Raw genomic sequence first — 57,496 nt, 5'->3', positions numbered from 1 at the left:
ACACCACAGGCCCCGGCGCATGCTGGGGCCTGTGACGTTTGATCCGGATCGATATGGCCCAGGGTCGAAGCTAGATCTGCTCGACCGCGAAATAGTTGCCTTCGGGGTCAGCGAAGTTAAAGGTCGTGCGGCCGCCCATCGTGATGAGCTCGCCGACGGTGACACCCGCGGCATTGAGTCTTGCGCGCATGCCAGAGGCGTCCTTGCTGCCGAAGAGGATTGACGGGGTCGCGAGGTCGAGTTCGGGAGACATGCTGGCCACCGTCGAACGGTCAAACAGTACGAGGGCGGCGCGATCGTCAGGAAAAGCGGCGAGCTCGACCGACAGCACGTGGCCGTCCATGCGCTGGGTGTCGCGCCGGGAGAACCCGATCTCGCGTTCCCAGAACGCGGCCACGCGCTCGGGGTCGTTGACGTACACCATGACTTTGCCGAACCGGTCGATCATTGGGGTCTCCTTGGAAGCATCGGTTGAACGGGCGTGCCGCCAGTATTGCAGTGGCGGCACGCCCGGGCAACCGCTTCTGCACGGCCCGTTTTGAGTTGGAGTGGGGGTTCGTGTAAAGTTAAATCTTGTTGCGCCGCTCCGGTAGCGCGGCAAGAAGTTCCTCTTGGGATATGGTGTAATTGGCAACACAACGGTTTCTGGTACCGTCATTCTAGGTTCGAGTCCTGGTATCCCAGCCAAGCATAAGCATTATTGACCAAAATAACCCCTGAACAGGGGTTATTTTGTTTTCCATCGGTACATTCGGCACATCACCCCATTTTCTTGATTCTTGCTCTGACCGGGGTTAATGCGGTTCGCATCCCGTAACGTATTTGGGCTTCGGTACATCGTTCTGTCGAAGAACTCACCCCAGTTGGATGTACCGATGGTGTTGTTTTGATGACAGCGAAGTTGACTTGACGGCAAGAGCCGTGCCGGTCATAGTAAGCCGCAGTAGCAACTGGCAATATTGTTAAGAAGGAGGTGCCGTGCCTGTAAATCTATTCATCTCATACGCCTGGACATCAGGCGAGCATCGAGAGTGGGTGCGTCTCCTTGCCAGCCAACTCCATCTACTCGGATATAACATACTTATTGACTCAAGCGTCGACTACGGCGATGGACTGAACGGCTTCATGCGGAAGGTCGTTGACGCTGAACATGTCCTCCTTGTGGTCGACGAGAACTACATTGAGCGAGCGAACACGATGCCGGAATCGGGCGTTGGTATCGAGACGAAGTGGATAAGTGAAGTTCATCCGGATCGTCCCGCGGGGTGGCTTTCGGTTCTCTTCGTGAGTAACCCCGGCCGGAGGATGCCGGATTGGCTGACAGAGCATAACCCCAAAGGTTTCGACTTCAATGCCAGCTCGGAGACGGGCAACTTCCCCGGATCATCTCAAATTGATGAGCTTTGGCGTTGGATCGAGGGCCTCCCAGCCGACCAAGCCAATGCAGTGCCAATTGCTGAGGTAAGGCGCCGAGCTGCGCGTTTGGAGCGAATAGAGAATCTTCGGGATCCGGGTAATTGGTCGAACCCGAGTCTTGGGGGTGTTGTCGAGTTTGCGTACAAGGATCATCCAGGTGGATCTTATGGAGTCGGAGCTGGTGAATACCAGTTCTCCGTTTCAGTTTCTGGATGTGGGGCAGACAGCATCTATGTCTATTCAGATCCGCTAAGGGCTGTAGGGCTAATTACTGATGAGCAGTTCCAGAAGTCGGAGGTCGAGGCCTACCTGCGTCCGGGGAGAACGGTGACGCCTCGGGTTGGGCAGAGTGTTGTCCTTATGAACCGTCACGGAAACCTGTGTGTTGTAAGGATCGATGCGGTTCAGGCAGAGATCAACGATTCAGCTTATGTAGCTCCGTCAGTCTCCTTCTCATACGAGATTCTCGCCCTTTAGTCCTTTGAGTATGGTGCTCATGCTTGCATTCCCGGGGGAGTAGCTTATAGTGAAAAACACTTCACTATGCCGAGACTCACCTCACGCGATTACTTTGCCAGACGTCAGTTCCTTCAAGAACTCTGGTTTGACCATGCCGGTGGGTCTATCGGCATGATCCCTACGGATATGCAACGTGACCTTCACGACTTCTTCGCCCTGACCGAACCACTCACCGAGGCGGAAGTTTTACAGCACCGCAAAGAAATGAGTAAAGCCTTCCCTGCTCTACCGCAGCAAGCTGGCCGTGCATACGAAGCAGTTCTCGCTCATCACGAGGGCCGCCCGAACAAGACCGTTGACGAGTGCCTCGCCTTCCCACCCGACAGCACGGTGCAGGTTGCTGGTGGACGGAATAAAGATCGCCGTGTTCGAGCACTTCCACTTGCTCGCCCGAAGATTGACCACCGCAGACTCGCACATGGGCTCCTCGAGTTTGCGAAGACGCCCGACGGGCAAAAGCTTTATGAAGAGATTAAGAAGCGAGAGGTGCGGAAGAAGTCCCGCCTCTGATGGGTATGGCGAGCTCTTGACGTGTCGGTGGGCGGTGTCATAATCAGGGAAACAGGCTAAGGAAGCGGAAGGTCGTCTATGTGTAGTGCTTCTGCGTCAAGGAGGACTTATCAATGGCGATGAGAGCGAGCAAAAATAATGCCAAGGGGACTTCTGGACAGAGTTATGTGAAGGCTCGACTAGAAGAGTTGCAGTGGGGTGCGGTGCTAAATCCAGAGCACGACCTCGGCACCGATATATGGGCGGCTGCGAGAGACTCAAGAGGTTTTGATCTCGGCGCTCTCATTGGTCTCCAGGTTAAGAATTGGGATTTCCCGTTCGGCAAGCCCAAAACCCACAATGGGGTTAAGGGGTGGTGGTTTACCGACACGGCAGACCACTTCGACTATTGGCTTAATCATCGTCTTCCGCACCTTGTCGCCCTCTACGACAAGGATGCTCGGAGAACTCATTGGGTGCATATAACAAAAGAGACCGTCGTTTCTACTGGTAAGGGTAGAAAGATCTTCGTCCCGAAGGGGCAACTTCTTGACGAGGCGCATCTCGATGCCTTAATTGAGATAGCTACAAGTAACCCGCCTGGAACAGCTTGGGACGGAAGCGCCTGGGTGCCGGGCCAGGTGATTTCGGAGGAGGCGCAATGGCGTTATGCCATGATCGCACCAAGACTGATGGCTCCTCACCCCAATGCGTCGACTGAGGAGTCTTCGGCCACTCAGGCTATGGCCATGCTTACGGCACTTCGTCTTGATGATATACACGGTCGATATAAGGAGAAACAGCCACTTCTTGACCGAAAAGCGTGTCTAGAAAGCGATGATCTCGGATGGAGGCTTTTCGGTTCCGCTCTCGCTTGGGTTGAAGATGGCGATCTATCGGAGCTCCGCGAACTCGCTATTCAAGACATCAGCACTCCCTTTTTGAGAGTAGCTACTGCAGTCTCGCTTAGCGCTGCACTGCACGAAGACGGTCAAGTGGCCGAGAGTATTTCGCTGCTTGACCGTGTAATTAAAGAGCATGACGATTACACACCTGTTGATCTTGCATGGTTGAAAGTCCACTTATCGAGGAGTCTTGTACAAACCGGGCAGCTTCTAGAAGCCCGTGATCTTGCACTAGAGGTTGCACCCATTGGCCAGATCGCCTCCAGCGACCCGACGGCCCGTCTAATATCGGGCGTGGCATCGGACATTATTTTCTCATTGAGCGGATGGCAATCTGGAAATCTAGCGGCCACCATTCAAGCAAGAGACACTGCAGCCGCATGGTGGAGGTCGCAGGCAATGACCTCTGGCTTGACCAGGCACCTGGAAGAGTCATTCAAGACTTGGGCGAAAGACCAATCGGTCACTTGGGGCGGCTCGGACGGCACATGGCTAAGACTTCGCTCCGCGACACTTATATCTGGTTATGCCGCAGACACTCCAAATTGGGCATACGCATCTTCTCTTCTGGCTCAACACATTCTCATGCTTGAGTTGACCCCGGACCAAGTTGGTTCAGCGTTAGATCTGTTGCGACTCTCTGGATCGGAGAAGGAGCTAAAGCTTGCGATTAACCGAATCCTTGATCGTGGTCCTGTTGAGGCGCTTACTACGGTGAGCAATGCTATTGACTTAGAGAAATCAACAAGATCTTCTCTGTTCTGCGACCTGGAGGTCCTGGGGCTTTCTGCGCCTTTGCTTTCTGCCGAGATAGCTGATGCCACGGCTCTATGGATTCTTTCCGAACTAAAGAATCCCGAGGCCAGGACGAAAGCACTAGGCCTTCGTTTTCTTTATTCGGAGCATCTAGTGAAAACGCTCGCGCGCATTTACGTGACATGTTCACCAGCGGTTCAACAAGAGATCCGAGAGCATATCGTTACGCTTCCCATAATTGAGGATCAGTCGTTAGCACACAACTACGCGGTTCTTGTTAGAAATGTCGAACATCTGGATTGGGAAACGGAACATATTGCGCTGATTAAGCGGCGTAATGGTGCTGACAATTTTGAGCTGCGCGACGAATTAGAGTCCACTGTTGCTGCTTGCGATCCTGATTTTCGCGCATCGCTGGCGGAGCGTATTGCCCAAGGTGATGCCGCTGCGCTTTCTAGTTGGGGGGATGTACGTGACTTGCCTGCTGCTGCAGCGGCGGGGATGGTCGAGCATACTGCGGCGGCAGTTCTTAGAGAATTGGAATCTGCGCGCTCGGGCAGCTTCGCATTCGGAGGACCTAGTGTCCTACGTCGACTAGTACTGCTAAATGTATGGCACCCTCTGGCTGCGAACTGGAGGCCATGTATAGAAGCGGTAAGCGATGAAAGCTCGAGCCCGAATGATCTATCACCGGGCTTGCAACTCATGTCGATGCAAGCCGAAATGATTCCCAATCATGTTGCCAAATCGCTAAAAGCTCCTCTTGAGAGGCTTGTGACCTCTAAACCCGATGCTCGTTTTCAGGACGGATGGTTTGGGGTCTCTGATCTGCGGGGCGACGCCTTGACTCTCCTGGCTGCTCTCTTTCCTAAAGAAGTTGCTGATGAGGTACTTCTTGATTGGCTACGTGGATCACCGACACAAATCGCTGCAGCCGTTGGCGTCTATGCGGATCGGGAACGGCTAACTGACCTGCCGCTACTTACCGCGCTAGCCGCGAGTGATGAGACCGAAGTTAGGGCTGCGGTTGTTTCGGCACTTGCAAAATGGACCGCTCAGGGTCTGGGCGGCTCATCTGTCTTTGGGCTACTCAAGAGTTTGCTTTCAGAACCTGGCGTGAAGCTCGCCTTGCGAGTAACACGGACGATAGGTCAGCAACCCCAAACTGAGGCAGCCGAGAAGCTACTAGAGATTATCCAAACACACCAATCTTCAATAGTTAGAAGGCATGTCGAGCTTATCCGGCAGCGTTGGTTGGATCGTACTTAACGTATCTTCAGGCCCTTACGTGGTGCTTTCGCCCGCATCACCACTCCTGCACCACGCTGCGCCCGCAATACCGCTCCGTGCGAAAGATGATGCTTCGCTTCCAGCTCTGCAACCGTGGCTCCGGCCTCATAGTCTTTCGCCAGCGTAGCTTTTAGCTCCGGTGTAACGAATTTCCTTCGCACCACCACATGATTCTCTCGAAGGAGCCGGATTAACGCGGATGGTGCGACTTCATACTCCTTCGCGAGTGCGGTCGCACTCTCACCTGCCCTGTACCGCTCGAGAACCTCCCTGACCCTCTGTTTGCCAAGTCGTGCCGCAATTGGCTGTTTAGCCGTCCCTTTTGGTAGCGCCTGTGGGTTGACCCGGTAGCATGAGTATTTGAAGGCTTTAGCACCGGCGATATTGCGAGTGAGTACCAAGCAATATTGCGATTGAGCACCGCGGAATCGCAAGAGTGAGCACCAGCAATAGGCACTGCTACTCAAACAGATGGCAAGCAAGCCGCGGGTCGCAACTCTCACATGAATTCGCCGTTCGTCTCGCCAGTCCCTACCCAGATTGTCCTGGCAGATCCTGGAACATATGAGGAGCGCTTCTCCCGACAAGCCCCGGCACACGGCTCGAGGCAAGGCTTGCGAAGCGAGCCGCGGCAGCCCCATCGGGCCCGGTGCGCGATTGTGTATCGACAGCAAACGCGCGAATCAGGATGCCTGAGCCAAAACTATACTCGTGAGGTCGTGCGGCAGAAGGTGCTTGAAACGCCGGTGCTCACGTTGAATATTTACCGGTGCCGATCTGACAATAACTGTGCCGCAGTGGGCGGTGCTCAGACGGAATATCGCCGGTGCTCAGAACGCCTAATACTCAACCGTCACAGCTGCGCAAATATGGGTACTCGCAGTACTGCGCCCTGTTCAACGAGTACGTGAAGAAGAACGATCTGACCGCGGTACTCAAACACTCCCCGGGACGGACCATGTTCATCGACTGGGCCGGCGACACGATCGATCTCGTCGACGCTGTCACCGGGGCAGTCACCAAGGCGTGCCTGTTTGTGACCGTGTTGCCGTACTCGGGCTATTTGTGGTGTCACGCGTTCACTGACATGCGCATGCCGTCTTGGATTGCTGGCCATGTGGGGGCGTTCGAGTTCTATCAGGGGGTGCCGCAGCTGCTGATACCCGATAACGCGTTGACGGCGACGCATCGTCAAGAACGAGGAGACGCTTCGAGGTGGGTGACGGACCGGTATCAGCAGCTCGCTGATCATTACGGCACCTCGGTGCTCCCCACGCGGGTGCGGTCTCCGAAGCATAAGGCCGCGGTCGAGTCGGGCGTGAATGTCGTCAACAAACGCGTGATCGGCTATCTCGCAGAAGACGTGTGGACCAGCCTGGCCGACCTCAACGAGGCAATCAGTGTGCGGGTGCACGAGATCAACCATGAGATCCGCCGCGTGGACGGAACCACCAGGTGGGAACGGTTCAGCACGGAAGAAGCAGCACTCCTGGGGCCGCTGGCCGCTGACGGGTTCACCGAGGTCGACTGGAAAGAAGCGAAGGTGCAGCGTAACTCGCACATCACCTGTGACTGGCAGCACTACTCGGTCCCGCACGCATACGCGGGCAGGCTCTTGCGGGTCAGGCTCACGACCGCCAAGGTGACCGTGTTCGATGGGCAGCACATCGTATGTGAACATGCCAGACTCACAGGCCGTAAGGGCCTGTACTCGACCGAGGCAGCCCATTTACCGGTCGAATACCGGGATGTTGATGGGCTGTGGTCGAGGGAGTGGTTTCTTGGGCGGGCTCGCATGTTCGGTCCCGCGACGGCGCACACGATCGAGGCGCTCCTGGACCGCCGTGAGCTTGAAGCGCAAGGGTTTCTGGATTGCCAGAACGTGCTCGAAACACTAGGCAAACGCAATAAGCAGCGCCTTGAAGCAGCCTGCCAGCAGCTCATCGACGCGGGGGCGGCCCCGTCGTACACTGCCCTGAAACGGGTGATGGCTGCTATCGATTCCGATGAGAAGAAACCGAAGGTGACGCGGCCGGCAGCATCGAACCGGAAACCCAGGTTCGTGCCCGTCGATGACGACACCGACGCGTCGACGGAAACCCCCTCGGGCGCGTACGTGCGGGGCGCTGACTATTACCGTCGTCTCGATCAAGAGCGGGGCGATGAATGTTCACCATCGATGACTACAACAAGTTCAGAGAACTGCGTGTCACGCACTTAGCGGCCCGGTTCGAGGACCTCATCACAGATGAAACGAATGATGACCTGACCCCGGAGCAGCTATTCCTCACCGCGACTGCTGACGCGCTCGAGCTCAGGCACGCGAACTTCGTGAATGGGCTCGTCAAGAAAGCAGATTTCCCGATCCCTACCGCTTCGGTTGCGGAGATCGATTACCAGGAAGGGCGGGGCATCACGAAGGTAAGAATGCAACGCTACGCGGACCATAACTGGGACAACGCGACTCTCAACGTGATCATCACTTCACCCTCCGGGGGTGGGAAAACGTATCTCGTGTGTGCGTTGGGGATCGCGGCTTGTCATAACGGGTACAGCGTCGCATATACGCGTATGGATGACCTGGCCCGCAGCCTCATCATTGCGCGCGGTGACAGCATCAAACATCAAACATTGTTGAACAAATACTCGAATGTCGCGTTGTTGATTATTGATGACTTCATGACCGTGGGGATTGACCAGGACGCGGCGGCAGATCTGTTCACGATTCTCGCGAACCGGGAGCATCGGGCGGCGACCATGATCGCGTCGCAGTCGGGGCCCGAGTATTGGGTGGACGCACTGCCAGACAAGGTCGCGGCGGACTCGATCGTGAATCGGCTTGTGAACCACGCGAAGAAGATCACGTTGGGCGAGGTGGATATGCGCCGCGAACGCAGCGAGCAAGCCCGCCAGGCCCCCGGCTACTGGGAGTAGAGCGTTCCGGCGGCCGGGAGCACGCACGTGCGCTACTCGGTCGCCGGAATGGCGCTACGCGATACGTGGACTAGCGCTACTCGATAGGGCTATTCGCCAGCAATACCGTGCACTCGCTGCTTCACGTCTTTAGGTAATCCATCTCGTGCAGGCCGTGATTTTGCGATCATTCGCAGCCCCTCTGGCGTGAATCCAAAGCTTGTGTTCTTCGACGTGGCGTCTATAACGCCAGCCAGAGATTTTATTGAAACCAAAAATAGCCCGTCAACAGGGGTTATTTTTGATTCTGGTATTCGGGTCGCTATTCTGCTCGGGATACGTGATTCCTCGGCTCACCCCTGTTAATACTGTTCGAGTCCCGCAGGGTATTTGGGCTTCGGGACATGGTTTTGTCGAAAAACTCACCCCTGTTGGGCGTACCGATGCTGTTGTTATCTACACAACGAACTACACCCCAGGCTTCTCCCGCTGCGGGTGGTCCCGTATTGAATTCCTAGGGAGGTGGGTAGTTCCGCGAAAGCTGCGACACCGCATCGTTCTAGCTACTTCCCTGCAAATGAAGAGGGTGCTGAAGTATTGACGTGTCGGTGGTCGATGTCATAATCAGGGTCAGATCACGAATGCGCAGATCGGGGCGTAAATGGAGAAAAGGAGAACCTACGGGTAACGAGCTATGAGACTAGTGAAGGCTGAGGTAAACGGGTTCGGCCGGTTGGCTGAGGGGAAAATCAACCTTGATAGCAAGGTGGTTGCAATCGTCGGCCCTAATGAAGCGGGAAAGACAACGCTTCTTAAGGCGCTGGCGTATATCGACAATAAGAAGGTGCTGGCACCCTCTGAGCGCTCGCGTCAAATGAATGTTGCAGATGACGCAACTGTAGTCAGGGTGAGATACCTTCTCGATGACGAAGACCGTGCAAGCGTTGAGGAATTGGAACTCCAGGAAGCGCCGCGTGTCTTGTGGCTCTCGCGGACCGCTGGTACTGCTGGACAGCCAAGGGTTACTGTCGAGCCTCAGATCCTTAAAGCTATTGCTCCCCTTGAGACTGCTGTCAAGAATCTTAGAACGAGCAATACCAAGAAGGTGCTGTCGCAACTTGACTATATTCAGCCTGAGCCGGGTGAAGATGGAAGTATCGAGCCGATAGACGAGGAGCGAGCGACCCTACGGAAGCGTATCGAGGCCCCGCTAGCTGCCTTTCTAGATAAGGCAGCGAACGCTGGCGACTTGCGGCTAGTGCTGCCTTCTCATGTTGATGAGCTGCGCGAAGCGAACGACGAACTGGCTGAATATCAGCTTGTTACTCCTATACAGGAAGCACTTACGGAAATTCTGGCGTGGTGGGATCGAGAAGATCCAACGGCTGCCGTCAAGGAGGCTCTCTATAACAACTCTCCAGACATCCTCCTCTTCGGGGAAAATGACCGAGCTCTCGCGTCAAGCTACGCTCTTTCCGCAGAAGAAGCGGCTAACCCGCCTGTCGCGCTCGGGAACCTGGTGAAAATGGCAGAACTTGACCTGCCATCACTCTGGCACGCTTTCGAAAGTGGCGACGAAGGAGAGCGTGAGACGCTTATCGATCAAGCGAATCAAGTCCTCGCAACGAAGTTCGCGACTGCCTGGAAACAATCGGATATATCAGTTCACCTGAAGACAGAGGGTACTGCGCTATTCGTTCGGATCAAGCAGGACGGCAAGCGTATTACGCAGTTCGATGAGCGTAGCGCGGGCCTCAAGATGTTTGTTGCGCTGGTGGCATTTCTTGCTGAACGCGAGGATTCGACTCCGCCGATCCTCTTGATCGATGAGGCTGAAACACACCTTCATATTGACGCTCAAGCCGACCTCGTTAATACCTTTATGACGCAGGATCAAGCTGCAAAGGTGATATACACGACACACTCGCCTGCTTGTCTACCCCCTGATCTTGGGTCGAATATTCGCGCAGTAGTCCCTGATCCCAAGCATGAGTATCGCAGCCTGATCCAAGGAAGCTTTTGGCATGGTGCTGCAGGCTTTTCTCCGCTGATGCTTGCCATGGGGGCTGGTGCGGCGGCGTTCTCTACTGCTCGCTATGTAGTGCTCGGCGAGGGCGCTTCGGAGATGCTCCTTCTCCCGACGCTCATTAAAGCAGCTATTGACGTGCCAGATCTCGAGTATCAGGTCGCACCTGGCCTGTCTGAAGTCCCTGCGGATCTTTATCCAGAGCTTGATCTTGCGGGGGCTCGCGTTGCCTATCTCGTAGATGGAGACAAAGGTGGAAGGGAGCGCCGGGCTTCACTAATTTCGGGAGGTGTCTCGGCGGAAAGGGTCGTAACTCTCGATGCGCTTACTCTCGAGAATGTTCTTGACCCTGAGTCATATCTAAAGGCGGTCGCTCTGCTACTTGTCGAGTGTAATCAGGATGTCGTCATCCCGGATCTGCCGGATCTTCCTGATGCCAACGCGAAGGTGTGGCCGACTGTACTTGAGGAGTGGGCAAAGAGGCACAAGTTGAATATGCCGGGTAAGCGAGTGATTGCAAGTCGGCTAATCGAAGAAGGGCTTGCGAAGCCTAGTGATTATGGCACTTCAATTCTCCAGAGGCTTCATACGCAGCTTGATGTGGTCTTGAAGCGAGCAAGCTAGCAGGAGGTCTATGTATGGAGTGTGCTGCTCGTGCTTGCATTCCTGGGGGAGTGGTTCATAGTGAAAAGCACTTAACTATGCCAAGACTTTCGACCAAGGATTATCTTGCCCGGCGACATCTCCTTCGAGAGCTTTGGCTTGACCGTGGCACTGCAAAGTTTCCTTACTTGCCAGTGAGTATGCAGAGAAACCTCCATGACTTCTTCGCACCCTCTGAGTCCTTTACTGACAGCGAAGCCCTCCGTCATCGTACCGAGATGTCGATGGCCTTCCCTTCCCTGCCTCAGCAAGCGGGCCGCGCGTTCGAAGCACTTTTTGCACATCTCGAAGGTCGACCGAACAGAGTCGTTGACGAATACCTCACCTACCACCCAGTGTCTGATGCACAGCCCGTGAGGGCGCGGGGTAAGAATTACTGCATCAAGGTGCTTCCGCTTGTCCGCCCTGAGATCGATCACCACAGGTTTGCACATGCTCTGCTTACTCTTTCGCAATCTCCTGAGGGCAAAGCGCTTTACGAGCGGATCAAAAACGGAGAGGGGCGCAAGAAGTTGTAGCTACTTTCGAACGGCTATGCGCCTGTCTTGATCTTTTGGTGACAGGTGTCATAATCAGGGGCAGTATGAAAATCAGTCGAGTGCAAATCAGCAACTATCGAAGCCTTCGTGACGTAGATATCACTATGGATGACTACTCCGCTCTAGTTGGGGCTAATGGATCAGGCAAGTCATCTGTACTGTATGCGCTGAACTGGTTCTTTAACGGAGGATCCCTGGAGCCAGATGATGTGCACGGCTACAAAGAAGGCGAGACGTCAGACGAAGACTGCTTCGTTGAGGTGACTGTGACCTTCCGCGATCTTTCGGCACAGGATAGGGTGCGTCTCGAACAGTACGGGAGGGGTAGTACTGCAGTGTTCCGACGTCGCTGGCAAAAGGGTGCCGGTGAGAAGGTTGTCGGTAATGCGTTGCAAGGGCCGGGGTTTGCAGCGGTGCGGAGTATGTCAAGGGTTGGAGAGTTCCGCCCAGCGTACTTAGCGCTACGCTCTCTCCATCCAGATCTTCCGGACCTGGGTTCGGCTCCGTCGAAGGATCAGGTGTTCGCTGCTCTGACTGAATGGGAGGGGCTCCCTGGGAGTAGTGGGCTTCTTGAATCTATAAACGACTCCGACGCAAAGCATATGTTCGGAATTAACGGAACGAACGTGATTAATGATTGCGTGCGTCTTGTTCTTATACCTGCCGCTACTGATATTTCCAGCCAGGTTGGTGACCACAGCAGTAAGGGTTCCGCCTTGAACGGCCTAATCGGTGCACTGACATCGGAAGCGAGTGTGAGGGCAACTTCGGAATGGATTTCAGAGAATGAAACCATACTTGGCCAGTTACAGGTCAAGGTAAAAGATGCGATAGAAACCTCTACTGGTGTGCAGGCGGGCCGGATAAACAGCAGGCTTGCCAGTTTGATCCCAAATGCAAGCCTGAGTCTCATGCCATCAATTCCCGACTGGACCCCAAAAATCAGTACGACTGTTGCCACAGACGTAACTATCGACGGAGCCACGAACGATATTGGTCGACAAGGGCATGGCGTCCAGCGTGCTGTGATGATCTCAATGTTTGAAGCTTTAGCTCCAGACGATGAATTGGCAAGGAGTCAACATGGGATTCGCGAGGGAGAAGATGATGAAGCTGCGGCGCTTCGTCTCGAAGAGGAGCTCGCTCGGCTTCCTGGTCTGATTATTTGTATCGAAGAGCCGGAGATTTATCAACACCCTATACGCGCCAGGGCTTTCGCGAGAACACTCACGGAGTTGAGTGGCCAGGGTAAAACCCAGGTGATTGTCGCAACTCACAGTCCATACTTTGTGCGACCTGAGCAGTTCTCATCTTTGCGGCGGTTCACTCTTTCGAGCTCGATTTCAGAAGTGAAGAGTGCAAGCACTGAAGGCATTGCACAAAGTACGGGCATTCAGCCGGAGAAAATTGCAAAGATTCTGGACAAGCGAGTACCGACGGAGTTTTCAGAAGGCTTCTTTGCTGATTCAGTGGTCCTGGTTGAGGGTGACACTGACCGTGCAGTGCTAGAGGCGCTCGCTAGCAAGCTTGATCTTGATCTAGACTCTCGTGGGACGTCAGTTATTGAGGTTTCAGCAAAAGAAAGTCTCCGTATTCCATTCGAACTGTTTGCAGCTCTAGGTATACCGACACACGTAATGGCCGACGCCGACTATCTAGGGGCTGCTCGCAAGCATCCATCGAATCAAGCCAGGCAGGATTTGGCACGAACCTCGCATCAATTAGCAACAGAGACGATCGTCGGATGGGCGCCGTCAGAAAATGGTGCTGTAGGGGCGGGCACCTTTCAGTTTGGCGATCAGACAACAGTAACTCCGTTTGTAACCTACTGGCATGACGACCTGGAGAATGAACTTTCTGAATGGCCTAGCTTCATGGCGGCTTTGCGCGCAGACGGATATCAGCTACGAGACAAGAATCTCTATGCATATAGAAGCGCGGTCGATGATGCGGATATCGATGATATGCCAGAAAAGCTGCGTGCAACTATTGAAATGATTGCAGACTTCGCTGCTAAGCAGGAGGTCGCCAAGGCCAGCCAGACCCCGACACTGGATTAATCCAGATACTTACTTCGTGGTGCTTTCGCTCGCATCTCCACCCCGGCACCATGTAAAGCTCGTAGTACCGATCCGTGTGAAAGCTGATGCTGGTCCTCCAGTTCGGCAACGGTAGCGCCGGCTTCGTATTCTCTTGCAAGTATCGCTTTGATCTCTGGCGTTACTACTTTTCTTCTGACGACCACGCTGTTCTCACGGAGGAGTCTGGTCAAGGCGGATGTGGCCACTTCATACTCCAGAGCAAGCGCTCTGGCGCTCTCGCCCGCGTTGTATCGCTGCAGTATGCCACTTACCTTCTCCTTGCCAAGACGAGAGGCGATGTCGTGCGCTTGAAACTTCGCGTTTTCGGCAGAGGTTTTTCGTGCTGGCCGCTGTTTCATCAACATTCGTAGCCCGTCAGGGGTGAACTTCAGGCTTTCGCTTTTCGACATAGCCTCTATAACGCCAGCCACATAACTCCCCGGTCATGATGACCGGGGAGTTTTTGTGGTACGCCCGGCATGGGCATTCGCTTGGAGGTGGAAGTCCTCTGGAGGAGAAGGTGGTGTAACTCCTAGCCAAGAGTAACTGCGTCATCGTGAGGTGGGGTGGGAAGGAAGCTGGCGGCAAATCCTGGCACCGAGGAACACGAATCGCATCAGGCATGCAGGTCGGGGTAAGACAGCCAAAGATGTCGAAGCCCGTTCCACCGTTGAACGGCTTGTGTGTAAATGCGGCGGCGGTCAGGGGAAAGTGAATGTTCTTATCCGGGGAGGCCTGTCCCAGTGCGGCATCCGTTTTGGGTGCAGCGGTTCTGCTTTAAGGGCTGGGCTGATGGGGCAGGAGTCAGCAGACGCCATAGTACCGACGGGAAAGACGTTACGGGTCGGGAAGGGCTGAACGCTAGGAATTGACTGGTGAGGAGAGTAGTTCTCGTGAGGAGCGCGTTGAACACCGATCGCCCGTGTGACGCGGGGCAGTGCGTAGATCCTGGACGTATGGGCCTTGCGCGTGCTGGGTGGAGCGATACTTCGGCGGCTACTGGACAGATAGTCAGGGGCAGCAGATGAGCCTGTGGGAGGAATTGTTTTCTGCGGAGAATTTTGCTGCCGCGTTGGAACGGGTCGAGCGGAACCGTGGTGCTGCCGGAGTGGACGGGATGCAGGCGGGCGAGCTTCGTTCGTGGCTGATGGTGCACTGGGCAAGCGTCAGGGAGCAGCTCGAATCTGGCACCTATAGGCCGTTGCCGGTTCGTCGGGTGGCTATTCCTAAGCCCGATGGTGGGGAGCGGTTGTTGGGGGTGCCGTCTGTGCTGGATCGGTTGATTCAGCAGGCCATCGCGCAGGTACTGACGCCGGTGTTTGATCCGGGGTTTGTGCCGGTGAGTTACGGGTTCAGGCCAGGTAAGAGCGCCCATCAGGCTGTCAAGGCAGCTCAGTGGGCTGTCCGTGAGGGCTATAGATGGGTGGTCGAGGTTGATCTGGATGCGTTCTTTGACCGGGTGAATCATGACATGCTCATGGCCCGGGTGGCGCGGAAAGTGGAAGATCGCCGTCTGCTTCGGTTGATACGGGCATATCTTGAGGCCGGGATCATGGACGGGGGTGTGCGACGGGAAGTGCGTGAAGGGACTCCGCAGGGGTCGCCGTTATCGCCGTTACTGTCGAACATTTTCTTGGATGATTACGATCAAGAGTTCTGGAGACGTGGCGTCCGGTTTGTCCGGTATGCCGACGATATTCGGGTGTTTGTGAGATCGAAGCGGGCAGCACAGCGGGCGCTTGTTCAGGCTACTCGAGTGCTTGAAGAGGGCCTGCGGTTACGGGTGAACCAGACGAAGTCGAAGATTGAACCAGCGTCGCGGGCGACTTTGCTCGGGTATGGGTTCTACTTCGCGAAGGGCGGGGTGAGGTTACGGGTTGCGCCGAAGGCGTGGCAGCGCATGAAGATGCGTGTCCGTGAGTTGACCTCGCGCAGGCGGAGTATCGCGATGGACTATCGCATTAGTGTGTTGAATCGGTATGTGCGGGGATGGATGGCCTATTTCAGGTATGCGGACACCCCGCGCCGGTTCAGCGATGTTGACGAGTGGTTTCGTCGTAGGCTTCGACAGATCAGGTGGAAAGAGTGGAAGTTGCCGCGTACGCGGGTGCGGATGCTCTCCCGTTTGGGGATCCCAGCGCATCTGGCGTATCAGTGGGGGAACGGGAGCCGCGCGTATTGGCGGGTTGCTGGGTCTCCGGTGTTGACGCGTGCGTTGCCGAATGAGTATTGGCGGGCGCAGGGTGTGGTGTTCTTTCATGTGGCTTGGGGACGTTACCGAACGACCTAGCGAACCGCCGTGTGCGGGCCCGCATGCACGGTGGTGTGAGAGGTGGGTCGGGAGACCCGACCCACCTACTCGATTGCGTGGTGCCCGTTACGTAGGTAGGTACGTACGTAGTGACAGAACGCAGTCCGTGGAGTATCCTTGGTCTTGAAGCCACTAGCTTGTCTAGTGTCAGACTCCTGGTGCCCTGCCTGTCTCGTACAGACGGGGCATCTTGTATTTTGCGTGAAGAGGCGTCTTGAACGAAGCTATGATGCTCCGACTCTTAAGTGAACCTCGATTCAACCGATATCTCGAATCGTGTGAAGGTAACTTTGAGAACGCCGTCAGCCTGTATGTTGCGAACATTCGTCTTTCCGGTGCCGCAATTGAAGCCATCAATATCGTTGAGGTTGTGCTGCGAAATAGTGTTGATGTGCAGTTACGACGATGGAACATGCAACAGGGAGGCGCCGAGCAGTGGACGAAGCACCCAGAAGGTGAGCTAGCATTTCTGCTTCGACAGGGGAATGATGTTCTCGTTCAAGCTGCCCGTCGCGCGCAAGTCATTGTCACGAAAATCTGTGCCAACGCATGACGACATCATTGCGCATCTGTCTTTCGGTACCTGGTATTCATTACTCCCCTGCGGGAGAAACTTTGAAGAGAAGCAGGTGCTCTGGGAAGAATCAATCAACTATGCATTCCCCGCGCGACACCGGGTGCCAGCGAATGCGATCAAACAAGCCGTCCGTGCAGTGTACGACGTGCGAAATCGCGTCGCGCACTTCGAACCGATCTATGACCTGCACCTTGCCGGTAAGCGCTCTGCAATGGTGCGTCTGCTGCATATGATCGACCGTCCCATGAAGAACTGGTTTATGGAAGTCGAGCGATTCAGCGATGAGATTGGGCGTTTTGCAGAGAGGTGGCCGACGGTCGCGGTACAGCGATAGGAGCTCGCCTGCTCGCTCGGTGGCCTACGCGTCGGGGAGTGCCTGGTGTGTAGCGATCGCCATGCGGTTCCATGAATTGATCGCACAAATCGCCATGAGTAGCTGCACGCTCTCTTGCTCTGAGAACTCGGCCTGCACCTCGCCCCAGACCTCATCGCTCACGCCACCGTCGGCGATGAGTGTGACCTCTTCTGTAAAGGCGAGGGCTGCACGCTCGCGCGCCGAGTACAGACCCGGGGCTTCGTGCCACCCGGCGAGCACGTCAAGTTTGCGCTGCGCGACACCGGCGTTGCGCCCCTCGCGCGTGTGCATATCGAGACAGTATGCGCAGTGGTTGAGCTGTGAAGCGCGCGTCTTGACGAGCGCCAACAGCTCCTCGCCGAGGCTGCCCGCGTGAATGTACTTCTCGAGCGAGAGCATCGGGGCGTATGCGGCCTTGTCGGCCGCCGCAATGTCGAGTCGCTGAATATGTTCACTCATAATGGAACTCCTTTCGAGGCACATCGCGTGTGCGGCGAAGCTCGTCGAAACATGCGCGAGTGCTCACTCGTTAGCAGGCTACACCCGCTGCAGGTAGCAGTCACGCGCCCAGACGGCGAATAGGGGCATCGGGAAGTGCGACGCGTCCTCGATAATTGGTGGCCAGGGTGCCCAAGGATTCACCCAAGCGTGCTTTCTGACAGGTCTTTACCTGTCTCGCCTTGGGGGTCTGGGCGGAGCGAACCTCGGACGTTCGACCCAGCGCATCAACTTGAGGCCGGTGTGAAGCTCCAAGCGTACGAGCGGGTCGAGGGGGTCAACGCCGATGAGCTTCTCGATGCGCTGGAGATGGTTGTAGATACTGGTGCGGTGCATGTGTAGGTTGCTGGCCAGTTGCTGCATGGAGCCTGAGAAGTCGTAGATCGATTCGAGCAGACGGAGCCTTTCGGGGCCATCGGGGCTGGCCCGCAAGAGATGCAAACGTCGTGGAAGATTCACTGAAGATAGCTGGGAAAGTAGCTGATAGACACCGGTATCTTCGAATGCATGGGTGTCTAGCCCGGGATCGACTGCGGAGGCTTGGAGCGCAATAACGGACTGCTTATAGGCAACGCGGCAAGCGCCGCCACTTGTTACGGGCGCGCTAATTCCGTACTGAAAATCTTGTGCCTGTGCGGAGATTGCTCGTAACCGAAGCGCTTGTGAGAGGCGATTAATGAAGGTAGGCGTCTCGCTGGCCGGGGGGAGTAAGCAAACTCCATGCTGCTCATCGGTGAAGTGTACGAAATGTGTGTCATAGCTACGGGACGCATCTTCGATCGCTTGTCGATAAGCCAGGGAAGGTAACAGGTGCTCATCGTGTACATACTCGGCGATAGAGAATACGAGTAGGCGTGATTCACCGTGCCTGACAAACCACGAGGAAAAATCCTCTGATACGTGATCATCAAGAGCGGTGACGACATTCTGGAGTTCGCTATCGGCCTGAGTTGCTTTGCCGTTTGCTGTTCCAATCGCTACGAGGACACGCTCTGCGAGGCGATCTATGGTTGCTCGCCACTCCTCCAGTGATGCGAGGAGTTCTTCGAGGTGATCTTCGTGACCGTTGGCCAGTACCCAGAGGTAGCCGACTCGAACGCCTCGCACTAGAAGTGGAAGGCAAATGCGAGGTAGTTGATTTTTGCCAAGATCTCCCGCAACGATGAAAGCTCGTGTTTTTGAGCCAATGCCAACCGTTTCTTCCCACTGTTTCGTCTCAGGGGGGACTGATTTACGAAGCACCGCGTCAATTCGCACTTTGTCGGCAGTGGAGTCAATGGTGCTGTGGGCAAGTACCCTGCCGACGACATCGTCCAAGGTGACGTTTCTGTTGGTGTGGGTTGAAACAAGCGCCACGACCCTGTCGAGTTCGCCCTGATCCATGATTTCTATGTCCGATCTTTATGCCTGATCGCGGTGCAGAAAAGTATCCACGCGCTGGCACTTCTACAATTGTCGAGCATAAAGTCAAAAAGTGTCAACAGTTAGTCCGGATTGCGTAAGCCGAAATTTCATACTCTCATTTGAGGGGGATCATCTTGGTGAATCACCCAACAATTTCAACGATGAAAGTGAGTGCATGATGGTAGCAAACTTAGGCTTCGTAGGTCTCGGAAATATCGGAAGCCGGGTTACCCCGCACCTTCTCAAGGCGGGCTACAAAGTTACAGTCACCGACCTCAATACCGCTGCGGTGGACGCGCTCGTCGCTCAGGGAGCAGTAGCCGGGGCGTCACCCGCTGACGTTGCCCGTGATGCAGATGTCGTTATTTTGAGTCTTCCTACCCCGAACATCGTGAAGGCAGTGCTGGCCGGCGAGAACGGGATCCTCTCAACGGCGAAGGCCACCACGATCGTCGTGGATCACAGCACCATCGATCCCGAAACAGCACGGGAAATGGCGGCATTGGCAGGCGCTCAGGGGGTTGAATACCTAGATGCCCCCGTTAGCGGAGGCGTGCAGGGGGCCGAATCGGGAACACTTTCCGTGATGATCGGCGGCTCAGAGGCGCCTTTCGGCGCAGTCAAGCCAATCTTGGATTCCTACGCAGGAAACGTTTTTCACGTGGGCGCCTCCGGCAATGGACAGGCAATCAAACTTGCTAACAACATCATCACTGCAGTGAACATTGCGGCACTCGGCGAAGGGTTGAGCGCAGCAGTTGGCGCAGGCGTTGACCTCGACACCGCGGTTGAAGTACTAAGCACCAGCTCGGCAAACAGCCACGTTCTGTCAAGCTACTTTCCGCGCACACTGTTCACCGAGGAGCGCCCCACCGGTTTCGCGCTCGACTTCATGCTCAAGGACATCAAGTTGTTCTTGGACTCTACGTCGAAAACCGCGCTACCCACCCCTGTTTCAAACGTCGTCGGTGATCTCTATCGCATCGGCCACCGCGATGGTCGTGGCGCAAAGGACTTCACCAGCATTGTGGAGTTCTACGAGGACTTTACAGGCAACCGTCTCCAGACAAAGGGAAACTGAGAACAGTGACTATTAAGACCATGCTCGACAAAGACGTGACATCTCCGCCGCAGGTATCGCAGCTGATCGGTGGTGCATGGGTACCTGCCCAGAGCGGTGAATGGACGGCGGTCGAAAACCCCGGACGCAAGCAAACGCTCGCATATGTACCCAGCTCAGATGAGCGGGACGTAGAGGCAGCTGTAGTTGCAGCTGCCGTGGCATTCAAGACTTGGGGGCGGATGGCTGCTCGCGATCGTGGCCGCATCATGCTGGCCATTGGCGACAAAATTGCCGAAAACCAGGAAGAGCTTGCCCAACTCATTGCCTCGGAGACCGGCAATGCCATTCGCACCCAGGCTCGAGGCGAAGCAGCCTCGGGCGCAGATATTTTCCGCTTCTATGGCGAAGTTGCATCTCAACAGAAGGGCGAGACTCTTCCATTTGGCGATGACTTGCTGAGCTACACCGTCCGCGAGCCCATCGGCATCGTTGGGGGTATCGTGCCGTGGAACGCGCCAGTAACGCTTTCATCACTCAAGATGGCGATGGCGCTCGTGACTGGCAACACGCTTGTGTTGAAAGCTGCTGATCTCGCGCCGCTCGCCGTGCTGAAGGTCGCAGAGTGGGCGAGTGAGTTCCTGCCAGCGGGCGTATTGAACGTCATAACTGGATCAGGTTCGGTGGTGGGGTCAGCGCTGGCGCGTCATCCGAAGGTATCAAAACTGACCTTCACTGGTTCGACCGGTGTCGGTAAAGACATTCTCGATGCCGCCGCTGATCGGATCGTCCCGGTCACGCTCGAACTCGGTGGCAAATCGCCGGTAATCGTCTATCCCGATTCCGACGATGCTGGCACTGTCCAGAACGTTATCAACGCGATGCGTTTCACCCGTCAAGGGCAGTCGTGCACTGCCGGGTCGCGACTGTACCTCCACGAAAGTATCTTTGATTCGTTCGTGGCGAAGCTTGTTACGGCAGTGGGGCAGCTCCGCGTAGGTGATCCGCTCGACGAGGCCTCTGATATCGGTGCGATCGTCAGTGAGCGACAGTACTCCTCGGTGCTCTCGTACATCTCAGGCGCGGTGACCGCCGGCGGCAGCCTGGTGTCGGGTGGCGTTTCGAACCCGGCCGAGGCCGACGGATACTACGTCGCGCCCACCGTGATTACGGGGGCCCAGTCAGATTGGGCTGTCACACGGGAAGAAGTGTTCGGCCCGGTGCTCGTCGTCATTCCGTGGAGTGATGAAGATGAAGTCATCCACTGGGCAAACGACAGCGACTACGGGCTCGCAGGATACGTCTTTACTAAGGACGTATCGACAGCGATTCGCACGTCGAACCGTCTTCAGGCAGGTTGGATCCAGGTCAACAGAGGTGGCGGACAGCTGCCCGGAATGTCCTATGGAGGTAACAAACTCAGCGGGCTTGGACGAGAGTACTCAGTCGACGGCGCGCTCGAGAGTTTTACGAATGTGAAGAACATCACCATCGCACTCTAGGTTGAGCGCTAAAAGCCGCTGCCTAGCGTAGCGACCCGGATGGGAAGCATCAATGAATGATGACAACCCATCCGGGCACAGATGCGATTGCGTCTGATTCAAGCAAGAAGGCGTTACAAGGAGGAAACGTGTTCAATAATTCAACGATGTCCGCCTACGGTCTGGACGGTCCAACATGGTACTGATCGACTGGGTCATTATGGGCTTCTATCTCCTAATAATTGTTGGGATCGGGCTCGCCGGGCTCAAGAAGGTGAAAACAGGCAAAGACTTTGCCGTTGCGGGCGGAACATTGCCTGTGGGAATCGTCACCGCGACGCTGGCAGCCTCCTATATTGGAGGCTCGTTCGCCATTGGTGCCGCCGGCGCGACGTTCCGTGAGGGGTATACCTACTTCTTCGCACTCATGGGCTTCCCGCTCGCCACCATCGCAGTTGGCATTTGGGTAGCTCCCAGGCTTCGTCGCTACGCGGCTGAGACCGTGGGTGACGTCATGGAGCATCACTTCGGCATCGTCGCCCGAGTGTTCACCGGACTCATTTCTATGGTCGTATGCGCGGCGATTCTCGGCGCCCAGATTCGTGCTCTCGGTACCATTCTTGACGTATTTACCGGAATCGACTTTGCCATTGGCGCAAGCATTCTTACCCTCATCGTGATCGTGTACTCCACGATGGGCGGCATGTGGTCGGATGTGCGCGCCGATGTGGTTCACTTCTCAATTCTCAGCATTGCGATTCCGATCGCAATTCTCGTCGCTATTCGCGGAATCGGTTCCCCTGCAGAAATTGTGGCAAACCTCCCGCCAGAGTTTTTCACAATCACTGGTGACAAGCCGATTGGCTTCTTCATTAGCCTCTTCATCGGATTTGTCTTTGGCGAGACCCTGCTCCAGCCGTACTCACAGCGGGCCTTTGCAGGCGCCAACACGAAGATTGTCCGAAAAGGCTTCATCTATGCGGGCATCTTTGGCATCGTGTTTCTGTTCGCAACTTCGTCAGCAGGGATCCTGGCCCGCGTACTCGACCCGTCAATTTCGTCGGATGCTGCTTTCCCAGAGCTCATCAATAGGCTGATGCCAGCAGGATTCACGGGACTCCTCGTCGCAGGCTTTATCGCGATCATCATGTCGAGCGCTTCTTCGTTCCTCAACTCCACCACGGTCGTTGTCGTACGAGATCTCTGGACCCTGGGTGGCCGTCGCAAGATCGAAGATCATGTGCGACTGCGGTTCCAACGTGTAATGAACGTCCTTATTGGCGGCATTGCACTCATCGTCGGGCTGAGCTTCCCCAACATCATCGAGATCCTTCTGGTGTACTTCTCGACCTGGGCACCGACAGTCATCGTGCCGTTGCTTCTGGGTGTGCTGTTCAACATCCGTCACAAGTATGCAGGGCCGATCGCCATGGTTGCCGGCCTTGCTGCGACCTGGATCTGGAACGGCCCGATGGGCGAGCCCTTCGGTATTCTGGGCCTTGCAGTAGGGCTCCTGACGAACCTTATCGTGTTCTTCATTGTTGTCGCGGTCACACCGAAGCAGGGCATGGCACCTCAAGGCTTTGACATCGTGGCTGACGATACCTCCGCTGTTCCGACGGTTTGGGCCGAAACTAGCGGTGTCCCGAACCGCAGCGATGATGCTGTAACTACGAGAAAGGGCTAATCGTGTACGGAATTATTCTCTATGGCGGTGTCATACTCGCCACGATCGTCGGAGTCATTGTGACGGCGATGGGACTTCCCCCAACAATCAGAGACCTTCGCGACGCCTTTCGCGAAAAGTAGTCACAACTGAACAAGCGGGCCGCGACTACAACGTCGCGGCCCGCTTGTTCAGTTGTGTGTCTTGTTCTTTATTCTTAACGCCTCGACTTTGCAGGAGCCACCGTGAACCCTGACCTACTCTCCGCCCCGATCGCGCCGTGGGCATCCGAAGCTGCCACTCAGCGGCTTGGCAAACTTCAAGACGCTCACCGGGAAGACAGCGCTAAGCGTGTTTTGGCTGCAGTCTCGCGCATCAGTGCTTCGCAGGCTGCGAGCCTGTCGGCCACGAGCATCAATCTGTATGCAGGCAGCAATGTTATGTCGCCACGTGTGGAATCTGCGCACTCCTCTGAACTGTCAACACGCCCCGCACTGGGGTGGCCTGGAGAAAAAGTTCAGCCTGGAACCGATGGTATAGAAGCGCTTGAAGTCGTAGCGATTCAGCAGCTTCGCCGTGCTTTCAACGCGAGCTTTGCAGAACCGCGCTTTATTACTGCAACGATGGCTAACCTCGCGGCATACTGCGCGTTCACTGAGCCCGGCGATACCATTGCGATTTTGCCTCCAAACGGCGGCAGCCACGCCAGTCATCAAATGCGGGGGACGGCAGGGACCCGTGGCCTTAGAACTGAACATTTGCCATACAGCGATTCGAGACTCGACGTTGACTCGCAGCAGCTGGAAGAATTCATGAGGGCGATTCGGCCCCGCATGATCCTTGTGGGCGGAAGCGTTATTCAGTTTCCCACCAACATAGCGCCGCTGAGAGAAGCTGCTGACAAGTTTGACGCGAAGTTGGTATTCGATGCATCCCATGTTGCAGGACTCATTGCTGCAGGAGAGTTCCCAAATCCCTTGAATGAGGGTGTCGATCTCATGACCTTTTCCACCTACAAGACTCTCGCTGGCCCCGCCGGTGGGGCTGCAGTGTCAAACTGTGCCGAGATGGCCGAGCAGATTTCACATGCGCTGTATCCCGTCCTTTCCTCGAACTATGACCCGGCGCGTCTGGGCCCACTCGCGGTTGCAACCGCCGAGGCTGTTGAGCAAGCTCCAGCCTGGGCCCGAACCACCATTGATGTTGCAAAAGCCATTGGTGAATGCTTATCTGCGCGTGGGTTCAAAGTGCAAGGCGCAGCGCTTGGTTTTACCCAAACTCATCAAGTAGTGATCGATGCATCAGAATTTGGTGGAGGTGAACGGGCGATGCGTGCGCTCGAGGCCCACGGCATTCTCGTAGGTGCCTGTCGAATCGCGGAACACGGAGCGAATGCGGAACTTGCCGGAGTCCGATTTGGGACGCAGGAGATCGTTCGGCTGGGCGCTGGCCTTGAGCATGTAGAGCCGATCGTGGATCTCATTGCGTCAGTACTTCGTTCCGCAGAAGGTCCGATACGACTTGCTGAAGCCCGTAGCGTTCGGCAGTCGTTTGGGGCCGATATATGGGGTGCTCCTGCGCCATCGCGTGTGCGGCGAGGCTCGTCGAAACATGCGCGAGTGCTCACTCGCTAGCAGGCTACACCCGCTGCAGGTAGCAGTCACGCGCCCAGAGACAACGACCCTGCGGCCGCAGACAACATGTGCAGCGCTAACCTGAAACGGTGACACACCAGGGATCGGGCTTCGAAGAAGACCCGCGCAAGTTCGCGGCGCTGCGCAACCGCAATTCAGCGACCTACATTTCGGGCGGCGCGCTCTCGATGATGGCCGACAACATCGAGCACGTACTCGGGTACTGGGTGCTGTGGCAGGTGTTTCAGTCACCGTGGCTCGTCGGGTTTCAGATCGTGAGCCACTGGCTGCCCTACCTGCTGTTCTCGGTGTACGCGGGCGCGCTCGCCGAAAAATATGACTGCCGCCGCATCATCCAGATCGCGCAGGGGCTATTCATGTGCGTGTCGCTCGCCTGGGGCATCCTGTTTCTCACGGGCACGCTCGAACTGTGGCACGCGGTCGTGCTGCTCGTGCTGCACGGTCTCGCCGGCTGCCTCTGGATGCCCGCCGAACAAATGATGCTGTACGATTTCGTCGGCCCCCGGCAGCTGCCCGGCGCGGTGCGCATCAACTCGACGTTCCGCTCACTCGCGTTTCTCGCGGGCCCGATCGTCGGATCAGCCCTGCTGCTCACCGCGGGCCCCGGCATCGGCATGCTCATCAACATCCTCTTCTACCTGCCGCTCACAATCTTTCTCGCGCGCACGAAGATCACCGGCCACAATCGCGACGCGGGGCGCGGCAAGGGCGATGATTCGATCCGGATCGAGCCGAGCGGTGAGCCCCAGAGCGATCGGATGTCGATCATCGATGCGTTCAGGGTGCTGGGCACGGTGCGCCGTGACCGGTTGCTGTTTGGCATGGTGCTGCTCAGCGCGCTTGGCGCCGTGACCATTGGTGCGGTGCTGCAAAACGCGATGCCCGAGTTCGCCGATATTTTTGGGGCGGGCAGCGAAGGGTTCGCCTACGGGGTGCTGCTGTTTGCGAACGGCATCGGAGGCGTCGTGGGAGGGTTCTTGCTCGAAGCGACACGCAGGGTGCCCGCGACGGGCACGACGGCCGCGTGTGCCGCGGCGCTATTGGGCGTCAGCACGGTGGGCTTTGCGCTCGCCCCGTCGCTCGCCGTGGCCGTGATCGCGCTCGTGGCGGGCGGGCTTGCCCGTATCACCGCCGACTCGACCGAGATGAGCATCGTGCAGCTGGAGGCCCCAGTGGGCGAGCGTGGGCGCATCATTGGGGCGTACACCATGTTTGGGCCGGGCATGATGACGTTTAGCGGGGTCACGGTCGCGGTGCTCGGGTCGTGGGTGGGGCTGCAGGGATCAGTGCTCGTCGGCGGGGTGGTGCTGACCGTTGGCGCTGCGCTCGTGTGGCTATTCGTGCTGCGTGGCGCGCGCCCGCGGCAGACAGTGGAAGAATAGGAGCTATGGCAACTCCCGTGAACTCACCGCGCGGCATGCGCGACTTTCTTCCCGCTGACAAGGCACGCCGCGAGCATGCGCTCTCGGTGATCAAGGGCGTCTACCGCGCCCACGGTTTTGACGAGATCGAAACACCGGTGGTAGAGGATCATGCCAGGCTGCACGCCGGCCTGGGAGGCGACAACGAGAAGCTCTCGTTTTCGATCTTGAAGCGCGGCATTCGCGCGGAGCAGCTCGAGAAGGCTCAGGCTGCTGGTGACGCCGAACTGCTCGCAGATCTCGGCCTGCGATTCGATCTGACGGTTCCACTCACGCGGTTCTACGCGACCAACCGTGCCGAGCTGCCGCCCGTGTTTCGTGCGATTCAGATCGCGCCGGTGTGGCGCGCGGAACGCCCACAAAAGGGACGCTACCGGCAGTTCGTGCAGGCCGACATTGACATCATCGGCGAGGCCGGTCTCATCGCCGAAATTGAGCTCATTACCGCGACTTCGCAGGCCCTTGCGACGCTCGGGCTCTCTGGCTGCGTGATTCGTGTCAACGACCGGCGAATCTTGTTTGGGCTTTTGGCACACTGTGGCTTTGCCTCAGAGACACACGACCGCGCCCTGATCACGATCGATAAGCTCGACAAGATTGGTGCGTCGGGGGTCGTTGAGGAGCTGCGCGAGATCGATGCTGCCGCGGCCGAGCAGCTGGGTGCCGTGCTGGCAGACGTTGAACCACTCCTGGCGGGCGACGGTATCGCATTGACCCGTGAGGCGATCGCGAGCGTGCTGCCCGAGGGCGCAGCCGAAGACGGCATTGAAAACCTGGGCGCGCTGGGCGAAGCGCTCGACGGCGCGCTGCCTGCGGGGGTTGAGGTTCGATTTGATCCGACGCTTGTGCGCGGCATGGGCTACTACACCGGCACGATCTTTGAGGTGGCACACCCGGGATCAGGTAGCTCAGTCGGCGGCGGCGGCCGATACGACGGCATGGTCGGTCGGTTCTTGGGGCAGGACGTGCCCGCCGTGGGATTCTCGATCGGGTTTGAGCGCGTGGTTGATTTGATCTCACTGCCCGAATCGACGGGCCCCGAGGCCGTAGCTCTCGTCTATGACAACGACGTAGCGTTTGCTGACCTGCTGGCACTCAAGCGCGCGCTCGTAGAAAAGGGGCACCGGGTGCGCCTCGAAAAGCGCCAGAAGAACATGAAGGCGTTGCTCGCGCGTATCGTCGCCGAAGGGTTTGTGAGCGTCGCGAATGTGCGCGCCGGCATGCGTGAGGTCGAAGACATCGAGATTCGACAGCTCGACGGTTAGTCAGCAAATTCGCAGCGCCGGGCGTTGACGGGTAACCCCTCGGGGGTGTGTGCTGTACGCACGAACACCCTCGAGGAGGCTCCCATGTCCAAGCAGGTTTTCATAAACTTCGCCACCGATGACCTCGAACGCTCGAGTGCGTTTTACGTCGCACTCGGGTGTGAGATTAACCCACTGTTTAGCAATGAGCAGGGCGTATGCGCGGTGTGGAGCGAACACATCTATTTCATGCTCTTGACCCGCGAATACTTCGGCACCTTTACTGAAAAGAAAGTGCCAGATGCGCGCAGAGTGGCGCAGGTGCTGGTGGCGCTCGCTCAGGGATCACGCGATGAAGTGGACGCGACCGTCACCGCAGGACTCGCCGCGGGCGGGGCAGAGCCCGCGCCCGCGCAAGATCTCGGATTTATGTATTCGCGAGACCTCGAAGACCCTGACGGAAACATCGTCGAGCTCTTCTACATGGATCCGGCCGCCGTCGAAAGTGGCCCGCCAGACATGCCCTAGTGCTGCCAGAGCTGCGATCGGATCGTGCCAGTTACACTGCCGCGCCTCGGGCTTTCGGGCGTGACACCCTAAACTAGAGTTCGGCGGCAATCTCGCCGCCGAACACCTGCGCCGACCCCGACTGCGGGGCGGCGCGATCCGGAGCATCCGAACAGAACCCAAGGAGCGCATGGTGGCATTTATCGACGCGGTGATCGCACGCGAGATTCTCGATTCGCGGGGCAACCCGACCGTTGAGGTTGAAGTTGGCCTGACCGACGATTCGGTGGGACGCGCAGCGGTTCCCTCAGGTGCGTCGACAGGCGCTTTCGAAGCGTACGAGCTGCGCGACGGTGACGAGGACCGTTACCTCGGCAAGGGCGTAACCCGCGCCGTCGACGCGGTGTTTGATGAGCTCGGCCCGGCCATTGAAGGCTTTGCGGCTGACGACCAGCGCATCATCGACGAGGTGCTGAAGGAGACCGACGGCACCGACAACAAGCAGCGGGTAGGCGCAAACTCGATTCTGGGTGTGAGCCTCGCTGTCGCGCACGCAGCCGCAGCCGCAGCCGAGCTGCCCCTCTACCGCTACCTCGGTGGCCCCAACGCCTCGACGCTGCCCGTGCCGCTGATGAACATCATCAACGGAGGCGCACACGCCGACACCGGCGTTGATATTCAGGAGTTCATGGCGGTGCCGCTGGGCGCCGAGACCTTCTCGGAGGGGCTGCGCTGGGGCGTTGAGGTGTATCACGCACTCAAGGCACTGCTCAAGGAAAAGGGGCTCAACACGGCGCTCGGCGATGAGGGTGGCTTTGCCCCCGACCTGCCGAACAACGCTGAGGCACTTGAACTGATCGTCGAGGCGATCAAACGTGCGGGCTACGAGCCCGGCCGCGATGTGGCGCTCGCGCTCGACGTGGCGTCGACCGAGTTCTACAAGGATGGCGTTTACACGTTTGAGGGCCAGGAGCGCACGGCCGCCGAGATGTCGGCCTACTACGCCGACCTGATGGCGAAGTACCCGCTCGTCTCGATCGAGGATCCCCTTGCCGAGGATGACTGGGAGGGCTGGAACCTGCTCACCGCCGAGATTGGTGACAAGGTGCAGCTCGTGGGTGACGACCTGTTCGTAACGAACCCCGAGCGCCTCGCCGATGGCATCGCCCAGGGCACGGCCAACTCGATCCTCGTGAAGGTCAACCAGATCGGCACGCTGACCGAAACCCTTGACGCCGTGCAGATGGCGCAGCGCGCTGGCTACACCGCCGTCATGTCGCACCGCTCGGGCGAGACCGAAGACGTCACGATCGCTGACCTCGCGGTTGCCACCGACTGTGGCCAGATCAAGACCGGTGCCCCCGCACGCAGCGACCGTGTCGCTAAGTACAACCAGCTGCTGCGCATTGAAGAAGAGCTCGGTGGTGCTGCGAAGTACGCCGGCCGCGCCGCGTTTCCCCGCTTCACGGCCTAACCGGCCGCTCAACTAGACACCGCAGTACAGCAGAAAAACGCGACAGGAGCACGGTGAAACGCTGGACAGACGACCTCAGGGCCTGGGCCTCGAGTCTGAAGATCAGCGGCTTCACCGTGCTCGTTGTTGTGCTGGTGATCGGCGGTGGGCTGATTGTGAGCCCCAGTCTGTCGACGTTTGTGGCGCAGCAGCGAGAAATCTCAGAGCTGCGCCGCAGCGTCGCCGAACGACGGGTTGCGGTTGACGAGATCGATGCCGAGCGCGCCAAATGGAAAGACCCGGTGTACGTCAAGTCTCAGGCGCGTGACCGGCTGTACTATGTGTTGCCGGGGGAGACCCAACTCAATGTGATTGACGACATCGTGATGCCGATCGAATCGACCGAAGAAACAAATGCGAAGCTGTCTAGGTCCCAGGAGAACTGGGCGAAAACATTCGCTGCCTCGGTTATCGCCGCAGGCCTCGCCCCCGAAGAAACCCCCGAAACAACCAAGAAGGATCCGCAGCCATGAGCCGCCCCCCGTATGACGCCCCGACCGCCGCTGACATTGACGCAGTGAGTGAGCAGCTGAACCGCGAAGCTCGTGGCGTCGTCGGCATCGCCGCACGCACCGCAGCGGGTGAACCGACGGTCGTTGCGACCTCGCCCAGGCTGCCCGACGGTTCGCCGTTTCCGACGTTCTACTACCTGAGTCACCCCGAAGCAGTCGCGGCCGCCTCGCGCCTAGAAGCAGCGGGTGTGATGAACGAGTTCAACGAGCTGCTCGCTGAAGACGAAGATATGCGGGCCCAGTACCAGCGCGCGCACGAAGCCTACGTTGCAGACCGCGACAGCGTCGGAGAGGTGCCCGAGCTTGCTGGAATCAGTGCGGGTGGAATGCCCGTGCGTGTGAAGTGTCTGCACGCACTCATTGGTCATGCACTCGCGGCAGGACCCGGTGTGAATCCCATCGGTGACCTCGCGCTTGAACGCTGTGGCTGGAGCCCCGCCGCAAGCTAAATATTTCGTTTCAACATAGAAAATGTGTTGATTCGAGCGTATTACTCAGATTTTCCGCGGAACTGGACAGTAACGCGTGAAAAAGCGAGTAGAGTAGTCGTCTGGGCGGTTTCGCCCAATTTTTCTGTGCCCGCACTCCGTGGGCCACGCGCTTCGTGCACCAGCACGGCGCATTTCATAGGCACACTGTTTCAAGGAGACTGCTTCGTGGCGAAGAAGATTCTGATCGTTGGCGGCGGCTACGCCGGCTTCTACACTGCATGGAAGCTCGAGAAGCTGCTCCGTGCGGGCGAGGCAGAGGTGACGATCGTCGACCCGCTGCCCTACATGGCATACCTGCCGTTTTTGCCCGAGGTGGCCGCGGGTTCAATCGAGCCCCGCCACGCGGTCGTCGCTCGTCGACGCCACCTGAGCAAGACCGCAAACGTTGCGGGCAAGGTGACCGGTATCTCGCACGCCACGAAGACCGTCACCATCACGCCGAACGTCGGCGAGGCATACGACTTCGCATACGACCAGATCGTCATCACGACAGGCTCGGTCTCGCGCACGTTCCCGATCCCGGGTATTGCAGACAACGCAATCGGCATGAAGACGATCGAAGAGGCCGTCGCCGTGCGTGACCGCATGGTCGGCAACTTTGAGCGCGCCGCATCGCTGCCCGCCGGTTCACCCGAGCGTGCACGCCTGCTCACCGTCACCGTCGTGGGCGGTGGCTTCGCCGGCATCGAGACCGTGTCTGAGCTGCGCTCGTTCGCGACCTCGCTGCTGCGTCGCTACCCCGAGATCACGTTCGACGAGACGAAGTTCCACCTCGTCGAGGCAATGGGTCGCATCATGCCCGAGGTGACCGAGAAGCTTGCAGACTGGGTTGTCGCAGACCAGACGCGCCGCGGTGTTGACATTCACCTCAACACGCAGCTGCAGTCGGCTGACGGCGGCCACATGGAGCTGTCGACCGGTGAGAAGTACGAGAGCGATCTCATTGTCTGGACCGCGGGCGTCATGCCCCGTCCCTTCCTGCGCGGCACCGACCTGCCGATTGGCCCCCGCGGCCACGTCATTGGCAGCCCGTCGCTGCGTATCACCACCGAAGAGGGCGAAGCTCTCGAGGGCGCCTGGACCGCGGGCGACACCTCGCAGACCCCCGACATTTCTTCGACCCCCGGCCCCGGCGGTTTCTGCGTGCCCAACGCGCAGCACGCTGTGCGCCAGGGTCGCCTGCTCGCCAAGAACATCGTCGCTGACCTGCGCGGCGAGGGTGTGCGCGAGTACAACCACAAGAACGCTGGCGCAGTCGCTGGTCTCGGCATGAACACTGGCGTGTTCAAGTCGGGCGGTAACTTCGCGATGAAGGGCTACTTTGCGTGGCTCGCGCACCGCTTCTACCACGGCCTCGCGATCCCCACGTGGGAGCGCAAGTGGCGCGTGTTCGGTGGCTGGGCTAGCCACTTCTTCCTCGGCCGCGACATCGTCAACATCGAGGCGACGCAGAACCCCCGCGAAATCTTTGAAGAGTTCGCATCGCGCCCCAAGGCGTAATTTCGCAGCCATAATTTCTGGCTAGCATCACGAAGCGCCCTGTTCGGCTTACGCCGGCAGGGCGCTTCGTGGTGTTTCGGCTTAAAGGTGCATACCGTGCAAAGATTCAAGAGGTGGGTGTGGTGCAACGACGCTTAGTGACGTCGCCATACGTGAAGAGATCAGTAGCCGCCGTGCTGCTCACTGTTGTAGGAGTGAGCCTCGTCGGCTGTGGGGTAACTATGGCGGAGACGACGGGACCTGCGACGGGTGGAAAGTCGTCGGATGCAAAATCGTCGGGTGCTACGCCAGCTACCGTGCCAGAGGAAGCCGCCGCAGCTGAAGCCGCAACCACGGACCATGTGGTGCGTGTCGAACCGATCGGCGACGGGCCGATCGGTTTGCGTTTGGTGGATCCCTCGTCGATTGAGGCAAATGAGCAGTTCTCGGGCAAGGTGATCACCGGCCCAGGGGGCTGCCTCTCGCTTACCGCGAGTGAGCGTCCCTACACCCTGGTGTTCGATGCACCCACTAACTTTGGTTTAGCGAACCAGCGACCGCAAGTCTCTGACGGAACGCTGGGGTCGGTGCACGTGGGAAACTGGATCGATTTCACAGGCACGAGGGTTGCCATCGCCGACACAACAGGGGTGCCAGATAGGTGCGCCAAGGGCAGCGATTTCGTTGTCGCAATCGGCAGCGATTCGACTCGTTAGTTCAGCGTCGCTGCGTCTGGGCGTCCGGTGTCAGGCGCGCCAGGTCGTGCTACAGCGTCGGCGCGTGCTTCGTCAAAAATTCGTACATCTCGGTGTCGTCCACACCGGGAAAGGTGCCGGTGGGTAGCGGCGAGAGCACGTGCTGGTGCATGCGTGCGCTGGGCCACGCCTTGCCCTGCCAGCGCTCAAGCTGCGACGGCTCGGGGGTGCGGCAGCACGCCGGGTCAGGACAGGTGGACTGCATGCGTCCGCTCTTGTCGCGCCCGCGAAACCACTTCGAGTCTTCAAACCGCACGCCACACGCGATAGCAAAGAGACCCTGCTCTGCGTCGCCCGTCTGCACGCTCGTCCAAAACGTTCCCTCAGGCGTATCAGTGAACTGATAGAACTCGCTCGTGCGGTTTTTGCGGTTGAAGGCGCTGCGGCCGCCCCACTTGTGGCACAGCACTTCGCCCTCAATGGAGCCTGAATCGTCGCTCGGAAACGGTAAGCCATTATTCTCGTAGCCGCGCACTAGCGCGCCCGCCCCGTCGGCGCGGTAGTGGTGCACTCGCAAGCCCAGATGGCGGGTCGCGATATTCGTGAAACGGTGCGCCGCTGCCTCGTGTGTCACGCCGAACGCGTCGCGAAAGTCCTCGATGGCGAGGTTGCGGTTGCGCTTCGCGGCCTGCAAGAAATCCACGGCCTTGGCTTCAGGGATGAGGCACGCGGCAGCAAAGTAGTTGATCTGCAGCCGCTGCTCGAGAAACTCTGCGTAGCTCGACGGTTCCTTGTGTCCAAGCACGCGGTGCGCCATCGCCTGCAGCGCGAGCGACCTCAAGCCGTGCCCGCCGGGGATCGAGGTAGGAGGCAAATAAATGAGACCATTCTCGAGGTCGGTAATGCTGCGGGTGTTTGACGGCAGCTCATCGACGAACGTGAGGGTAAACCCGAGCAGCTCGGCGAGCATCGCGACTTCGCGGTGCGTGACAGCCCCCGCGCCGTGCCCAATGCGGCGCATCAGGTCTGACGCGACCAGTTCGATATCTTGCACGTAGTTATCGCGTTCGCGCATCTGAAGCCGGATCTCGGTGTTGGCTCGCCGTGCTTCTTCGCTTGACGCCGCTGCTGCGCGTGAGCGCCTGGCGAGCTCACGGTGCAACCCCACGAGTGACTTCAGAGCATCGTCGCCGAGCGTGCGGGGAGCGCGCACGTGGGGGAGGCCGAGTCGCAGGTAGCCCGGAGCGGTTTGCGCGCGCTCGAGTTCGATCTCGAGTGCGCTGCGCTGATCCGGAGCTTCGCGGCGCAGCAGCTCAGCGGCCTCGACACCGAGCTCGCGCGCGATCGCCTGGAGCAGGGTTAGCTTGGGTTCGCGGCGGCCGTTTTCAATGAGCGAGAGCTGGCTGGCAACTACACCGACGCGGTCGCCGAGCTGGCCCAGTGTCAGCCCGGCCTTGGCGCGCAGGTGCCGAATGCGCTTGCCCATGACGAGGCGGTCGAGGTCTGCCGGGTTTTGGTTGGGGGCCGGATCTTGCATCATGATTTTGACTATACGGCAATAATCGCGAATATTTCCACCGTAATTGGTGAATGAAAGGTGAATAGTCGCGTAAAAATAGAGATGTCACCGATTCTTCACCCGCTCGGGGTGACTAACGAGGAGAACAACGCTATGGGCAGCATCGATACAGCCGAGGCCACGATTACGATCGCGGAGCTCGTGCGAGCACAGGCCACTACCGCGAACACCGAGGTGCTCTCGTGGGTCACGGAGGTTGCCGAGCTGACCAAGCCCGACGCCGTCGTCTGGTGCGATGGCTCGCAAGACGAGTGGAACCACATCACGACCGAGATGGTCGAGGCTGGCACGCTGATTCGCCTGAACAAGGACCTGCGCCCCGGCAGCTTCCTTGCGCGCTCACACCCCGCAGACGTCGCACGCGTCGAAGACCGCACCTTCATTTGCTCTGAGAACGAGTCAGACGCGGGCCCCACGAACAACTGGGCTGCCCCCGCCGAGATGAAGCAGACGCTCATGCCGCTCTTTGACGGTGCGATGCGCGGCCGCACGATGTACGTGGTGCCCTTCTCCATGGGCCCCGTCGGCGGTGCCATCACCCAGCTCGGCATCGAGATCACCGACTCGCCGTACGCCGTGCTCAACATGCGCATCATGACACGCATGGGCCAGGCCGCAATGGACGGCATCACCGCTGGCAGCGAATGGGTGCGCACGGTGCACTCGGTCGGCATGCCGCTCGACGCTGGCCAAGACGACGTCGCATGGCCCTGCAGCGACACCAAGTACATCACCCACTTCCCCGAGACACTCGAGGTGTGGTCGTACGGATCGGGCTACGGCGGTAACGCACTGCTTTCGAAGAAGTGCTTCGCGCTGCGCATCGCCAGCGTCATGGGTAAGAAGGAGGGGTGGCTTGCCGAGCACATGCTGCTGCTCAAGCTCACCAACACCGAGACCAACAAGGCCTACCACCTGTCGGCAGCGTTTCCCTCGGCGTGCGGCAAGACAAACCTTGCGATGCTGCAGCCGACGATTCCCGGCTGGAAGGTCGAGACGATCGGCGACGATATCGCATGGCTGCGCCCCGGCTCTGACGGCCGACTCTACGCGATCAACCCCGAGGCGGGCTTCTTTGGCGTAGCGCCGGGTACCGGCGAGAGCACCAACCCCGTCGCGGTCGAGACCATGTGGGGCAACACGATCTTCACGAACGTCGCGCTGACCGATGAGGGCGACGTGTGGTGGGAGGGCAAGACCGACGAGGTCCCCGCCCACCTCATCGACTGGCAGGGCAACGACTGGACTCCCGAGTCGGGCCGCGTCGCGGCTCACCCCAACTCGCGCTTCACCGTGCCGATTCAGCAGACCCCTACGCTCGCGCAGGACTGGTACGAGCAGAACGGCGTGCCGCTTGACGCGATTCTGTTTGGCGGCCGCCGTGCCACCAACATTCCGCTCGTCGCCAAGTCGCTTTCGTGGGAGCACGGCGTGTTCATGGGCGCGACCGTGTCGTCAGAGAAGACCGCTGCGCAAGAGGGCACCGTCGGCGAGCTGCGCCGCGATCCCTTCGCAATGCTGCCGTTCTGCGGCTACAACATGGCCGACTACTGGGGCCACTGGCTCGAGATCGGCCAGAAGCTCGGTGAGAAGGCCCCCAAGGTGTTCCAGGTGAACTGGTTCCGCAAGGGCGCCGACGGTCGCTTCCTGTGGCCTGGCTTCGGCGACAACTCGCGCGTGATCGACTGGATCATTCGCAGCGTCGAAGGCGATGTTACGGGCGAGACGACCGCGATCGGCACCGTGCCCGCGGCGGGCGAGTTGAAGCTCGATGGCATCGAACTGCCCGAGGCCGACCTCCAAGAGCTATTTGCGATCGACGCGCAGTCGTGGCTCGATGAGGCCGCGCTCACCGAAGAATACTTCGCCCAGTTCGGTGACAGCCTGCCGGCCGAGATGACGGCCCAGCTCGAGGGACTGCGCAGCCGCCTCGGCGCGTAACCCAGCAGCCCGCGCGATGTGCGCCCGGGCCCCTAGACCGTAAGCCCCGCCGTTCTGCCCAACGGCGGGGCTTACTCTATGTAATCGAGGGCGCAGGTGCTGCAAAACCCGAGCGCTGCAGTATGCGCATTGGTGGTGCCCCTACTGGGATTCGAACCCAGACTTGATCGATTTTAAGTCGACTGCCTCTGCCGGTTGGGCTATAGGGGCGACGATCCATGATCCCACATATTTGACCCGCGAAATTACAGCACCTTGTTTAAGAATTCTCGCGTGCGTTCTTGCTGCGGGGTATCGAATATTACAGCAGGGGGGCCAGCCTCAACGACGATACCGCCGTCCATAAAGATGACGCGGTCGCCAACTTCACGAGCAAATCCCATCTCGTGGGTGACGACCACCATCGTCATGCCTTCTTCAGCTAGCTGCTTCATAACCGCGAGCACATCACCTACGAGTTCGGGGTCAAGAGCCGAGGTTGGCTCGTCGAAGAGGAGAATTTTAGGTTCCATCGCGAGCGCGCGAGCGATCGCGACTCGCTGCTGTTGACCGCCCGACAGCTGCCCAGGATATGCCTTTTCTTTGTCGGAGAGCCCGACCTTGTCGAGCAGCGCTCGGGCGCGCTTCATGGCATCGGGTTTGCTGAGCCCGCGCACCTTCATCGGCGCAAGGATCACATTCTCAATCACTGACTTGTGTGGAAACAAGTTGAACTGCTGGAACACCATGCCAATTTCAGTTCGCAACTCATCAACGTTGAGCCGTGGGGCAACAACATTCTTGCCGTCGACGAATACGGTGCCGCTGGTGATGGTTTCGAGCAGGTTGAGGCACCGTAGAAACGTGCTCTTGCCCGAACCAGAGGGGCCGATGACGCACACCACCTCGGACTCGGCGATCGAACAATTGATGCCTGAGAGCACCTCGTTGTCTCCGAACGACTTATGCAGGTCTTGCACCTCTATTATTGTGTTCATCGTCGGTCCAGTCTTTTCTCGGTGATGCTGAGCGCCTTCGATAGCGTCAGTGTGATGGCCAGATAGAACAGTGCAACCGTCGTGTAGATCTCGACCGCATTGAAGTGACTCGCTGCAATCATGCGGCCTTGGAAGATCAGCTCGGGGACGAGGATCACTGACAGAATCGAGGTGTCTTTGATGCTAATGATGAACTGATTACCGAGCGGTGGGATCATGCGCTTGAACGCCTGCGGCCAAATCACGTGGAGCATCGACGTGTGCTTACTCATGCCAAGGGAGCGGCTCGCCTCCATCTGTCCTTTGTCGACAGACTGAATGGCGCCGCGCACAATCTCGGCGATGTAGGCGCCTGAGTTGAGTCCAATAACGATAATGCCAGCGAGCACCGATGGCAGCGTGTAATTGATGATGAGTGGCAGCGCGAAGAAGATCCAAATGGCTTGCACTAGAACGGGGGTGCCACGAAAGAGCTCGACGTACATCGTGCTAAGCCAATACAAGGGCTTCAGTGTACTAATGCGGCCGACGCCCGCGGCGGCTCCCAGCGCGAACCCGATGATGAGCCCTGCGATCGAAACAAGTAGCGTGTAATAAAGCCCGGTAAGCAGTGCCGGAAGGAAGTCTACGACCCCGGCCCAGTCGAAGTTGGCGAGTGCAGTCAATGCGGGTGTGCCTCTCGTGAAGGGCCGGTCGGCATGATCTGACCGGCCCTATCGAACTGGGAAAAACTGCTATTTGGCAGAGGCTGCGAGCTCGTCGAGCCACGTGGGCTCTTCACCGAACCATTTGGCGAAGATGTCTGCATAGGTCCCGTTTTCGATGATGGTGGCGAGGGCCGAATCCATTGCTGCCACGAGAGCATCGTTGCCCTTCGACACGGCGATGCCGTAATCCTGAGCTTCTAGCAGGTCACCCACAACCTTCAGTTTGCCATCGCCCGCGGTGCTGACGTAGTACTCGACGTTGGGGGCGTCGTACAGCACGGCGTCTGCCGTGCCACCTTCGACGGCGAGATAAACCTGATCAAGCTGCTCGAAAGGCAGCGCCTTGGCGCTAGGAATATTCTCTTTAATGTAGTCAAGCGGAGCAGAACCCAGCCGTGAAGCCACAGTTTTCCCCTCTAGGTCTTCAACACCCTGAATATCTGTGTTGTCGACGGGGACGCCTACCTTGATACCCGATTTGTAGTAGGGGTCTGTGAAGTCGACGGCCTTCTTGCGGTCATCGGTGATCGTGATGCCGGCGATGGCGATGTCAAAGGCCCCGGTCTGCAGGCCGGGAATGATCCCGTCGAAGTTCGTGGTTTCGAGGTTAATGTCAAACCCGACCTCATCGGCAATCGCGTTCACGATATCGATGTCGAAGCCGACATGCTCGCCATCTTGGTCAAATTCGAATGGCACAAATGAGCTGTCGGTGGCGACAGTGTAAGACGACTTGAGGTCACCCGAATCGGCCGAGGTGCCCGCGTCGTCGGAGCCGCCTGAACTGCCGGTGTCGCCGCTTGAACAACCGACCACTCCCGCTACGAGTGCAACGGCAGCGGTGGCTGCGAATGCTGTAAAAATGCGCTTGGTGAACTTCACTGTTGACCCCTTGCTTTTCGAATCTCCGGGTAGGAGCTTTCACTCCACGCTATGGAACTTGTCGGCCACGGGCAAACAAGCAGGGCCCAGTGTGCGCCGATTTAGCCCGGCTCCGGGCTTTAGTCTGCTCGTCCACGCCACCCGCCGATCGTAGTGGTGGCGTGCATCTGAGCGTGCCACGCCAAATGTGCAACATCTGAAAGTCACGTTCTGGTACCGATTGAAATTGCGCCCCGAGCGGGGCGTGAATCGCGCGACCCAGTAGGCTGATGTGGTGCTATTTGCCAAGTTCGTTCTTATCGCCGCGATTGTCGCGGCCGCCTCGCTCGGTCTCTTCATGCGTGTGCGCGCGTGGCGGGTGCGCAAAATCGCCGAGCGTGCGCGCTGGGAAAGCGAGCTTTCGCGCGACCTGCGAGATCTCTGATCTATCGCGCGACGCCACCTCATTTTGCTGCGCGAACTCGGGCGACCGCATAGACTGCGGCTATGTCACTCGACCTCAGCGCTTCAGAGCTGCTGGCGGCTGCCACGCGCGAGCCCTGGCTTGATCCGGATCATTACTGGGGCACGATCGATGCTGCAGCACGCAGACACCCCGGGCCGGTCGTCGCGCTGTCGCTGGCGGCGCTCGCGCGTAACGCGCACGATCTGACGCGTCGAGCGGGCGGGATCCCGGTGCGTGTCGCGAGCAAGTCAGTGCGGTCACGCGCGGTGCTAGAAGCCGTGCTCGCGCTGCCGGGATACCGCGGGGTGCTCGGGTACACCCTCGCCGAGGCGCTGTGGCTTGCGTCGACCGGCATCGATGACGTCGTGGTGGCGTACCCGAGCGCGGACCGGGCGGCGATCGCGCAGCTCGCGGCGAACGATGAGCTGGCGGGGCGGGTGACGGTGATGATCGACAGCTCCGAGCAGCTCGACCTGATCGACAGTGTCGCGCACCCCGGGCGGCGCGCCGAGGTGCGAGTGTGCATCGACCTTGACTGCTCGTGGAAAGCGCCAACTCTTGGGCACATCGGCGTGCGCCGCTCACCCGTGCACGACGCCGAACAGGCCGAGTGGCTCGCTCGCCACGTGGCAGGCCGGGCTGGGTTCACGCTGGTGGGCGTGATGGCCTACGAAGCTCAGATCGCGGGAGTGGCAGACCGCCCCGCAGGTAAACCCGCGACGGGTGCGCTGATGCGCGCGATTCAGCGGGCGAGCGGGGCAGAACTTGCAGCGCGTCGAGCCGAAGCGATCAGGCGAGTGGAGGGCGAGGCCGAGCTCGAGTTTGTGAACGGCGGCGGTACCGGATCGGTCGAGCGCACCGCGCGCGAGGCCTGCATCACCGAGGTTGCAGCGGGCAGCGGACTATACGGTCCGCACATCTTCGACCACTATGAGGCGTTTGATGTGGCCCCCGCCGTAGGGTTTGGGCTCGACGTCGTGCGCAAACCCACGCCCGACCGGGTCACACTGCTGGGCGGCGGATGGATCGCGTCGGGGCCCACGGCGCCAGACCGGTCGCCCCTGCCCGTGTGGCCCGCAGGGCTCGCCTACGAACCACGCGAGGGGGCAGGTGAAGTGCAGACCCCGCTGCGCGGAGCTGCGGCGCGGGCGCTCACAGTAGGAGATCGAGTGTGGTTGCGGCATGCGAAAGCGGGCGAACCGATGGAGCACACCGAACACATCGTGCCCATCGGCGTCGCCGGTGAGCCGCTCGAGCCGATCGCAACGTACCGGGGCGAAGGGAAGTGTTTTCTGTGACCGCAAAATGGGTGAACTGGGCGCGCACCGAATCATCGCAGCCCGCGACCACGGTAGCTCCACGCAGCGCCGAACAGGTGGTCGCCGCAGTGCAGCGGGCGCGTGACACGGGGCACACCATCAAACCGATTGGCGCGTCGCACAGCTTCACCGCGATCGGTGCGACCGACGGGATCAGGCTCGACATGAGCCGCATGCGCGGGCTCGTGGGCGCCGACACCGCAAAAATGCGCGCAACACTGTGGGGCGGCACACACCTGTGGGAGGTGCCCGCGCTGCTTGCTCCGCTCGGGCTGGCGATGGCGAACCTCGGCGACATCGACCGGCAGACCATCACGGGCGCCACGCAGACCGGCACACACGGTACGGGGCTCGGATTCGGGGGACTCGCTACGAGCATTGTGGGCGCACAGATTGTGACGGGCGAGGGGGAGATCCTAGATATCGACGAGCAGACGAACCCCGAATTGCTGCCAGCGGTTGCACTTGGCCTGGGTGCGCTGGGCATTGTGCTCACGGTGACACTGCAGTGTGTGCCGCGGTTTCTGTTGTGCGCCGAAGAATCCCCGGCGGGACTCGACGAGGTTCTCGATGGTTGGGAGGCGCGTGCACACGACGCCGACCACTTCGAGTTTTTCTGGTTTCCACACACTCGGTCGGTGCGTACCAAAACGAACACGCGACTGCCGTTTGACAGCCCGCGAAAGCAGCTCGGCCGCGTGGCCAGGTTCGTCGACGAAGAACTCGCGAATAATGTCGCCTTCGGCGCGTGCGCTGCCATCGGTGCCGTGGTGCCGCGCGCGGTGCCGCGGCTTAATCGGCTGATCGAATCGGTGTCGAGCCGCCGAAGCTACGCCGACGAATCGTGGCGTGTCCTCATCACAAACCGCCGCGTGCACTTTCGTGAGATGGAGTACGCGGTGCCGCTCGCTGCCGTGCCCGGCGCGGTGCGCGAGCTGGGGGCACTCATCGAACGCGAACGCTTTCGCGTGTCGTTTCCCATTGAGGTGCGCTCGGCCGCGGCAGACGATCTCATGCTGTCGACCGCGTACGGCCGCGAGTCTGGCTACATTGCGGTGCATCGCTTCTGGCGTGAGCGTGACACGGCCTACTTTCGTGAGGCCGAGGCGATCCTTGCCGCCCATGACGGGCGGCCGCACTGGGGCAAAATGCACACGCTCGGGGTCGATCAACTGCGCACGCGGTACGCGCGCTTCGGCGACTTCTTGGCTGCGCGCGAGCGGCTCGACCCGGATCGGGTGTTCGCAAACCCGTACCTGACCCGCGTGTTGGGCGAGTAAACGGCTAATCCACAGCAGACACTTGTTCCGTATCGATACACTTTTCCCATGTCTGGTGGATTGATTGCCGCGCTCGTCGCCGTGGGTGTCCTTGTTCTTCTGATCGGCTATGTCTGGATCACCTACAACTCCCTCGTCACGCTGCGGGTGCGCGTCGATGAAGCGTGGAGCGACATCACGGTGCAGCTCAAGCGGCGCGCCGACCTGATCCCGTCACTTGTTGAGTCGGTCAAGGGATACGCTGCTCATGAGTCGGGCGTGTTTGAAGCCGTCACGAAGGCGCGCGCAGAAACGATCTCTGCCGATAGCCCCGCCGAAGCATCGGTGGCCGAGGGCCACATGCAACAGGCACTGAAGAGCATCTTTGCTGTGGCAGAGGCCTACCCGCAGTTGCAGGCAAGTCAGAACTTTCTGCAGCTCCAGGGCGAACTCGTTGACACCGAAAACAAGATCCAGGCGTCGCGCCGGTTCTACAACGGTGGCGTGCGCGAGTACAACACCAAGATTCAGCTCTTCCCCAACACCCTCTTTGCGCGGGGGATGGGATTCGCTGAGCGGCAGTTCTTCGAGGTTGACGACGTCGCGTCGATCTCTGAGCCGCCGCGCATTCAGTTCTAACCGGGGCGGGCCGTGTACAGCGCGATTCGCCGCAACAAGGTCAATAGCTTTCTCATCATCCTGCTGTTTCTCGTCATTGCCTGCGGGCTAGGGTGGTTGGCCGCATATATTTATCAGTCGCCCGGCATTGTCATTACGGTGATGGTGTTTGCGCTGGGGTACGCTGTGCTGCAGTACTTCCTGGCGGGCAAACAAGCGATCTCGATGAGCGGCGCACAGCGCATCCAAGAAGCCGACAATCCCAGGCTCTATCGCATCGTCGAGAACCTCGCGATCACAACGGGCACACCGATGCCCGAGGTGTACATCGTGCACGACCCCGCCCCCAACGCGTTCGCGACGGGGCGTGACCCCGAGCACGCGATGGTAGCGGCGACTACCGGGCTGCTCGACATCATGACCGACTCAGAGCTTGAGGGTGTCATGGCGCACGAGCTGGGTCACGTGCGCAACTACGACATTCGGGTATCGATGATCGTGTACGGCCTCGTTGTCGCGATCGGCATGCTCGCCGACATGATGATGCGCATGGCATTCTTTGGGCGCAACAATAACAACAACAACCCGGTCGTGCTCGTATTTGGGCTTGTCGCAATGCTCGTAGCACCGCTCGTGGCGACCATGGTGCAGCTCGCGGTGTCGCGGCAGCGCGAGTACCTCGCCGACGCAACGGGTGCGCTCACAACACGTCACCCCGAGGCGCTCGCAAGCGCCCTGCACAAACTGTCCACCTACGGTAGACCATTGCAGAAGCAGCAGTCGAGCATGGCGCACTTGTGGATCGCTGACCCGCTGAAGCCGGGCCTCGCACAGCGACTCTTTGCCACGCACCCGCCGATTCCCGATCGGATTCGCAGGCTGCTCGACATGGGGGGCAAATTCTAGGGTGCAGCAGGCCGGGCACGCTAGGCTAGGTAAGTTACCCGAGGAGGTTGCTCACCGTCGTGTCCACCATGTTTCGCTCGCTCCGAGGCCGCAACTACCGCATTTGGTTTGCTGGCGCGCTGCTATCAAACGTGGGCGGATGGATGCAATCTACCGCCCAGAACTGGGTGGTGCTCACCGAGCTCAGCGACAACAACGCCTCGGCGGTCGGCGTCACCATGGCGTTGCAGTTCGGCCCGCAATTACTGCTCGTTCCCTTCAGCGGTGCGGTGGCAGACAAGTTTGACCGCCGCAGAGTGCTCATGATCACCCAGAGCCTCTTGATGCTGTGCGCGGCGGCTCTCGGTGTGTTACTCGTCACCGGTGTGGCCGAACTCTGGCACGTGTACGGCTTTGCGCTCGCACTGGGCGTGATTAATGCGTTTGACGCGACCTCTCGTCAGGCATTCGTCTCAGATCTGGTGAAGGGCGACCAGATTTCAAACGCGATTGCATTGAACTCGGCGTCGTTCAACTCGGCCCGTCTCATCGGCCCAGCCATTGCTGGAATCCTGATCGCCGCGGTCGGTTCTGGCTGGGTGTTTCTGATCAACGCCGTGTCATTCTTCGCGGTGCTCATCGCACTGTCCGTGATCAAACCTGATCCGGAGCCGGTGGAAAATGGGCCGCACCGAGAGGGGCAGCTGCAGCAGCTCGTCGCAGGGTTTCGGTATGTGCGGCATCGCCAGGACCTGTTGGTGATCTTTGTGATGGTGTTTGTGCTGGGCGCGTTCAGTATGAACTTTCCGATCATCGCGTCTACCATGGCCGTCGAATTTGGGCGCGACGCGACCGACTATGGACTGTTGTATTCGATGCTCGCGATCGGTTCACTCACGGGCGCGCTCCTCGTTGCGCGCCGCCCCGCTGCCCGCATGCGCGCGGTGATCGCGGCATCGGGAGGCGTGGGCGTGGTGAGCCTCGCGGGTGCGTTCATGCCCACGTTTTGGGCGTTCGCGGGGTCGCTCGTGTTTCTTGGTTTTGCTACCGCAACACTTTTGACTACCGCTAACGGATTTGTGCAGACGACGGCAGCGCCGCACGTGCGTGGCCGCGTGATCGCGCTCTATGTGGCCGTGCTGATGGGTGGAACACCGCTCGGGGCGCCACTTGTGGGCGCTGCCGCAGACAGCTTGGGTGCGCGTGCGACGCTCGTGATCAGCGCTGCCGCGGGACTTATCGCATTCTTTGTGGGCGCGATCTGGCTTGTGACGGCGCGTAAACTACGGCCGCACCGGGGCGCTGGCTGGCGGCTGCGGTTTACCCACGTTGGGCGACCGGGGCTCGAAGATGATCCGGCTGAGCAGGTTGAGACGCTCACCGCACCGCTCGATATTTTGCGCCGCCCCGCCGCCCCGATCCCCGCAGAAACTTCGGTGCCGCAAGAGACGGCGCAGGTTCCGCTCACGACCAGCAAGATCCAGCTCCCCGGGCACATCGCAAAGCGTGATGCGGGGGAGTAGGCTGGAGGGGTTCACGCGAACTCGCGTTCGCTTCTTACAACTTAGATGGAGCCAAGATACCGGTGAGTGACTTCCTGTCGGCACAAACCCGCACTGAAACGGACTCGATCGGCAGCGTGGAGGTGCCCGCAGCCGCGTACTGGGGCGTGCACACCTACCGCGCGCACGAGAACTTTCCGATCGCGCGCCGCCCAGTTTCGGTCTACCCCGACTTCGTGCGCGCATTTGCGTGCGTGAAGCAGGCTGCCGCCCGAGCAAACCTTGAGATCGGCGCGCTCGACGAGCAGCGCTCTACCCTCATCGACCGCGCGTGTGAAGAGATCAAGACGGGCATGCTGCTCGACCAGTTCGTAGTGGGAGTTGTGCAGGGCGGCGCTGGCACGTCGACCAACATGAACGCGAACGAGGTCATCACGAACCGCGCACTCGAGCTGGCTGGCCACGAGAAGGGTGACTACTCGTTCATCCACCCGAACGACCACACCAACCACAGCCAGTCGACGAACGACACGTACCCGACCGCGATCAAGATCGCGCTCGCGTTCTCGCTCGAGAGCCTGCTCGAAGAGCTGGCACTGCTCGCCGACTCGTTTGCGGCGAAGGGCCGTGAGTTCAAGGACATCATCAAGGTCGGCCGCACGCAGCTGCAAGACGCGGTGCCGATGACGCTCGGCCAGGAGTTCAACGCGTTTTCGGTCACGCTGCGCGAAGACATCGACCGCCTGCGTGAGGCCGTCACGTTGCTGCGCGAGATCAACATGGGTGCGACCGCCATCGGCACCGGTATCAACGCGCCCAAGGGGTACAAGGAGTCGGTGCTGAAGCACCTGCGCGACATCACGTCGCTCGACCTGGTGACCGCTGGCGACCTCGTTGAGTCGACGAGTGACACGGGCGTGTTCATCACGTTCTCGGGCGCGCTCAAGCGCAGCGCGCTCAAGCTTTCGAAGATCTCGAACGACCTGCGCCTGCTCTCTTCGGGCCCGCAGGCTGGCTTCGGTGAGATTAACCTCCCCGCCCGCCAGGCAGGCTCCTCAATCATGCCCGGCAAGGTCAACCCCGTGATTCCCGAGGCCGTGACCCAGGTCGCGTACGCAGTTGCCGGATCAGACGTCACCGTGTCGATGGCTGTCGAGGCGGGCCAGCTGCAGCTCAACGCTTTCGAGCCGATTATTGCGCACTCGCTGTTCCAGTCGATCACGTGGCTCGAGCGAGCATGTCAGACGCTGCGCGTCAACTGTGTCGACGGGATCACCGCGAACACCGATCGCCTCGACGACATGGTGTCGCGTTCGGTGACCGTGATCACCGCGCTCGCACCCGTCATCGGCTACTACGAGGCCGCAAGCCTCGCGAAGGAAGCGCTGGCGACCAACGAGCGCGTGGGCGACCTCGTGATCTCGCGTGGACTGCTCAGCCAGGCCGAGCTTGACGAGATTCTGAAGCCCGCGAAGCTTGCAGGTATTCACCCCGAGACGGGCAGCATTGATGTTGTTCCCGCCGAGACGGTGGCCGCGAAGGTCGTGGCAGACGACACCGCCGAGTAACACCGCGGCAGCGTTGTAAACGCGAAGGGGGCGGGTGAGCACTCAGTGCTCACCCGCCCCCTTCGCGTGGTGTGTGCGGTAGACGTCTCGGCTACGCCTTCGTGCAGTGTGACGTCACGGCGCCAATCTTTTCGATCGTAACGGTCACTTCACTGCCGGGTACGAGATACAGCGGGGGCTTGCGTGAACGGCCAGCACCGCCCGGCGAACCGGTCGAGATGAGTGTGCCCGGCAGCAGCGTAAGCGACTGCGAAATCGAGGCGATCAGCTCGGCGACCGTGCGAATCATGAACGAGGTGTTCGAGTCTTGCACGCGCAGACCGTCGACATCGGTGGTAATGCCGAGCACCTGCGGGTCAGGGATCTCGTCTGCGGTCGTAACGACCGGGCCCACCGGGGTGAAGCCGTCGAACGACTTGCACCGCGACCACTGCGGTTCGAGAAACTGAATGTTGCGCGCCGTGATGTCGTTGATCGTGGTGTATCCAAACACGTAATCGAGCGCTTCTTCAGCAGAAACATTCTTCGCGGGCTTGCCGATGATCACACCGAGTTCGCCCTCGTAATCGACCTCTTCGCTCAGGTGCACAGGGATCGGCACCTCGCCATCGTGTGATCCGAGGGAGTTGGGGAACAGCGAGAACAGCACTGGGCCGGAATCGTTGTCAAGGTTGAGCTCGCTTGCGTGCTCGTCGTAGTTGAGGCCCACGGCGAGGGTGATGGGGGGCCCGATAACTGCGGGTCCAAAGCTGATCTCCGTGAGCGGCGTCCACTCTGCGGCCGGCATCGTGCTGACCGCTTTGCGTAGGGCTTTGTGGGCTTCGGGGCCGGCCTCGATGTGCTGCTGCAGGCTGCGTGCGCTGCTACCTAAGCGGCTCACAGCGATGCACGTTTCTTCACGAACGACTGCAAGCTCTGGAGCGGAATCGGGGGAGAAGATTAGGTGCGCGAGTTTCACTCCTCCAGCGTAGCCGACCGTGGCGTGTGGCGGGCGAAAGGAGCTTGTGTGACGTGTCAGGCCGCGTTTTTTGTATGGTCGGCACGGGATTCATACGGCGGCGGCGGTGTTTCCTCTGAGCGAACGGGAAGGCAGGGTGATCAAGTTTCGGGGAGAATGGTGGTCATGACCGAGAATGCGAAGACTAAACCTGAAATTGAATTTCCTGACGGCCCGGCACCCGCCGAGCTGCAGATCGTAGACGTTGAGGTGGGCACCGGCGCAGAGGCAGCCGCGAGCTCAACCGTTGACGTGCACTACCTGGGCGTTGAATACGACACGGGCGAAGAGTTCGATTCGTCGTGGGGCCGAGGCGAGTCCATCAACTTCCCGCTGCGCGCGCTCATCCAGGGCTGGCAGGTCGGTATTCCCGGCATGAAGGTTGGTGGCCGTCGCAAGCTCATCGTGCCCCCTGCCCAGGCCTACGGCACCTCAGGCGGTCATCCGCTGTCGGGCAAGACGCTGATCTTTGTGATCGACCTGCTGGGCGTTAGCTAGGCGACCACTAGCACGCGGCGGGCACGCCCGCGCGTGGTGAAGAGGGGGCTCGGCCGTGTGGCCGGGCCCCTGTTTCGTCTGTGCAGAGGTGGTCAGCGCGCTCGTGGGTGGTAACGTAGCTTCGTTCAGCACACGCACAGAAAGAAACGGAGCCGCCGGTGACCGCAGTCGACCAGCAGCAGGAGGCACAGGGTAACGCTGTGCCACGAGAACCCAAGAACAGGCTCGACCGGTTCTTTTTGATCAGCGAGCGAGGATCAACTTTCGGCAACGAGATCCGGGGTGGCCTCGTCACCTTCGTCACGATGGCATACATCGTGATCTTGAACCCGATCATTCTCACGAGCGGCGTAGATATCGAGGGTAACTCGCTCTCGTTCCCAGCGGTTAGCGCCGTCACCGCGCTTACCGCTGGCGTGATGACGATCCTGTTTGGGCTTGTCTCGAAGCTGCCGTTCGGTTTCGCTGCGGGACTCGGCATTAACGCCTTCGTGGCGTTCTCGGTCGTCGGTCAGGTGACCTGGCCCGAAGCGATGGCGATCGTCGTGATTAACGGTGTGCTGATCGTGCTGCTGTCTGCCACCGGTCTGCGCCGCATGATTTTTGACGCGGTGCCCGTTGAACTGAAACTCGCCATTACCGTGGGTATCGGCCTGTTCATTGCGTTTATTGGGTTTGTGAACTCGGGCTTCGTGACCGCGACGGGACAGGGGTCACCGCCTGTCGGGCTCGGCGGCGGCGGTTCTATCGTCACCGTGCCGACCCTGATGTTTGTGCTCACGCTCCTGCTCACAGGTGTGCTCGTTGCGGCGCGCGTCAAGGGTGGCCTGCTGATCGGCCTCGTCACGGGAACGGTGGCTGCTGTCATCGTTGAAGCCATTGCAAAGCTGGGCCCGCGCACGGGCGCTGACGGTGATGTCGCGAACCCGGGCGGCTGGGGTCTCACCGTACCGGAACTTGGCGGGGCCCCCTTCAGCGTTCCCGACCTGAGCCTTGTCGGGGCCGTGAGCTTCGATCTTGGGCGCGTGGGCATTGTGACCCTGGTGATGCTCGTTTTTACCCTCCTGTTCACCAATTTCTTCGACGCTATGGGCACCATGACGGGGCTGTCGCGAGAGGCTGGCCTGTCAGACAAGGACGGCAACTTTCCGCGCCTCAAATCGGCCCTGATCGTCGAAGGTGTCGGTGCGATCGCCGGCGGCATGACGTCCTCATCTTCAAACACCGTGTTTGTTGAATCGGGGGCTGGCATTGGTGAAGGAGCCCGCACGGGCTTCGCAAACCTCATCACGGGTGGCATGTTTTTGCTCGCCATGTTCTTCACCCCGCTCACGCAGATCGTGCCTACCGAGGTCGCTGCCGCGGCTCTCGTGATCGTCGGAGCGATGATGATGGCACAGATCAAGCACATCGATCTGGGCGACTTCCGCGTGCTGTTGCCGGTATTCTTGACCGTCTCGGTCATGCCGATGACCTACTCGATCGCCAATGGCATCGGCGCAGGCTTTGTCGCATGGGTGCTCGTGCACGCATTCAGCGGTCGGGCAAAGCAAGTGCACTGGCTGCTGTGGATCGTAGCGGCGGGCTTCGTCGTGTTCTTCGGGCGCGGTCCGCTCGAGGCATTCCTCGGTGCTTAATGCGTAATTGACCTGGGAACGCCCAAACAGAAGGGGCCCGGAATCTGACGGTTCCGGGCCCCTTTTGTGACTTCTACGAAACAATTACTCGTTTCGTTGACAGATGATTCGCAGCACCGATATTGTCTCAATCAGATCACAACACCAGTGTTTGTTAGACATCGGGCGGCCGGAGCAATCGGACGGCCACTCTTCACCGCAGCGTCGCGAAGGAGAGTAGTACATGAGTAGTGTAGGGCTGTTGTATGTCGGGGCCGTGCTGTTTATCAACGGTCTCATGCTCATCGACGTGGTGCCGGCGAAATCTGCCGCCGCGATGAACCTGTTTGTCGGGGGCATGCAGGTCATCTTTCCCACGATCATCATCGCGCAGTCGGGTGGCGACCCCGCGACGATCCTGGGTGCCTCGGGACTGTACCTGTTTGGCTTCACCTACTTGTATGTCGCCTGGAACACGCTCACCGGCGCGAGTGGTGAAGGGCTCGGCTGGTTTTCTCTCTTCGTCGCAGCGTGCGCGGTCGTTTTCGGCATTGTGCAGTACACGATGGCCCAAGACCCGGTGTTCGGCGTGATCTGGTTTGCGTGGGCCGTGCTCTGGTTCATGTTCTTTCTGGTGTTGGGGCTCGGCAAAGCCCATCTGGGTCGCTTCACCGGCTGGTTTACGCTCTGGCTGGGCATCTTTACGGGCGCGATCCCCGCACTGCTCATGCTCACCGGCCAGTATGTGACCGGCACCACAGAAGGCCTCATCGCTCTTCTGATCGCAGCGGTGCTGTTTGTCCTGTCTTGGGTGCTGGGCAAGCCACGGGCCGAAGGCGACGTGGCTGCGAGCGCCACTCCGGTCTCATCTCGGGCCACGTAACAGCAACCGATTTCAACTGTATCCACACAAAGAAAGGGGCCCATTCGTGCCCAACTACCGGTTCAAATGTGCACAGGGTTGCGAGTTCGATGCACTGTATTCGATGCAGGAGGTACCGCGTGAAACGAGCTGCCGCGCCTGTGGTTCGACCGCGAAACGCGCGGTGACCGCACCACACCTATCGGGTGCGGGCACAGCGGCGTTTGGGCTCGTGGATCGCGCCGCCCGCAGCGCTCACGAACCCAGTGTGGTATCGAGCCTGCCGAGCACGGGCGGCAAACAACAGCGCTACACGCACAACCCGCTGCACGCAAAGCTTCCGCGCACCTAGACCTCGCTCGAGGTGCGCGTGTAAATTTCGACGGCACCGAAGCCGTCGAAAATCCGCAGGAACAAGTAGGAAGTACGAAAGGTAGAAGTCGATGCCCGAACACATTTTCAAGCTGGATTCCAATAAGCGATTCGTTGACCAGGAGAAGCTCGGCCACAACAGGTGGCACCCCGAGATTCCGCCCGTCGCAACAGTCAAGCCCGGAGACAGCTTTCGTGTGGACTGCCGTGAGTGGTTCGACGGGGCGATCAAGAACGATGACTCCGCACAAGACATCCTTGACGCTCCGCTACTCACAGTGCACACCCTGAGCGGCCCCTTCAAAGTTGAAGGCGCAAAGCCCGGGGACCTTCTCATCGTTGATATTCTCGACGTTGGGCCCATCCCGCAAGAGGACAACGGGCCGCTCGCGGGTCAGGGGTGGGGGTACACCGGCATCTTCGCGAAGCGCAATGGTGGCAGCTTTCTCACCGACCAGTTTCCCGACGCGTACAAGGCGGTGTGGGACTTTAACGGGCAAACCGCGACATCCAGGCACGTGCCGGGCGTCTCGTTCACCGGCATCATTCACCCGGGCCTCATGGGCACGGCGCCGTCGGCTGAACTACTCGCCAAGTGGAACAAGCGCGAGGGTGACCTGATCGCGACGGACCCGCTGCGGGTACCACCGCTCGCCCTGCCACCCGAGGCGGAGCACGCGATTCTCGGCGGGCTCGACCGCGGTGAGTGGGCCAGGGTGGGCTCGGAGGCGGCGCGTACCGCGCCGCCGCGCGAGAACGGCGGCAACCAAGACATCAAGAACCTGTCGAAGGGCACACGTATCTTCTACCCCGTGTTCGTCGACGGGGCGAACTTCTCGGTGGGTGACCTCCACTTCTCGCAGGGCGATGGTGAGATCACCTTCTGCGGCGGTATCGAGATGGGCGGGTTTATTGACCTGCGCGTTGACATTATTCGCGGCGGGATGGAGACCTATGGCGTCGCTGAGAACGCCATTTTCATGCCGGGCAACGTCGAACCGCAGTACAGCGAGTGGCTCGCGTTCTCGGGTACGTCGGTCACCCTCGAGGGTGAGCAGCGCTACCTCGACTCGCACCTGTCCTATCAGCGGGCGTGCCTGCACGCGATCGACTACCTGACAAAGTTCGGCTACAGCCCCGAGCAAGCGTACCTGCTGCTCGGCGCAGCCCCCATCGAGGGGCGCCTGTCGGGGGTCGTCGACATTCCCAACTCGTGTTCGACGGTTTACTTGCCCACGGCGATGTTTGACATCGACATTAGGCCGTCGGCATCTGGCCCCGCGCAGATCGACCCGGGAATTGGGGCACCGCGCGCGAACGCGTAGCGCCAACCCCAGCGTTTAGCACACGCCTAGAGCAAGGCCCCCGGCTGCCCGCCGGGGGTCTTGCGTATTTTGGCGCTCGGGCTGAATAAGCACGGTGAAAGCGGATACGGTACGAGCGAGGGGAAGCAAAGATCGGTAGTGGGTACTTCAACCACCACAACCGAAGGAGACACCCATGCAACTTTCGCCTCAGTCACACGCTCTCGTCGAAGCGACCGCGGCGGTTGTCGCCGAGCACGCCGACGAGATCACGAGTGTGTTCTACCCGGCGATGTTCGCGGCCAACCCCGAGCTGCTGAACGTGTTCAACCAGGCTAATCAGGCCGTCGGTGAGCAGCCTCGAGCACTCGCAGCATCAGTCGTTGCTTTCGCTGTGCAGCTGATTGATCCGAATGCGCCGGACTTCTCGCCCGTTATGCGGAGGATCGCGCACAAGCACGTTTCGCTCGGTATTCAGGCCCGCTCGTACACGATTGTCGGCCATCACCTGCTGGCCGCAGTGAAGACCGTTCTGGGTGACGCAGTCACGCCCGAGATCGCCGCTGCGTGGGACGAAGTCTACTGGCTGTTTGCGACTGCGCTGATCGCCGAAGAAGCCCGCCTGTACGCGCTGGGCGGCACCGACCCCGAAATTCCGTGGCGTGACTACCGCGTAGCTGAGCGGTTTGAAGAGACCGACGGAATCTTCTCGCTACTGCTGGCCCCGGTCTCGGGCGAAGCACCCGAGCACCACACCGGCCAGTACGTCGCCATTTCCGTCGAGCTACCGGGAGGTCTTAGGCAGCCCCGGCAGTACACGATCTCGTCTGGGCCACGCGGTGACACCCTGCGTGTGACCATCAAGCGTGTGCTGGGGGAGAATGGTGCCCCCGACGGGCAGGTATCGGGCTGGCTGTACGACAACGCTGTGCCCGGCGCCGTGTTGCAACTGTCGCAGCCGGCGGGCGACGTGGTGCTTGACGCGTCTGATGACCCGCTCGTGCTCGTGTCTGCAGGAATCGGCATCACCCCGGTGGCCGCGATCATGGAAGACCTGTCTAGGCGCCAGCCCGGCCGCACCGTGCGTCTGTTCCACGCCGATCAGTCGCACGATACACACGCGCTGTACGCGGGCCTGCGCAGGCAGGTGCTCGCCATGAATGATGCGCGCGCCCAAAACTGGTACGCACAGCATGCAAGCGACGCACCAACGTTGCACCCCGCGAAGACGGGTCGCATGAGCCTTCGCGACGTCGAGCTGCCTGAGGGAGCGCGGGTGTTCATGTGCGGGTCACTGCCGTTCATGCAGGCGGCACGCCGCGACCTCGTAGGCCGCGGCGTGCCGAGCGATCGCATCCACTACGAGGTGTTTGGGCCCGACATGTGGGCCCAGAACCCCGTGTAACACCTGCGCCTGACGTTATACGGTGATGGGGCGGCCCACTCCCACGGGGGTGCTGGCCGCCTCGATCCGGATCACGATCGCTTTCGACACGGGCGTGTTGCTGCCGATAGCGGTGCTGTCGAGCGGCACGAGCACATTGGCTTCTGGGAAGTATGCCGCGGCGCAGCCGCGCGCAGTGGGAAATGCGACCGTGCGAAACCCGCGCAGTACGCGGTCAGGCTCGTCCTTCCACTCACTGAAGATATCAACGGTCTGACCGTCGCGAAGCCCCAGCTCAGCAAGATCGTCGGGGTGCACAAAGATCACGGAGCGGCCACTCTTGATGCCACGGTAGCGGTCATTGAGACTGTAAATGGTGGTGTTGAACTGATCGTGCGAACGCATCGTCTGCAGCAGCAGGCGACCGGGCGGGCAGTCGACGTGCTCGAGCTCGTTGACCGTAATGCGGGCCTTGCCCGTGTCAGTGTCAAAGCGACGTTCGTCGCGGGGCCCATTTGGCAGAATGAAGCCGTCGCGGCGGCGAGTTTTCTCGTTATAGTTCTCACAGCCAGGCACAACCCGAGAGATGTGATCGCGAATCACGTCGTAGTTATCGACCATTGCGAGCCAGTCAATGCCGTACTTGTCGCCCAGGGTGGCGTGCGCCATGCCGCCGATCACCGCGACCTCAGACCGCATCTGGTCGGAGATCGCTTTCACCTGGCCGTGCGAGGCGTGCACCGCGCACACCGAGTCTTCGACGGTCACATACTGGGGACCCGATAGCTGCACGTCGATTTCGGTGCGGCCGAGCACCGGCAGAATCAGTGCCTCGTCGCCGGTGATCACGTGTGAGCGGTTCAGTTTTGTTGAGAACTGGACGCTGAGCTTCGTCTTGCGCATGGCAGACTCGGCGAGGTTCGTGTCAGATATTGCGCCCAGCAGGTTACCGCCCAGGCCCACCCACACCTTGATCTTGCCCTGGTCGAGCGCCCTGATACCGTGCACAGCATCGACGCCGTGGTCACGCGGCGGCTCAAAGTTGAACTCTTTGCCGAGCGCGTCCAGGAACGAGTCGGGCATCTGCTCCCAGACCCCCATGGTGCGATCGCCTTGCACGTTCGAGTGGCCGCGAATGGGGGAGGCGCCAGCGCCCGGCTTGCCCATGTTGCCGCGCAGCAGCAGCAGGTTGATGATCTCCTTGATCGCGTCGACACCCTTGCGGTGCTGGGTGATTCCCATCGCCCAGGCAATGATGACCCGCTCAGAGTTCAGGTAGCGGTCTGCGAGCTCATCGATCTCGGCCGAAGACAGGCCGGTGGCCTGCTCGACCTCGCGTTCGTCGACGTTCTTCATGTGTGCGGCGAACTCTTCGAAGCCGTCGCAGTGACGCTCAATGAAGTCGCGATCAAGCACGGTGCCCGGGTTGCGCTCCTCTGCTTCGAGTACGCGTTTTGAGATCGCCTGCAGCAGTGCCATGTCGCCGCCCAGCCTGATCTTCATGAACTGGTCGGCGATCTCGATCGGTTTGCCGACATAGCCGCGCACCTTCTGCGGGTCCTTATAGCCGATGAGGCCTGCCTCGGGCAGCGGGTTCACGGCGACAATCTTGGCGCCGTTCTCTTTCGCTTCCTGCAGCGCCGTGAGCATGCGCGGGTGATTCGTGCCCGGGTTTTGCCCCATGATGATGATGAGATCTGACTCGAGAAAGTCATTGTAGGCGATCGTCGACTTACCGATGCCCACTGAATACTGCATTGCGGTGCCCGTGGACTCGTGACACATGTTGGAGCAGTCGGGGAGATTATTTGTGCCGAGGGCGCGGGCGAACAGCTGGTACATAAACGCCGCCTCGTTTGAAGCGCGGCCGCTCGTGTAGAACGAAGCCTCGTTGGCATGCTCAAGACCGTTCAAGTGGTCGGCGATGATGCTGAAGGCGCGATCCCAGCTGACAGGCTCGTAGTGGTCTGAGTCCTTCGCCTTGTACACGGGCTCGATGATGCGACCCTGCATGCCCAGCCAGTACTCGGTCTTATCCTCGAGCGATGTGAGCGAGTGCTCCTTCCAGAATGCACGCTCCACTTTGAGTGGCGTCGCCTCCCACGTCACAGCCTTGCCGCCGTTCTCGCAGAACTCTGCGATCTTGCGGTGGTCAGGGTCGGGCCAAGCGCAGCTCATGCAGTCGAAGCCGTCTTTGTGGTTGATCTTGAGCATCAGCTTCGCGGTGCGGGCGAGTCCCATGCCCTTGAGGGCGGGTTCCATCGAGTGGTAGACCCCACCGAGGCCCGCCGCGTAATCTTTCGGGGCAGAGACCTCGAGGTCGGCGTCCGAAAAGTCATTCTTGGGGGCCTTGGGAGTCATGACTTGCCTGCTTTCGTGTGCAGCGTATCGGCGGAGGAGCCCGCCAGGGAAACGGTGGAGTTGGTGACGCGATCCGGCCTTGCATAGATCACCATAGACGGGCCGCGCAAGAAACCGATGAGCGTGAGGCCCGCGTCTTCGGCGAGATCGGCCGCGAGCGACGAGGGAGCAGAAACGGCCGCGAGCATGGGGATCCCCGCCATGATCGCTTTCTGCGTGAGTTCGAAACTCGCGCGCCCCGACACCATGAGTACGCAGGAGCGCGCCGGAAGCAGATCGCGCATAAACGCCCAGCCGACGACCTTGTCGACGGCGTTGTGCCGCCCGACATCTTCGCGAATCACGAGCAGCTCGCCCGTCACTCCGTCGAACAGCGCCGCGGCGTGCAGTCCGCCCGTGCGATCAAACACGGCCTGCTGCGCGCGCAGCGCATCGGGAAACGTGGCGAGCCTCGCGGCATCGATCTTGAGCGGGTCGCTTGCGACCTCGAACCGCGAGTTCGTGTGCACATCGTCGATGGACGATTTGCCGCACAGCCCGCACGCGCTCGTCGTCGTGAAGTTGCGTGCGAGACTCGGGTCGGGCGGCGTGATGCCCGGGGCGAGCTGCACGTCGAGCACGTTATAGGTGTTGCCGTCGTCTGCTGTGGCGCCCGCGCAATAGCGGGCGGTCGACATGTCTGCAGACACCGCAATCACACCCTCTGACACGAGAAACCCTGCGGCGAGTTCGACATCGTAACCCGGGGTGCGCATGGTGACGACGAAGGAGGAACCGCCGAGACGAATCTCGAGCGGCTCCTCTACCGCCAGAAAATCAGCGCGGTGAGAGACCTCCGCCCCTACTGTGAGGCGGGTGACTCTGCGGCGGGCTGCTATTCGTGACACGTTACTTGCTTAGCACCGATGAGGCGCCGGATCAAGCCGTGCTAGTTGCCCAGTACCTTTTGGAACGCCTGGGCGTACCGGTTGTCTTCCTCGGACGTGAGTGAGCGCATGTCATAGACCTTGCTCGACATGCTCTCATCGGGAAAGATCAGCGTGTTTTCGGCGAGTGCTGGATTGAGTTCTTGCATTGCCTCGCGTGCGCCCTTTACTGGCGTAACGTACTGCACGTACTCGGCGACCTGGGCCGCGACCTCGGGCTCGTAGTAGTAATCGATGAGCTTGTGCACCTGGTCGGTCGAATCGGTCGCGACGGGCATGCAGAAGGAATCGATGAAGAGCGCCGCACCGGCATCTGGGACCACGAACTTCCAGACTTCTTCGCCCTCTTCTTCATTGAGCATGGCGATGTCGCCCGACCAGCACATGCCGGCGAGTACGTCGCCCTTCTGCAGGTCTTGTGTATAGGAGTTGCCTTTGACGTTAAAGACCTGGCCCGCGCGCAGCTGCTTCTCGACGACGTCGAGAGCAGCAAAGAACTGATCGTCGCCCCAGTCCCCGGTAATGTCGACGCCCTGTTCGAGCATCACGAGGGCGAGCGTGTCGTCTTGCTCGCTGAGCAGGTTCACCTTGCCCTTGAGGTCGGGGCGCCAGAGGTCTGAGACGCTCTCAACGCCCTGCGGGTACAGCTGCGTGTTGTAACACAGGCCGGTCATGCCGGCCTGGTACGGAATGGACCACTCACGATCCGGATCGAACGTGGCGTGCTGCACCATATCGATCATCTGGCCGTTCACATTGGGCAAGAGCGCACGGTCGAACTCACGTAGTTGGTCTTGTTCGAAGAGTCGCACGAGCGAGGAGTCTGTGAGACAGAATACGTCGTAGCCGGTGTCTTGCTCGAGTTTGAGCTGATCCTTAATCTTGGCGATGAAGGTCTTGTTGTCGTCGATGTCTTCGTAGTACTCGGCGGTGATGTTGGTGAGTTCCATGAACTCATTCAGGCTCGGGTTCTCACCCGTGTCTTCGTCGTAGTCGAGATAATACGTCCAGTTGGCCCAGCGGACTTT

The 57,496-nt window shown here is 59.7% G+C and carries 49 protein-coding genes and 2 tRNA genes (1 of these 51 only partly in view); 37 read left to right on the top strand and 14 right to left on the bottom strand.

Going from position 1 to position 57,496, the window contains the following annotated elements; genetic code table 11:
• Positions 1–70: 70 nt before the first annotated feature.
• Positions 71–448 carry a VOC family protein gene (locus tag ACXR2T_RS03025; protein ID WP_458814107.1) on the bottom strand — a complete coding sequence of 126 codons (378 nt, stop codon included), beginning with the start codon at positions 446–448 and terminating at the stop codon, positions 71–73.
• A gap of 164 nt (positions 449–612) precedes the next feature.
• Here ACXR2T_RS03025 and ACXR2T_RS03020 point away from each other — a divergent pair.
• From ACXR2T_RS03020 to ACXR2T_RS03005, 4 genes are all read left to right on the top strand, one after another.
• Positions 613–687, top strand: a tRNA-Gln gene (locus ACXR2T_RS03020).
• 291 nt (positions 688–978) lie between these two features.
• On the top strand, positions 979–1,893 hold the full coding sequence (locus ACXR2T_RS03015) for a toll/interleukin-1 receptor domain-containing protein (protein ID WP_458838164.1): 915 nt from the start codon (positions 979–981) through the stop codon (positions 1,891–1,893).
• A gap of 66 nt (positions 1,894–1,959) precedes the next feature.
• Positions 1,960–2,445 carry a hypothetical protein gene (locus ACXR2T_RS03010; protein ID WP_458838165.1) on the top strand — a complete coding sequence of 162 codons (486 nt, stop codon included), beginning with the start codon at positions 1,960–1,962 and terminating at the stop codon, positions 2,443–2,445.
• 119 nt (positions 2,446–2,564) lie between these two features.
• A complete protein-coding gene (locus tag ACXR2T_RS03005) occupies positions 2,565–5,354 on the top strand; it encodes a DUF4365 domain-containing protein (protein ID WP_458838166.1) in 2,790 nt (929 codons plus the stop codon).
• Here ACXR2T_RS03005 and ACXR2T_RS03000 read toward each other — a convergent pair.
• On the bottom strand, positions 5,351–5,776 hold the full coding sequence (locus tag ACXR2T_RS03000) for a hypothetical protein (protein WP_489945478.1): 426 nt from the start codon (positions 5,774–5,776) through the stop codon (positions 5,351–5,353). The two genes, ACXR2T_RS03005 and ACXR2T_RS03000, sit on opposite strands and share 4 nt — an antisense overlap.
• Positions 5,777–6,201: 425 nt before the next feature.
• Here ACXR2T_RS03000 and istA point away from each other — a divergent pair, with 425 nt between their 5' ends.
• The 4 genes from istA (at position 6,202) to ACXR2T_RS02980 (ending at position 13,576) form a co-directional block, all read left to right on the top strand.
• Positions 6,202–7,596, top strand: a complete 1,395-nt coding sequence (istA, locus tag ACXR2T_RS02995; protein ID WP_458838167.1) for an IS21 family transposase — start codon at positions 6,202–6,204, stop codon at positions 7,594–7,596.
• The gene (locus ACXR2T_RS02990) at positions 7,542–8,309 is read left to right on the top strand and encodes an ATP-binding protein (RefSeq protein ID WP_458838168.1); all 768 of its coding nucleotides are present in this window, start codon (positions 7,542–7,544) and stop codon (positions 8,307–8,309) included. Before istA ends, ACXR2T_RS02990 begins: the two co-directional genes overlap by 55 nt.
• 682 nt (positions 8,310–8,991) lie before the next feature.
• Positions 8,992–10,938, top strand: coding sequence for an AAA family ATPase (locus ACXR2T_RS02985; protein ID WP_489945477.1), 1,947 nt, complete (start codon positions 8,992–8,994; stop codon positions 10,936–10,938).
• A gap of 622 nt (positions 10,939–11,560) precedes the next feature.
• Positions 11,561–13,576, top strand: a complete 2,016-nt coding sequence (locus ACXR2T_RS02980) for an ATP-dependent nuclease (protein ID WP_458838170.1) — start codon at positions 11,561–11,563, stop codon at positions 13,574–13,576.
• On the opposite strand, the gene ACXR2T_RS02975 is transcribed toward ACXR2T_RS02980, so the two are convergent.
• A complete protein-coding gene (locus tag ACXR2T_RS02975; protein WP_458838171.1) occupies positions 13,573–14,007 on the bottom strand; it encodes a hypothetical protein in 435 nt (144 codons plus the stop codon). The two genes, ACXR2T_RS02980 and ACXR2T_RS02975, sit on opposite strands and share 4 nt — an antisense overlap.
• Positions 14,008–14,621: 614 nt before the next feature.
• Here ACXR2T_RS02975 and ltrA point away from each other — a divergent pair.
• The 3 genes from ltrA (at position 14,622) to ACXR2T_RS02960 (ending at position 16,819) form a co-directional block, all read left to right on the top strand.
• Positions 14,622–15,887: a group II intron reverse transcriptase/maturase gene (gene ltrA, locus ACXR2T_RS02970; RefSeq protein WP_458838172.1), complete on the top strand. Its 1,266-nt coding sequence runs from the start codon at positions 14,622–14,624 to the stop codon at positions 15,885–15,887.
• A gap of 235 nt (positions 15,888–16,122) precedes the next feature.
• Complete coding sequence (locus ACXR2T_RS02965; protein WP_458838173.1) at positions 16,123–16,461, top strand: hypothetical protein; 339 nt, start codon at positions 16,123–16,125, stop codon at positions 16,459–16,461.
• Positions 16,448–16,819 carry a hypothetical protein gene (locus tag ACXR2T_RS02960; protein ID WP_458838174.1) on the top strand — a complete coding sequence of 124 codons (372 nt, stop codon included), beginning with the start codon at positions 16,448–16,450 and terminating at the stop codon, positions 16,817–16,819. Before ACXR2T_RS02965 ends, ACXR2T_RS02960 begins: the two co-directional genes overlap by 14 nt.
• A 24-nt stretch (positions 16,820–16,843) precedes the next feature.
• Here the strand turns inward: ACXR2T_RS02960 and ACXR2T_RS02955 are convergent, their stop codons facing one another.
• Entirely contained in the window at positions 16,844–17,299 is a 456-nt protein-coding gene (locus ACXR2T_RS02955) for a carboxymuconolactone decarboxylase family protein (RefSeq protein WP_458838175.1), read from the bottom strand.
• Positions 17,300–17,506: 207 nt separating this feature from the next.
• Positions 17,507–18,721: a PucR family transcriptional regulator gene (locus ACXR2T_RS02950; protein ID WP_458838176.1), complete on the bottom strand. Its 1,215-nt coding sequence runs from the start codon at positions 18,719–18,721 to the stop codon at positions 17,507–17,509.
• A gap of 196 nt (positions 18,722–18,917) precedes the next feature.
• Between ACXR2T_RS02950 and ACXR2T_RS02945 the strand changes: the two genes are divergently transcribed.
• From ACXR2T_RS02945 to ACXR2T_RS02890, 12 genes are all read left to right on the top strand, one after another.
• Positions 18,918–19,823: an NAD(P)-dependent oxidoreductase gene (locus ACXR2T_RS02945; RefSeq protein ID WP_458838177.1), complete on the top strand. Its 906-nt coding sequence runs from the start codon at positions 18,918–18,920 to the stop codon at positions 19,821–19,823.
• 20 nt (positions 19,824–19,843) lie between these two features.
• Positions 19,844–21,304, top strand: coding sequence for an aldehyde dehydrogenase family protein (locus tag ACXR2T_RS02940; protein ID WP_458838178.1), 1,461 nt, complete (start codon positions 19,844–19,846; stop codon positions 21,302–21,304).
• Positions 21,305–21,479: 175 nt separating this feature from the next.
• A complete protein-coding gene (locus tag ACXR2T_RS02935; protein WP_458838179.1) occupies positions 21,480–22,970 on the top strand; it encodes a sodium:solute symporter family protein in 1,491 nt (496 codons plus the stop codon).
• A 224-nt stretch (positions 22,971–23,194) separates the two neighbouring features.
• A complete protein-coding gene (locus ACXR2T_RS02930; protein WP_458838180.1) occupies positions 23,195–24,583 on the top strand; it encodes a hypothetical protein in 1,389 nt (462 codons plus the stop codon).
• Between the two features lie 89 nt (positions 24,584–24,672).
• Positions 24,673–25,986 carry an MFS transporter gene (locus ACXR2T_RS02925; RefSeq protein WP_458838181.1) on the top strand — a complete coding sequence of 438 codons (1,314 nt, stop codon included), beginning with the start codon at positions 24,673–24,675 and terminating at the stop codon, positions 25,984–25,986.
• A 5-nt stretch (positions 25,987–25,991) separates the two neighbouring features.
• Complete coding sequence (gene hisS / locus ACXR2T_RS02920) at positions 25,992–27,290, top strand: histidine--tRNA ligase (RefSeq protein WP_458838182.1); 1,299 nt, start codon at positions 25,992–25,994, stop codon at positions 27,288–27,290.
• A gap of 84 nt (positions 27,291–27,374) precedes the next feature.
• Positions 27,375–27,797, top strand: a complete 423-nt coding sequence (locus ACXR2T_RS02915) for a VOC family protein (protein WP_458838183.1) — start codon at positions 27,375–27,377, stop codon at positions 27,795–27,797.
• A 172-nt stretch (positions 27,798–27,969) separates the two neighbouring features.
• Positions 27,970–29,250 (top strand): phosphopyruvate hydratase, encoded by a 1,281-nt coding sequence (gene eno, locus ACXR2T_RS02910; protein WP_458838325.1) that lies wholly within the window; start codon positions 27,970–27,972, stop codon positions 29,248–29,250.
• A gap of 53 nt (positions 29,251–29,303) precedes the next feature.
• The gene (locus tag ACXR2T_RS02905) at positions 29,304–29,762 is read left to right on the top strand and encodes an FtsB family cell division protein (RefSeq protein ID WP_458838184.1); all 459 of its coding nucleotides are present in this window, start codon (positions 29,304–29,306) and stop codon (positions 29,760–29,762) included.
• Positions 29,759–30,250 (top strand): DUF501 domain-containing protein, encoded by a 492-nt coding sequence (locus ACXR2T_RS02900; protein ID WP_458838185.1) that lies wholly within the window; start codon positions 29,759–29,761, stop codon positions 30,248–30,250. The genes ACXR2T_RS02905 and ACXR2T_RS02900 overlap by 4 nt, the downstream gene beginning before the upstream one ends.
• 207 nt (positions 30,251–30,457) lie before the next feature.
• A complete protein-coding gene (locus ACXR2T_RS02895) occupies positions 30,458–31,792 on the top strand; it encodes an NAD(P)/FAD-dependent oxidoreductase (protein ID WP_458838186.1) in 1,335 nt (444 codons plus the stop codon).
• Positions 31,793–31,944: 152 nt separating this feature from the next.
• Complete coding sequence (locus ACXR2T_RS02890; RefSeq protein ID WP_458838187.1) at positions 31,945–32,487, top strand: hypothetical protein; 543 nt, start codon at positions 31,945–31,947, stop codon at positions 32,485–32,487.
• Positions 32,488–32,536: 49 nt separating this feature from the next.
• On the opposite strand, the gene ACXR2T_RS02885 is transcribed toward ACXR2T_RS02890, so the two are convergent.
• Entirely contained in the window at positions 32,537–34,006 is a 1,470-nt protein-coding gene (locus ACXR2T_RS02885; RefSeq protein WP_458814127.1) for a helix-turn-helix domain-containing protein, read from the bottom strand.
• A gap of 132 nt (positions 34,007–34,138) precedes the next feature.
• Between ACXR2T_RS02885 and ACXR2T_RS02880 the strand changes: the two genes are divergently transcribed.
• The gene (locus ACXR2T_RS02880; protein ID WP_458814345.1) at positions 34,139–35,986 is read left to right on the top strand and encodes a phosphoenolpyruvate carboxykinase (GTP); all 1,848 of its coding nucleotides are present in this window, start codon (positions 34,139–34,141) and stop codon (positions 35,984–35,986) included.
• Positions 35,987–36,119: 133 nt separating this feature from the next.
• Here the strand turns inward: ACXR2T_RS02880 and ACXR2T_RS02875 are convergent.
• The 4 genes from ACXR2T_RS02875 to ACXR2T_RS02860 all read right to left on the bottom strand — a co-directional run bounded on the left by ACXR2T_RS02875 (position 36,120) and on the right by ACXR2T_RS02860 (position 38,552).
• Positions 36,120–36,196 (bottom strand) — tRNA-Leu (locus ACXR2T_RS02875).
• 35 nt (positions 36,197–36,231) lie between these two features.
• Complete coding sequence (locus ACXR2T_RS02870; protein ID WP_458814129.1) at positions 36,232–36,963, bottom strand: amino acid ABC transporter ATP-binding protein; 732 nt, start codon at positions 36,961–36,963, stop codon at positions 36,232–36,234.
• Entirely contained in the window at positions 36,960–37,628 is a 669-nt protein-coding gene (locus ACXR2T_RS02865; protein WP_458814131.1) for an amino acid ABC transporter permease, read from the bottom strand. Before ACXR2T_RS02865 ends, ACXR2T_RS02870 begins: the two co-directional genes overlap by 4 nt.
• Before the next feature lie 69 nt (positions 37,629–37,697).
• A complete protein-coding gene (locus ACXR2T_RS02860; protein WP_458814133.1) occupies positions 37,698–38,552 on the bottom strand; it encodes a transporter substrate-binding domain-containing protein in 855 nt (284 codons plus the stop codon).
• A 274-nt stretch (positions 38,553–38,826) separates the two neighbouring features.
• On the opposite strand from ACXR2T_RS02860, the gene ACXR2T_RS02855 reads away from it, so the two are divergent.
• The 7 genes from ACXR2T_RS02855 (at position 38,827) to ACXR2T_RS02825 (ending at position 46,148) form a co-directional block, all read left to right on the top strand.
• Entirely contained in the window at positions 38,827–38,976 is a 150-nt protein-coding gene (locus ACXR2T_RS02855) for a hypothetical protein (protein WP_458814135.1), read from the top strand.
• Positions 38,977–39,038: 62 nt separating this feature from the next.
• Positions 39,039–40,295 (top strand): alanine racemase, encoded by a 1,257-nt coding sequence (locus ACXR2T_RS02850; RefSeq protein ID WP_458838188.1) that lies wholly within the window; start codon positions 39,039–39,041, stop codon positions 40,293–40,295.
• Positions 40,283–41,596 (top strand): D-arabinono-1,4-lactone oxidase, encoded by a 1,314-nt coding sequence (locus ACXR2T_RS02845; RefSeq protein ID WP_458838189.1) that lies wholly within the window; start codon positions 40,283–40,285, stop codon positions 41,594–41,596. The genes ACXR2T_RS02850 and ACXR2T_RS02845 overlap by 13 nt, the downstream gene beginning before the upstream one ends.
• Positions 41,597–41,644: 48 nt before the next feature.
• Complete coding sequence (locus ACXR2T_RS02840; RefSeq protein WP_458814141.1) at positions 41,645–42,214, top strand: LemA family protein; 570 nt, start codon at positions 41,645–41,647, stop codon at positions 42,212–42,214.
• A gap of 12 nt (positions 42,215–42,226) precedes the next feature.
• Entirely contained in the window at positions 42,227–43,099 is an 873-nt protein-coding gene (locus tag ACXR2T_RS02835) for a M48 family metalloprotease (protein WP_458838190.1), read from the top strand.
• A 68-nt stretch (positions 43,100–43,167) separates the two neighbouring features.
• Entirely contained in the window at positions 43,168–44,601 is a 1,434-nt protein-coding gene (locus tag ACXR2T_RS02830) for an MFS transporter (RefSeq protein WP_458838326.1), read from the top strand.
• Between the two features lie 62 nt (positions 44,602–44,663).
• Positions 44,664–46,148 carry an aspartate ammonia-lyase gene (locus tag ACXR2T_RS02825; protein WP_458814145.1) on the top strand — a complete coding sequence of 495 codons (1,485 nt, stop codon included), beginning with the start codon at positions 44,664–44,666 and terminating at the stop codon, positions 46,146–46,148.
• Positions 46,149–46,239: 91 nt separating this feature from the next.
• Here ACXR2T_RS02825 and ACXR2T_RS02820 read toward each other — a convergent pair whose 3' ends face one another.
• Complete coding sequence (locus ACXR2T_RS02820) at positions 46,240–47,106, bottom strand: fumarylacetoacetate hydrolase family protein (RefSeq protein WP_458814147.1); 867 nt, start codon at positions 47,104–47,106, stop codon at positions 46,240–46,242.
• 165 nt (positions 47,107–47,271) lie between these two features.
• Here ACXR2T_RS02820 and ACXR2T_RS02815 point away from each other — a divergent pair, with 165 nt between their 5' ends.
• The 6 genes from ACXR2T_RS02815 (at position 47,272) to ACXR2T_RS02790 (ending at position 53,202) form a co-directional block, all read left to right on the top strand.
• The gene (locus ACXR2T_RS02815; RefSeq protein WP_458814149.1) at positions 47,272–47,643 is read left to right on the top strand and encodes an FKBP-type peptidyl-prolyl cis-trans isomerase; all 372 of its coding nucleotides are present in this window, start codon (positions 47,272–47,274) and stop codon (positions 47,641–47,643) included.
• A 158-nt stretch (positions 47,644–47,801) separates the two neighbouring features.
• Positions 47,802–49,280: an NCS2 family permease gene (locus tag ACXR2T_RS02810; RefSeq protein WP_458814151.1), complete on the top strand. Its 1,479-nt coding sequence runs from the start codon at positions 47,802–47,804 to the stop codon at positions 49,278–49,280.
• A 223-nt stretch (positions 49,281–49,503) separates the two neighbouring features.
• The gene (locus ACXR2T_RS02805; RefSeq protein WP_458814153.1) at positions 49,504–50,142 is read left to right on the top strand and encodes an AmiS/UreI family transporter; all 639 of its coding nucleotides are present in this window, start codon (positions 49,504–49,506) and stop codon (positions 50,140–50,142) included.
• 163 nt (positions 50,143–50,305) lie between these two features.
• Entirely contained in the window at positions 50,306–50,473 is a 168-nt protein-coding gene (locus ACXR2T_RS02800; protein WP_458814155.1) for a hypothetical protein, read from the top strand.
• 91 nt (positions 50,474–50,564) lie between these two features.
• Complete coding sequence (gene fmdA / locus ACXR2T_RS02795; RefSeq protein WP_458814157.1) at positions 50,565–51,818, top strand: formamidase; 1,254 nt, start codon at positions 50,565–50,567, stop codon at positions 51,816–51,818.
• Positions 51,819–51,993: 175 nt separating this feature from the next.
• Entirely contained in the window at positions 51,994–53,202 is a 1,209-nt protein-coding gene (locus ACXR2T_RS02790; protein ID WP_458838191.1) for a globin domain-containing protein, read from the top strand.
• Between the two features lie 15 nt (positions 53,203–53,217).
• Here the strand turns inward: ACXR2T_RS02790 and ACXR2T_RS02785 are convergent, their stop codons facing one another.
• The 3 genes in view from ACXR2T_RS02785 to ACXR2T_RS02775 are tightly spaced (at most 41 nt apart) and all read right to left on the bottom strand, a layout consistent with a single transcriptional unit that may run on beyond the window.
• Positions 53,218–55,542, bottom strand: coding sequence for an FdhF/YdeP family oxidoreductase (locus ACXR2T_RS02785; RefSeq protein ID WP_458814161.1), 2,325 nt, complete (start codon positions 55,540–55,542; stop codon positions 53,218–53,220).
• Positions 55,539–56,429 (bottom strand): formate dehydrogenase accessory sulfurtransferase FdhD, encoded by an 891-nt coding sequence (fdhD, locus tag ACXR2T_RS02780; protein WP_458838192.1) that lies wholly within the window; start codon positions 56,427–56,429, stop codon positions 55,539–55,541. The genes ACXR2T_RS02785 and fdhD overlap by 4 nt, the downstream gene beginning before the upstream one ends.
• A gap of 41 nt (positions 56,430–56,470) precedes the next feature.
• Positions 56,471–57,496, bottom strand: the 3' portion of a protein-coding gene (locus tag ACXR2T_RS02775) for an ABC transporter substrate-binding protein (protein ID WP_458838193.1). 174 nt of this gene lie beyond the right edge of the window; 1,026 of the gene's 1,200 nt are visible here — the last part of the coding sequence; the start codon falls outside the window, past its right edge; its stop codon occupies positions 56,471–56,473.

It is taken from the genome of Leucobacter faecis (assembly GCF_054456635.2).
This window is presented reverse-complemented; position numbering and strand designations above follow the sequence as displayed.

What these genes read in the sequence shown, in the direction of transcription:
- ACXR2T_RS02790 (WP_458838191.1), top strand. Translation starts at nt 51,994, where the DNA reads ATGCAACTTTCGCCTCAGTCACACGCTCTCGTCGAAGCGACCGCGGCG.
- ACXR2T_RS02815 (WP_458814149.1), top strand. Translation starts at nt 47,272, where the DNA reads ATGACCGAGAATGCGAAGACTAAACCTGAAATTGAATTTCCTGACGGC.
- ACXR2T_RS02980 (WP_458838170.1), top strand. Translation starts at nt 11,561, where the DNA reads ATGAAAATCAGTCGAGTGCAAATCAGCAACTATCGAAGCCTTCGTGAC.
- ACXR2T_RS02940 (WP_458838178.1), top strand. Translation starts at nt 19,844, where the DNA reads ATGCTCGACAAAGACGTGACATCTCCGCCGCAGGTATCGCAGCTGATC.
- ACXR2T_RS02900 (WP_458838185.1), top strand. Translation starts at nt 29,759, where the DNA reads ATGAGCCGCCCCCCGTATGACGCCCCGACCGCCGCTGACATTGACGCA.
- ACXR2T_RS02785 (WP_458814161.1), bottom strand. Translation starts at nt 55,542, where the DNA reads ATGACTCCCAAGGCCCCCAAGAATGACTTTTCGGACGCCGACCTCGAG.
- ACXR2T_RS03025 (WP_458814107.1), bottom strand. Translation starts at nt 448, where the DNA reads ATGATCGACCGGTTCGGCAAAGTCATGGTGTACGTCAACGACCCCGAG.
- ACXR2T_RS02805 (WP_458814153.1), top strand. Translation starts at nt 49,504, where the DNA reads ATGAGTAGTGTAGGGCTGTTGTATGTCGGGGCCGTGCTGTTTATCAAC.
- ACXR2T_RS02955 (WP_458838175.1), bottom strand. Translation starts at nt 17,299, where the DNA reads ATGAGTGAACATATTCAGCGACTCGACATTGCGGCGGCCGACAAGGCC.
- ACXR2T_RS02870 (WP_458814129.1), bottom strand. Translation starts at nt 36,963, where the DNA reads ATGAACACAATAATAGAGGTGCAAGACCTGCATAAGTCGTTCGGAGAC.
- hisS (WP_458838182.1), top strand. Translation starts at nt 25,992, where the DNA reads ATGGCAACTCCCGTGAACTCACCGCGCGGCATGCGCGACTTTCTTCCC.
- ACXR2T_RS02840 (WP_458814141.1), top strand. Translation starts at nt 41,645, where the DNA reads ATGTCTGGTGGATTGATTGCCGCGCTCGTCGCCGTGGGTGTCCTTGTT.
- ACXR2T_RS02830 (WP_458838326.1), top strand. Translation starts at nt 43,168, where the DNA reads ATGTTTCGCTCGCTCCGAGGCCGCAACTACCGCATTTGGTTTGCTGGC.
- ACXR2T_RS02945 (WP_458838177.1), top strand. Translation starts at nt 18,918, where the DNA reads ATGATGGTAGCAAACTTAGGCTTCGTAGGTCTCGGAAATATCGGAAGC.
- ACXR2T_RS03005 (WP_458838166.1), top strand. Translation starts at nt 2,565, where the DNA reads ATGAGAGCGAGCAAAAATAATGCCAAGGGGACTTCTGGACAGAGTTAT.
- fmdA (WP_458814157.1), top strand. Translation starts at nt 50,565, where the DNA reads ATGCCCGAACACATTTTCAAGCTGGATTCCAATAAGCGATTCGTTGAC.
- ACXR2T_RS02975 (WP_458838171.1), bottom strand. Translation starts at nt 14,007, where the DNA reads ATGTCGAAAAGCGAAAGCCTGAAGTTCACCCCTGACGGGCTACGAATG.
- ACXR2T_RS02850 (WP_458838188.1), top strand. Translation starts at nt 39,039, where the DNA reads ATGTCACTCGACCTCAGCGCTTCAGAGCTGCTGGCGGCTGCCACGCGC.
- ACXR2T_RS02990 (WP_458838168.1), top strand. Translation starts at nt 7,542, where the DNA reads ATGTTCACCATCGATGACTACAACAAGTTCAGAGAACTGCGTGTCACG.
- ACXR2T_RS03010 (WP_458838165.1), top strand. Translation starts at nt 1,960, where the DNA reads ATGCCGAGACTCACCTCACGCGATTACTTTGCCAGACGTCAGTTCCTT.
- ACXR2T_RS02880 (WP_458814345.1), top strand. Translation starts at nt 34,139, where the DNA reads ATGGGCAGCATCGATACAGCCGAGGCCACGATTACGATCGCGGAGCTC.
- ACXR2T_RS02950 (WP_458838176.1), bottom strand. Translation starts at nt 18,721, where the DNA reads ATGGATCAGGGCGAACTCGACAGGGTCGTGGCGCTTGTTTCAACCCAC.
- ACXR2T_RS02885 (WP_458814127.1), bottom strand. Translation starts at nt 34,006, where the DNA reads ATGATGCAAGATCCGGCCCCCAACCAAAACCCGGCAGACCTCGACCGC.
- ltrA (WP_458838172.1), top strand. Translation starts at nt 14,622, where the DNA reads ATGAGCCTGTGGGAGGAATTGTTTTCTGCGGAGAATTTTGCTGCCGCG.
- ACXR2T_RS02935 (WP_458838179.1), top strand. Translation starts at nt 21,480, where the DNA reads ATGGTACTGATCGACTGGGTCATTATGGGCTTCTATCTCCTAATAATT.
- ACXR2T_RS02915 (WP_458838183.1), top strand. Translation starts at nt 27,375, where the DNA reads ATGTCCAAGCAGGTTTTCATAAACTTCGCCACCGATGACCTCGAACGC.